Origin of the sequence: Burkholderia sp. MS455 (genome assembly GCF_016899445.1) — a bacterium.
In the GTDB taxonomy this organism is placed as follows: Bacteria; Pseudomonadota; Gammaproteobacteria; order Burkholderiales; family Burkholderiaceae; genus Burkholderia; species Burkholderia pyrrocinia_C.
Window position 1 is genome coordinate 1,073,738 of record NZ_CP041779.1, and the last position, 55,023, is coordinate 1,128,760.

At 67.2% G+C, this 55,023-nt stretch carries 57 protein-coding genes and 2 tRNA genes (2 of these 59 only partly in view); 34 read left to right on the forward strand and 25 right to left on the reverse strand.

Going from position 1 to position 55,023, the window contains the following annotated elements; translation table 11 throughout:
• Positions 1–309, forward strand: the 3' portion of a protein-coding gene (gene orn / locus FPJ27_RS24180) for an oligoribonuclease (RefSeq protein WP_204426006.1). 312 nt of this gene lie to the left of the window's left edge; only the last 309 of its 621 coding nucleotides appear in the window; its start codon lies off the left edge, out of view; it ends in the stop codon at positions 307–309.
• A 34-nt stretch (positions 310–343) separates the two neighbouring features.
• On the opposite strand, the gene mog is transcribed toward orn, so the two are convergent.
• Both mog and yjgA read right to left on the reverse strand, forming a co-directional pair.
• Complete coding sequence (gene mog / locus FPJ27_RS24185; RefSeq protein WP_175963725.1) at positions 344–952, reverse strand: molybdopterin adenylyltransferase; 609 nt, start codon at positions 950–952, stop codon at positions 344–346.
• Positions 936–1,538: a ribosome biogenesis factor YjgA gene (gene yjgA, locus FPJ27_RS24190; protein ID WP_275557404.1), complete on the reverse strand. Its 603-nt coding sequence runs from the start codon at positions 1,536–1,538 to the stop codon at positions 936–938. Before yjgA ends, mog begins: the two co-directional genes overlap by 17 nt.
• Positions 1,539–1,665: 127 nt before the next feature.
• Between yjgA and pmbA the strand changes: the two genes are divergently transcribed.
• Positions 1,666–3,036, forward strand: coding sequence for a metalloprotease PmbA (gene pmbA, locus FPJ27_RS24195; RefSeq protein ID WP_072436035.1), 1,371 nt, complete (start codon positions 1,666–1,668; stop codon positions 3,034–3,036).
• 83 nt (positions 3,037–3,119) lie between these two features.
• On the opposite strand, the gene FPJ27_RS24200 is transcribed toward pmbA, so the two are convergent.
• On the reverse strand, positions 3,120–3,620 hold the full coding sequence (locus tag FPJ27_RS24200) for a dihydrofolate reductase (protein WP_204426008.1): 501 nt from the start codon (positions 3,618–3,620) through the stop codon (positions 3,120–3,122).
• A gap of 272 nt (positions 3,621–3,892) precedes the next feature.
• Positions 3,893–4,135 (reverse strand): hypothetical protein, encoded by a 243-nt coding sequence (locus tag FPJ27_RS24205; protein ID WP_239483373.1) that lies wholly within the window; start codon positions 4,133–4,135, stop codon positions 3,893–3,895.
• A gap of 590 nt (positions 4,136–4,725) precedes the next feature.
• On the opposite strand from FPJ27_RS24205, the gene FPJ27_RS24210 reads away from it, so the two are divergent.
• Both FPJ27_RS24210 and FPJ27_RS24215 read left to right on the forward strand, forming a co-directional pair.
• A complete protein-coding gene (locus tag FPJ27_RS24210; protein ID WP_072436032.1) occupies positions 4,726–6,123 on the forward strand; it encodes a sigma-54 dependent transcriptional regulator in 1,398 nt (465 codons plus the stop codon).
• 41 nt (positions 6,124–6,164) lie between these two features.
• Positions 6,165–7,136, forward strand: coding sequence for a thymidylate synthase (locus tag FPJ27_RS24215; protein ID WP_204426010.1), 972 nt, complete (start codon positions 6,165–6,167; stop codon positions 7,134–7,136).
• A gap of 74 nt (positions 7,137–7,210) precedes the next feature.
• Here FPJ27_RS24215 and FPJ27_RS24220 read toward each other — a convergent pair whose 3' ends face one another.
• Both FPJ27_RS24220 and FPJ27_RS24225 read right to left on the reverse strand, forming a co-directional pair.
• Entirely contained in the window at positions 7,211–9,757 is a 2,547-nt protein-coding gene (locus FPJ27_RS24220) for a DUF6600 domain-containing protein (RefSeq protein WP_204426011.1), read from the reverse strand.
• 162 nt (positions 9,758–9,919) lie between these two features.
• Entirely contained in the window at positions 9,920–10,627 is a 708-nt protein-coding gene (locus tag FPJ27_RS24225) for a helix-turn-helix transcriptional regulator (protein ID WP_072436030.1), read from the reverse strand.
• 196 nt (positions 10,628–10,823) lie between these two features.
• On the opposite strand from FPJ27_RS24225, the gene FPJ27_RS24230 reads away from it, so the two are divergent.
• Positions 10,824–10,967 (forward strand): hypothetical protein, encoded by a 144-nt coding sequence (locus tag FPJ27_RS24230; protein ID WP_204426394.1) that lies wholly within the window; start codon positions 10,824–10,826, stop codon positions 10,965–10,967.
• A 130-nt stretch (positions 10,968–11,097) separates the two neighbouring features.
• On the forward strand, positions 11,098–11,610 hold the full coding sequence (locus tag FPJ27_RS24235) for an acyl-CoA thioesterase (protein ID WP_072436029.1): 513 nt from the start codon (positions 11,098–11,100) through the stop codon (positions 11,608–11,610).
• 46 nt (positions 11,611–11,656) lie between these two features.
• Here FPJ27_RS24235 and fumC read toward each other — a convergent pair whose 3' ends face one another.
• The 3 genes from fumC to FPJ27_RS24250 all read right to left on the reverse strand — a co-directional run bounded on the left by fumC (position 11,657) and on the right by FPJ27_RS24250 (position 14,941).
• On the reverse strand, positions 11,657–13,051 hold the full coding sequence (fumC, locus tag FPJ27_RS24240) for a class II fumarate hydratase (protein WP_072436028.1): 1,395 nt from the start codon (positions 13,049–13,051) through the stop codon (positions 11,657–11,659).
• A gap of 150 nt (positions 13,052–13,201) precedes the next feature.
• Positions 13,202–14,590 carry a multidrug efflux MATE transporter NorM gene (gene norM / locus FPJ27_RS24245; protein WP_204426012.1) on the reverse strand — a complete coding sequence of 463 codons (1,389 nt, stop codon included), beginning with the start codon at positions 14,588–14,590 and terminating at the stop codon, positions 13,202–13,204.
• Positions 14,591–14,722: 132 nt separating this feature from the next.
• Entirely contained in the window at positions 14,723–14,941 is a 219-nt protein-coding gene (locus FPJ27_RS24250) for an RNA-binding S4 domain-containing protein (RefSeq protein WP_006486208.1), read from the reverse strand.
• A gap of 270 nt (positions 14,942–15,211) precedes the next feature.
• On the opposite strand from FPJ27_RS24250, the gene FPJ27_RS24255 reads away from it, so the two are divergent.
• Positions 15,212–15,613: a hypothetical protein gene (locus FPJ27_RS24255; RefSeq protein WP_204426013.1), complete on the forward strand. Its 402-nt coding sequence runs from the start codon at positions 15,212–15,214 to the stop codon at positions 15,611–15,613.
• Positions 15,614–15,744: 131 nt separating this feature from the next.
• Here the strand turns inward: FPJ27_RS24255 and FPJ27_RS24260 are convergent, their stop codons facing one another.
• From FPJ27_RS24260 to fdxA, 8 genes are all read right to left on the reverse strand, one after another.
• Entirely contained in the window at positions 15,745–16,521 is a 777-nt protein-coding gene (locus FPJ27_RS24260; protein ID WP_072436025.1) for a DUF4088 family protein, read from the reverse strand.
• Positions 16,522–16,682: 161 nt separating this feature from the next.
• A complete protein-coding gene (locus tag FPJ27_RS24265) occupies positions 16,683–17,021 on the reverse strand; it encodes an AzlD domain-containing protein (RefSeq protein WP_034183072.1) in 339 nt (112 codons plus the stop codon).
• Positions 17,018–17,797 (reverse strand): AzlC family ABC transporter permease, encoded by a 780-nt coding sequence (locus FPJ27_RS24270; protein WP_204426014.1) that lies wholly within the window; start codon positions 17,795–17,797, stop codon positions 17,018–17,020. Before FPJ27_RS24270 ends, FPJ27_RS24265 begins: the two co-directional genes overlap by 4 nt.
• A gap of 124 nt (positions 17,798–17,921) precedes the next feature.
• Positions 17,922–18,836: an AraC family transcriptional regulator gene (locus FPJ27_RS24275; protein WP_204426015.1), complete on the reverse strand. Its 915-nt coding sequence runs from the start codon at positions 18,834–18,836 to the stop codon at positions 17,922–17,924.
• Between the two features lie 62 nt (positions 18,837–18,898).
• The gene (locus tag FPJ27_RS24280) at positions 18,899–19,384 is read right to left on the reverse strand and encodes a CreA family protein (protein WP_072436022.1); all 486 of its coding nucleotides are present in this window, start codon (positions 19,382–19,384) and stop codon (positions 18,899–18,901) included.
• Between the two features lie 120 nt (positions 19,385–19,504).
• Positions 19,505–19,580, reverse strand: a tRNA-Asn gene (locus tag FPJ27_RS24285).
• A 72-nt stretch (positions 19,581–19,652) separates the two neighbouring features.
• A tRNA-Asn gene (locus FPJ27_RS24290) sits at positions 19,653–19,728 on the reverse strand.
• Between the two features lie 95 nt (positions 19,729–19,823).
• Positions 19,824–20,147, reverse strand: coding sequence for a ferredoxin FdxA (gene fdxA, locus FPJ27_RS24295; RefSeq protein ID WP_034183076.1), 324 nt, complete (start codon positions 20,145–20,147; stop codon positions 19,824–19,826).
• Positions 20,148–20,451: 304 nt separating this feature from the next.
• Here fdxA and pncB point away from each other — a divergent pair, with 304 nt between their 5' ends.
• From pncB to rmuC, 5 genes are all read left to right on the forward strand, one after another.
• A complete protein-coding gene (pncB, locus tag FPJ27_RS24300) occupies positions 20,452–21,651 on the forward strand; it encodes a nicotinate phosphoribosyltransferase (protein ID WP_204426016.1) in 1,200 nt (399 codons plus the stop codon).
• Positions 21,652–21,738: 87 nt separating this feature from the next.
• Positions 21,739–22,401, forward strand: a complete 663-nt coding sequence (locus FPJ27_RS24305) for a lactate utilization protein C (RefSeq protein ID WP_204426017.1) — start codon at positions 21,739–21,741, stop codon at positions 22,399–22,401.
• Between the two features lie 43 nt (positions 22,402–22,444).
• Positions 22,445–23,875: a sodium:proton antiporter gene (locus FPJ27_RS24310; RefSeq protein ID WP_204426018.1), complete on the forward strand. Its 1,431-nt coding sequence runs from the start codon at positions 22,445–22,447 to the stop codon at positions 23,873–23,875.
• A gap of 81 nt (positions 23,876–23,956) precedes the next feature.
• Positions 23,957–24,946 (forward strand): D-glycerate dehydrogenase, encoded by a 990-nt coding sequence (locus tag FPJ27_RS24315; RefSeq protein WP_204426019.1) that lies wholly within the window; start codon positions 23,957–23,959, stop codon positions 24,944–24,946.
• A complete protein-coding gene (gene rmuC / locus FPJ27_RS24320) occupies positions 24,943–26,424 on the forward strand; it encodes a DNA recombination protein RmuC (RefSeq protein ID WP_204426020.1) in 1,482 nt (493 codons plus the stop codon). Before FPJ27_RS24315 ends, rmuC begins: the two co-directional genes overlap by 4 nt.
• A gap of 108 nt (positions 26,425–26,532) precedes the next feature.
• On the opposite strand, the gene FPJ27_RS24325 is transcribed toward rmuC, so the two are convergent.
• From FPJ27_RS24325 to FPJ27_RS24350, 6 genes are all read right to left on the reverse strand, one after another.
• A complete protein-coding gene (locus tag FPJ27_RS24325) occupies positions 26,533–27,018 on the reverse strand; it encodes a GNAT family N-acetyltransferase (RefSeq protein WP_204426021.1) in 486 nt (161 codons plus the stop codon).
• Positions 27,015–27,290 (reverse strand): hypothetical protein, encoded by a 276-nt coding sequence (locus FPJ27_RS24330; RefSeq protein ID WP_006476519.1) that lies wholly within the window; start codon positions 27,288–27,290, stop codon positions 27,015–27,017. The genes FPJ27_RS24325 and FPJ27_RS24330 overlap by 4 nt, the downstream gene beginning before the upstream one ends.
• Positions 27,291–27,329: 39 nt before the next feature.
• Positions 27,330–28,628: a gephyrin-like molybdotransferase Glp gene (glp, locus tag FPJ27_RS24335; RefSeq protein WP_204426022.1), complete on the reverse strand. Its 1,299-nt coding sequence runs from the start codon at positions 28,626–28,628 to the stop codon at positions 27,330–27,332.
• A gap of 112 nt (positions 28,629–28,740) precedes the next feature.
• Positions 28,741–29,358: a molybdenum cofactor guanylyltransferase MobA gene (mobA, locus tag FPJ27_RS24340; protein WP_204426023.1), complete on the reverse strand. Its 618-nt coding sequence runs from the start codon at positions 29,356–29,358 to the stop codon at positions 28,741–28,743.
• A 28-nt stretch (positions 29,359–29,386) separates the two neighbouring features.
• Complete coding sequence (moaA, locus tag FPJ27_RS24345) at positions 29,387–30,499, reverse strand: GTP 3',8-cyclase MoaA (protein ID WP_204426024.1); 1,113 nt, start codon at positions 30,497–30,499, stop codon at positions 29,387–29,389.
• A 132-nt stretch (positions 30,500–30,631) separates the two neighbouring features.
• Entirely contained in the window at positions 30,632–33,787 is a 3,156-nt protein-coding gene (locus FPJ27_RS24350; protein WP_204426025.1) for an Rne/Rng family ribonuclease, read from the reverse strand.
• Positions 33,788–34,511: 724 nt separating this feature from the next.
• Here FPJ27_RS24350 and FPJ27_RS24355 point away from each other — a divergent pair.
• Genes FPJ27_RS24355 through FPJ27_RS24370 form a run of 4 tightly spaced genes read left to right on the forward strand, consistent with a single transcriptional unit; the run spans position 34,512 to position 37,584 of the window.
• The gene (locus FPJ27_RS24355; protein WP_072436011.1) at positions 34,512–35,516 is read left to right on the forward strand and encodes an RluA family pseudouridine synthase; all 1,005 of its coding nucleotides are present in this window, start codon (positions 34,512–34,514) and stop codon (positions 35,514–35,516) included.
• A 5-nt stretch (positions 35,517–35,521) separates the two neighbouring features.
• Positions 35,522–36,181 carry an HAD-IA family hydrolase gene (locus tag FPJ27_RS24360; protein ID WP_072436010.1) on the forward strand — a complete coding sequence of 220 codons (660 nt, stop codon included), beginning with the start codon at positions 35,522–35,524 and terminating at the stop codon, positions 36,179–36,181.
• The gene (locus FPJ27_RS24365; protein ID WP_034183087.1) at positions 36,178–36,579 is read left to right on the forward strand and encodes a Rieske 2Fe-2S domain-containing protein; all 402 of its coding nucleotides are present in this window, start codon (positions 36,178–36,180) and stop codon (positions 36,577–36,579) included. Before FPJ27_RS24360 ends, FPJ27_RS24365 begins: the two co-directional genes overlap by 4 nt.
• Positions 36,580–36,591: 12 nt before the next feature.
• The gene (locus FPJ27_RS24370; RefSeq protein ID WP_072436008.1) at positions 36,592–37,584 is read left to right on the forward strand and encodes a S49 family peptidase; all 993 of its coding nucleotides are present in this window, start codon (positions 36,592–36,594) and stop codon (positions 37,582–37,584) included.
• A 44-nt stretch (positions 37,585–37,628) separates the two neighbouring features.
• Here FPJ27_RS24370 and FPJ27_RS24375 read toward each other — a convergent pair whose 3' ends face one another.
• A complete protein-coding gene (locus FPJ27_RS24375; RefSeq protein WP_034183089.1) occupies positions 37,629–38,351 on the reverse strand; it encodes an SAM-dependent methyltransferase in 723 nt (240 codons plus the stop codon).
• Complete coding sequence (locus FPJ27_RS24380; RefSeq protein WP_204426026.1) at positions 38,348–38,980, reverse strand: Maf-like protein; 633 nt, start codon at positions 38,978–38,980, stop codon at positions 38,348–38,350. Before FPJ27_RS24380 ends, FPJ27_RS24375 begins: the two co-directional genes overlap by 4 nt.
• A 210-nt stretch (positions 38,981–39,190) precedes the next feature.
• Between FPJ27_RS24380 and FPJ27_RS24385 the strand changes: the two genes are divergently transcribed.
• From FPJ27_RS24385 to era, 18 genes are all read left to right on the forward strand, one after another.
• The gene (locus FPJ27_RS24385; RefSeq protein ID WP_204426027.1) at positions 39,191–39,826 is read left to right on the forward strand and encodes a DUF177 domain-containing protein; all 636 of its coding nucleotides are present in this window, start codon (positions 39,191–39,193) and stop codon (positions 39,824–39,826) included.
• A gap of 98 nt (positions 39,827–39,924) precedes the next feature.
• Positions 39,925–40,104, forward strand: coding sequence for a 50S ribosomal protein L32 (gene rpmF, locus FPJ27_RS24390; RefSeq protein ID WP_006759765.1), 180 nt, complete (start codon positions 39,925–39,927; stop codon positions 40,102–40,104).
• A 129-nt stretch (positions 40,105–40,233) separates the two neighbouring features.
• Complete coding sequence (gene plsX / locus FPJ27_RS24395; RefSeq protein WP_204426028.1) at positions 40,234–41,340, forward strand: phosphate acyltransferase PlsX; 1,107 nt, start codon at positions 40,234–40,236, stop codon at positions 41,338–41,340.
• Positions 41,341–42,330 (forward strand): beta-ketoacyl-ACP synthase III, encoded by a 990-nt coding sequence (locus FPJ27_RS24400; RefSeq protein WP_072436005.1) that lies wholly within the window; start codon positions 41,341–41,343, stop codon positions 42,328–42,330. It begins immediately after the preceding gene.
• An 83-nt stretch (positions 42,331–42,413) separates the two neighbouring features.
• Positions 42,414–43,346 (forward strand): ACP S-malonyltransferase, encoded by a 933-nt coding sequence (gene fabD / locus FPJ27_RS24405; protein ID WP_204426029.1) that lies wholly within the window; start codon positions 42,414–42,416, stop codon positions 43,344–43,346.
• A 36-nt stretch (positions 43,347–43,382) separates the two neighbouring features.
• The gene (fabG, locus tag FPJ27_RS24410; RefSeq protein ID WP_072436003.1) at positions 43,383–44,132 is read left to right on the forward strand and encodes a 3-oxoacyl-ACP reductase FabG; all 750 of its coding nucleotides are present in this window, start codon (positions 43,383–43,385) and stop codon (positions 44,130–44,132) included.
• Positions 44,133–44,276: 144 nt separating this feature from the next.
• Positions 44,277–44,516: an acyl carrier protein gene (acpP, locus tag FPJ27_RS24415; RefSeq protein ID WP_004197638.1), complete on the forward strand. Its 240-nt coding sequence runs from the start codon at positions 44,277–44,279 to the stop codon at positions 44,514–44,516.
• Between the two features lie 164 nt (positions 44,517–44,680).
• Positions 44,681–45,913: a beta-ketoacyl-ACP synthase II gene (fabF, locus tag FPJ27_RS24420; RefSeq protein WP_072436002.1), complete on the forward strand. Its 1,233-nt coding sequence runs from the start codon at positions 44,681–44,683 to the stop codon at positions 45,911–45,913.
• Between the two features lie 12 nt (positions 45,914–45,925).
• Positions 45,926–46,390 carry a hypothetical protein gene (locus tag FPJ27_RS24425; protein WP_204426030.1) on the forward strand — a complete coding sequence of 155 codons (465 nt, stop codon included), beginning with the start codon at positions 45,926–45,928 and terminating at the stop codon, positions 46,388–46,390.
• A gap of 91 nt (positions 46,391–46,481) precedes the next feature.
• Positions 46,482–47,081, forward strand: coding sequence for an RNA polymerase sigma factor RpoE (gene rpoE, locus FPJ27_RS24430; protein WP_034183098.1), 600 nt, complete (start codon positions 46,482–46,484; stop codon positions 47,079–47,081).
• 86 nt (positions 47,082–47,167) lie between these two features.
• Entirely contained in the window at positions 47,168–47,785 is a 618-nt protein-coding gene (locus tag FPJ27_RS24435) for a sigma-E factor negative regulatory protein (protein ID WP_111017521.1), read from the forward strand.
• A gap of 5 nt (positions 47,786–47,790) precedes the next feature.
• Entirely contained in the window at positions 47,791–48,843 is a 1,053-nt protein-coding gene (locus FPJ27_RS24440; RefSeq protein ID WP_072435999.1) for a MucB/RseB C-terminal domain-containing protein, read from the forward strand.
• A 16-nt stretch (positions 48,844–48,859) separates the two neighbouring features.
• Positions 48,860–50,356, forward strand: coding sequence for a DegQ family serine endoprotease (locus FPJ27_RS24445; RefSeq protein ID WP_072435998.1), 1,497 nt, complete (start codon positions 48,860–48,862; stop codon positions 50,354–50,356).
• Between the two features lie 7 nt (positions 50,357–50,363).
• Positions 50,364–50,600: a glutaredoxin family protein gene (locus FPJ27_RS24450; protein ID WP_034183102.1), complete on the forward strand. Its 237-nt coding sequence runs from the start codon at positions 50,364–50,366 to the stop codon at positions 50,598–50,600.
• 193 nt (positions 50,601–50,793) lie between these two features.
• On the forward strand, positions 50,794–52,587 hold the full coding sequence (gene lepA, locus FPJ27_RS24455; RefSeq protein WP_072435996.1) for a translation elongation factor 4: 1,794 nt from the start codon (positions 50,794–50,796) through the stop codon (positions 52,585–52,587).
• A 16-nt stretch (positions 52,588–52,603) separates the two neighbouring features.
• Entirely contained in the window at positions 52,604–53,497 is an 894-nt protein-coding gene (gene lepB / locus FPJ27_RS24460; protein ID WP_072435995.1) for a signal peptidase I, read from the forward strand.
• A gap of 153 nt (positions 53,498–53,650) precedes the next feature.
• Positions 53,651–54,883 carry a ribonuclease III gene (rnc, locus tag FPJ27_RS24465; RefSeq protein WP_204426031.1) on the forward strand — a complete coding sequence of 411 codons (1,233 nt, stop codon included), beginning with the start codon at positions 53,651–53,653 and terminating at the stop codon, positions 54,881–54,883.
• 60 nt (positions 54,884–54,943) lie between these two features.
• On the forward strand, positions 54,944–55,023 hold the 5' portion of the coding sequence (era, locus tag FPJ27_RS24470) for a GTPase Era (RefSeq protein WP_072435993.1). It continues 820 nt past the right edge of the window; 80 of the gene's 900 nt are visible here — the first part of the coding sequence; the start codon lies at positions 54,944–54,946; its stop codon lies beyond the right edge, outside the window.

The window sequence follows — 55,023 nt, forward strand, 5'->3', positions numbered from 1 at the left end:
CTCGCGCAGTACGTGTCGCCCGGCAAGTCGCCGATGTGCGGCAACTCGATCTGCCAGGACCGCCGTTTCATGGCGCGCTGGATGCCGGAATTCGAGAAATTCTTCCACTACCGCAATCTCGACGTCAGCACGCTGAAGGAGCTGTGCCGCCGCTGGCAGCCCGCGATCTACAAGGGCTTTCAGAAGCGCGCGATGCACACGGCGCTCGCGGACATCCACGAGTCGATCGACGAGCTGAAGTACTACCGCGAGCATTTCCTGATTCCGGCCGCGTCGGCGTCGGCAGGCGAGTCCGCGCCGGCCGCCTGAGCGGGCCGGCACGCGCTCGGCGCTCGACAAACGCTCAGCGCCGCGCGCTTTTCGGCCGGAACGCCGCGACCACCGCGGCGTCGGTCTCGATGTACGGGCCGCCGATCAGGTCGATGCAGTAGGGCACCGCTGCGAAGATGCCGGGCACGGTCGACTTGCCGTCGGCGTCGCGCAGCCCTTCGAGCGTTTCCCGGATCGACTTCGGCTGGCCGGGCAGGTTGATGATCAGCGCCGCATGGTCGGCCGTCTCGCGGATCACCGCGACCTGCCGCGACAGGATCGCGGTCGGCACGAAATTCAGGCTGATCTGCCGCATCTGTTCGCCGAATCCCGGCATTTCCTTCGTCGCCACGGCCAGCGTGGCCTCGGGCGTCACGTCGCGGCGCGCGGGGCCCGTGCCGCCCGTCGTCAGCACGAGGTCGCAGCCGGCGACGTCGACGAGTTCGGCGAGGGTCGCAGAGATCGTCGGCGCGTCGTCCTGGATCAGCCGGGTTTCGGCGCGCCACGGCGAGACCAGCGCGCCGGCGAGCCACTCCTGCAGCGCCGGAATGCCTTTGTCTTCGTAGACACCGGTGCTGGCACGGTCGCTGATCGACACGAGGCCGACGACGAGTTCGTCCGGGTGGTCAGGCTTCGTCGTCATGGTCGTCTCCGGCGTCGTCGGCTGCTTCATCATCCCCGCCGGGGGTGCCGCTCGCGGTCTTGACCCACTGGAACAGTTCGCGGAAATAGCGCGGCGGCTTGCCTTGCTGCGCTTCCTTGCGCGCGTTGCGGATCAGCGTGCGGCCTTCCTGGATGTCGGCGTCGGGGTGCCGGCGCAGGAATTCGGTCAGTGCGTCGTCGCTGGCGAGCAACTGTTCGCGCGTGCGCTCGATCCAATGCAGGCGGGCCGTCGCGGCCTTGTTCACGCCGCGCTGCGCGTCGAGCGCGGTGCGCAGCGCGGCCGTCTCGTCGTCGGCCAGCGAGCGCATCACGCGGCCGACGTACTGGAGCTGGCGGCGCTTGCCTTCGTGATCGGTGATCCGGCGCGCCTCGCGAACGGCGTCCGCGAGGGCTTCCGGCATCGGCATGCGCTTGAGCGCGTCCTTCGGCAGGTCGACGAGCGCCTGGCCGAGCTCCTGCAGCGCGTGCATCTCGCGCTTCAACTGGGATTTGCTGGGGCGATCGTAGCCGTTGTCGACGTCTTCGACGGCAGGCTCGATCGGCTGAATTCGGGTTTTGCGTGTCATGGGCGGCATTGTATCGCGGCGCGGACACCCCAAGCTTGTCTGTGTCCGTCCCCGGACCTTGCTATGATCGCGGGATACGCAACATTTTGAACATGCGGGCGCCCGCCCGCCACCGGATACCAAGACGATGGCAGCCAATCTCGACGTACAAGCGCGCTATTTCCCGCACACGCAGGACCAGCTCAAAGAAATCGCGTCGGACATCCTTCGCCATGCGAAGGCACTCGGCGCGACGGACGCCGCCACCGAAATCTCCGAGGGCGACGGCCTGTCGGTGTCGGTGCGCCGCGGCGAAGTCGAAACGATCGAGCACAACCGCGACAAGATGGTCGGCGTGACCGTGTTCATCGGCAAGAAGCGCGGCAACGCGAGCACGTCCGATTTTTCACCGGCCGCGATCAAGGATACCGTCGCCGCCGCCTACAACATTGCACGTTTCACGGCCGAGGACGAAGCGGCCGGCCTTGCCGAGGCCGAGCTGCTCGAAACCGACCCGCGCGACCTCGATCTCTATCATCCGTGGGCGCTGACGGCCGACGAGGCCGTCGAACTTGCCCGCCGCGCGGAAGACGCCGCATTCGCGGTCAGCCCGCAGATCCGCAATTCGGAAGGCGCGAGCGTGTCGGCGCAGCATTCGCAGTTCGTGCTCGCGACGTCGCGCGGCTTCCTGTCCGGCTATCCGTACTCGCGCCACTACATCGCATGCGCGCCGATCGCGGGCAGCGGCCGTCAAATGCAGCGCGACGACTGGTATTCGTCGAAGCGCAGCGCGATCGATCTCGCGGCACCCGAAGCGGTGGGCCGTTATGCGGCCGAGCGTGCGCTCGCGCGGATGGGCGCGCGTCGTCTCGACACCCGCAAGGTGCCCGTGCTGTTCGAGGCGCCGCTCGCGGCCGGCCTGCTCGGCGCATTCGTGCAGGCCGTGAGCGGCGGCGCGCTGTACCGCAAGACGTCGTTCCTCGTCGACAGCCTCGGCAAGCCGGTGTTTGCGCCGCACATCCAGGTCGTCGAGGATCCGCACGTGCCGCGCGCGATGGGCAGCGCGCCGTTCGACGAGGAAGGCGTACGTACGCGCGCGCGCAGCGTCGTCAAGGACGGCGTCGTCGAAGGCTACTTCCTGTCGACCTATTCGGCACGCAAGCTCGGCACGCAGACCACCGGCAACGCGGGCGGCTCGCACAACCTCGCGCTGCGCAGCTCGAATACGCAGCCGGGCGACGATTTCGACGCGATGCTGAAGAAGCTCGGTACGGGCCTGCTGCTGACCGAGCTGATGGGGCAGGGCGTGAACTATGTGACGGGCGACTATTCGCGCGGCGCGGCAGGTTTCTGGGTTGAGAACGGCGTGATCCAGTATCCGGTCGAGGAAATCACCGTCGCGAGCACGCTGCAGGAGATGTTCCGGCATATCGTCGCGATCGGCGCGGATTCGATCGTGCGCGGCACGAAGGAAACGGGCTCGGTGCTGATCGAGCAGATGACGATCGCAGGGCAGTAAGCCGCGCGCGGCGCAGGCCGCCACGCAACGAAAAAGCCCGACCGGCGCGAGCCGGTTGGGCTTTGCTCATTGTGCGTGACGCGTCAGGCGCGCTTGCGTTCGTAGACGACGAACGCATAACCGAACGTGTTCGGCGCGGCGGCCTGGTGTGCATCGCGTGAAACTTCTTGCCAGTGCGCGGCGTCGGGCGCAGGGAACGATGCATCGCCGTCGAAGTCGGCATCGATCTCGGTGACGATCAGTTTATCCGCGAGCACGAGGCCTTCCGCGTAGAGTTGCGCACCGCCGATCAGGAATGCTTCGGGCACGCCGTCGCGCTCGACGAGGGCCAGCGCGTCGGCGAGCGACGTGACCGTGTCGCAGCCATCGAAGCGGCGCGTTGCGTCGCGCGTGACGACGATGTTGCGGCGGCCCGGCAGCGGCCGGCCGATCGACTCGTGGGTCTTGCGGCCCATCACGATCGGCGCGCCCATCGTCGTGCGCTTGAAGAACGCGAGATCCTCGGGAAGTTTCCAGGGCAACTGGTTGTCGCGGCCGATGATGCCGTTGCGGGCACGCGCGACGATCAGGGTCAACGTCGTCATGAAGGTCGGAGAAGAGGAAAGCCGGAATGGCGCCGATTCTACCGGAACGGCGGTGCCTGCCGGATTCCTCGCACGTGCATCGGCTTTCCGGTGTTGCGCGCCGCGATGCGCGATGCAATGCGGCGCGGCGACGGACAGAGTAAAAAGAGTGCCCGCCGGGGGACGGAGCACAAAAACCGTTTCGTGTCGCGGGGCGGTGAGGGGAGCGCGATCGATGCTGTCCGGCAGATCCCAATAGCTACGGAATCCTCATCGAATGGGTTGGCGCATGCTCACTGGTGCGTGGTGCCTTGTGCGTTTTTTTCCATCGCGTGCTGCACGTCGCGTGGCTGCGGTACCGGGAGCGGTGTCGGCAACTGGGGTGGAGGCGGGATCTCGTCCCACAGCGTCACCGAGGCCTTGCCGGCCGGCAGCGGTTGCGGCGCCGACACGGTCACGATGCCGAACCCGTTGCCGGGCTGCATGCCTGGCGCGTTTTCGGCGAGCAGCATCGCGCGATCCAGATCCAGCTTCATGTTTTCATCCGCATGCGCCGGCGCAGGCGGGCCGGCGGCCGAGAGCGAAATCGCCATCGGCACGAAGGAAAGTAACAGATGTTTTCGCATGGTCGCTGTCTCCGATGTATTCCTATGCAGCGAAATACATGCCATCGCGCCGGGACCCTTGTCACGATTGCGATTCGCGCACACGCGTCGACAATTGCGGCGAAAAACGCCTGAAAGTGTTTCAGGCCTGAAACGAGGGGGCTTGGGAATACTGCGGATTCAATCGATACGCTACAAGGATGAAAATCGACGCGTGTGTCGATGAAAGAGCACTTCGCTGCGCAGGTGCTATGTGCAGATGATTGACATGCGTCGACTTCCCGAGCGATTTGACCGCATCGCCCGAGGCGCTGAAATCGGTTTGTCGCATTCAGTGCCTATAACTAAGCTGTGTTGATCAAAAAAAACGGACGCGAAATTAGCGCCATCATGCGAGGCTTTGTCGTTGCCGCGCATCGGCATGGCGAATCGAGCCACCTTTGGCTGACCCGATTCGATCCTTTCGCACGCGACTTGGCGTGCGCGGCAATCGTTGGATGGTTGATGAACGGGGTGGGCATATGGGAGCCGATCAGCGGCACGTGATCTATTACTCGCGCGAACCGAACGATGCGTTGCGCGGCCATTTCGACGAATGCGGTTGGCGCGTCGATCTCGCGGAGACCGTACGCGACGTACGGCGCGTCGTGCAGCACGGCGTTGCAACGGCCGGCCTGCTCGATTTCTCGCCGGGCTTCAAGCCCTCGGACCTGCGCGAACTCGAATCCTGCCTGAGCATCCAGCACATCGGCTGGATCGCGGCGACGCGGCGCGGCCAGTTGCAGGACGCCACGCTGCGCCATCTCATTCGCGACTATTGCTTCGACTACGTGACGATGCCGTACGAGATGTCGCGGATCGTCGAGACCGTCGGTCATGCGCATGGCATGGTCGCGCTGACCGAGCCCGTTGCGCCGCTTGCCGGTGCGGGCCGCAGCGAAGGCGAGATGGTCGGCACCTGCGATGCGATGCTCGGACTCTTCAGGACAATCCGTCGCGTCGCGGCGACCGATGCGCCGGTGTTCATCTCCGGCGAATCGGGCACGGGCAAGGAATTGACGGCGGTCGCGATTCACGAGCGCTCGTCGCGTGCGCAGGCGCCGTTCATCGCGATCAATTGCGGTGCGATCCCGTCGACGCTGCTGCAGGCCGAGCTGTTCGGCTATGAGCGCGGCGCGTTCACCGGTGCGAACCAGCGCAAGATCGGCCGCGTCGAGGCCGCCAACAGCGGCACGCTGTTTCTCGACGAGATCGGCGACCTGCCGCTCGAAAGCCAGGCGAGCCTGTTGCGCTTCCTGCAGGAAGGCAAGATCGAGCGGCTCGGTGCGCACGTGTCGGTGCCGGTCGATGTGCGCGTGATCTGCGCGACGCACGTGGACATGGAAGCGGCGCTGCGCGAAGGGCGGTTCCGCGAAGACCTGTTCCATCGCCTGTGCGTGCTGAAGATCGAGGAGCCGCCGCTGCGCGCGCGGGGCAAGGACATCGAGGTGATCGCGCGCCACATGCTCGAGCGTTTCAAGGGCGATGCGCATCGCCGCCTGCGCGGCTTTTCCCCTGATGCGGTGGCCTCGCTGTACGGCTATTCGTGGCCGGGCAACGTGCGTGAGCTGATCAATCGCGTGCGCCGCGCGATCGTGATGTCGGAGGGCCGGATGATCACCGCGGCCGATCTCGAGCTGAACGACTACGCGACGCTCGCGCCCGTGTCGCTGCTGGAGGCGCGCGAGGCGGCCGAACGGCAGGCGATCGAGCAGGCGCTGCTGCGCCATCGCGGCCGTTTCGCGGATGCCGCGCGCGAACTCGGCGTGTCGCGCGTCACGCTCTACCGGCTGATGTGCGCGCACGGAATGCGCGATCGCGGCGACGCGCTGGCGGGGTTTCCTGCGTCGTTGCCGGAGTTTCCGCATCACGCTTGCTAAAATTGGCGGGTACGGCCGCCCTCGCGGCCGAAGGAACCCGCATGAAACAGTATCTCGACCTCGTTCGTACCATTCTCGATACCGGCACCTGGCAGGAGAACCGCACGGGGATCCGCACCATCAGCATGCCGGGCGCGATGCTGCGCTTCGACCTGCAGCAAGGCTTCCCGGCCGTCACGACCAAGAAGCTCGCGTTCAAGTCCGCGGTCGGCGAACTGGTCGGCTTCCTGCGCGCGTCGCGCAGCGCGGCCGATTTCCGCGCGCTCGGCTGCAAGGTGTGGGACGCGAACGCGAACGAGAACGCGCAGTGGCTCGCGAACCCGTACCGCCAGGGCGTCGACGATCTCGGCGACGTGTACGGCGTGCAATGGCGCCAGTGGCCGGGCTACAAGGTGCTCGATGCGGGCGCCGATGCGCAGATCGCCGACGCGACGCGCCGCGGCTTCCGGATCGTCACGCGATTCGACGAAGACGGCGCACCGAAGGTGCTGCTGTACAAGTCGATCGACCAGTTGCGCCAGTGCCTGGACACGATCATGGAGAATCCGGCCGACCGTCGTATCCTGTTTCACGCGTGGAATCCGGCCGTGCTCGACCAGATCGCGCTGCCCGCATGCCATCTGCTGTACCAGTTCCTGCCGAATGCGACGAAGCGCGAAATCTCGCTGTGCCTGTACATCCGCAGCAACGACGTCGGGCTCGGCACGCCGTTCAACCTGACGGAAGGGGCCGCACTGCTGTCGCTCGTCGGCCGGCTGACGGGCTATACGCCGCGCTGGTTTACGTATTTCATCGGTGACGCGCACATCTACGAGAACCAGCTCGACATGCTGCAGCAGCAGCTCACACGCGAGCCGTACGAAAGCCCGCGGCTCGAGATCGCCGAGCGCGTGCCTGAATACGCGAAGACGGGCGTCTATGCGCCCGAGTGGCTCGAGCAGATCGAGCCGTCCGATTTCTCGCTCGTCGGCTATCGCCACCATGAGCCGCTGACCGCGCCGATGGCGGTCTGATCGCGCCGCCCCCGCAGAAAGAAGGCCTGACCGGCATCAGCCGGTCGGGCCTTTTTGCTTCACGTTTGCGGCACTTACTGGCGGTGCCGCTCTTCGTGACCGCCTTGCGGCGGCGGGTTGCTCGGGCGCGGCGCCTCGACGTGCGGCGCCGGTTGCGGCCGCGGTTCCATTCGGGGCGCGGGCATCGACGGGCGCGGTTCCACGTGCGGTGCGGGCATCGACGGCCGTGGCTCCATGCGCGGCGCCTGCGGCTGCGGGCGCGGCATTTCATGTGCGGCGGGGGCCGGCGGGCGGTACTCGTTCACGCGCGGCGGTGCGACTTCGCGGTGTGGCGCCGGTTGCGCGAATTCGGGGCGCGGTTGCGGCGCGGGGGCGGCCCGTTCCGGTTGCGGCTGCCCATGCTGGGCCGGCGTCGGGAATTCGGGGCGCGGACGCGGCTGCGGGATTTGCGCCGTATTGTCGAACCTCGGCTGCGGCAGCGCGCGCGGCGCTTCGTTCCGGCCGCCGGGCTGCGCGCCCTGCGGAGCCGGCGTGCCGTCCGGATGCGGCACCGGCACCGCGCTGCGCACGGGCGGCAGCGCATTCTGTCCTGCCGCGTGCAGCGCGGCCGGCGGGGCGGGGCGCTGACGCTCCATCGGCGTGTGAGGCTGCATCCACGCCGGTGACGGCGCTTCGGCTGCGTGTGCGTTGCCGTTGCCCGACGGGAAATTGCCGGCCACCGGCGGATGCGGGACACCGTTTCCGGGCCCGAACGCCTGGCGCGGCGCCGGGTTGCCCGGTGCCTGCGGCATGCCGCCGTTGGCGAAGCGCGGCGCATTGGGGTTCTCGCCGTTCGCCGGCCGCGCGAGAGTCGGCGCGCCCGGCACCGGCACCGGTGCGCCCGGACGTCCGGCCTGCGCGGCTGGCGGCTGGCCTTCGCGCGGCGCGCGTGAAGGTTGCACGACGGGGCCGTGCGGATTCACGAGCTGCACGTTGTGCATTGCCCATGCGCCGCCGTTCGGGTTGCCCGGAACGCGAACCGGGCGAGCCGTATAGTCCGCCGGCACGTTCGTCTTCACGACGGGGGCGCCGGCGCCCGGTACGCGTGCGCCTTGCTGCGCAAGGTGGGCGGCGGCCTGGTCGCGATACGCGGCCGGCACGGCAGGATTGCGCGTCGCGACGTACGGGTGCTGCGCGATCGCCTCCGGCGGACGGTAGCCGGCATTGCGCAGCCCGCCGGTAAAGCTCTGGCGCACCGGCGCGATACCGGGCGTGCCCGGTGTCACGTGCGCATTGCGCCATTGCTGCGGATCGACATGCTGCGAGAAGTGCGCAACAGGTTGACCGTGCACGAACGCGGAGGCCGGCACGGCCGTGATCGCGTGCGGCGCGTGGAAGTTCACGTACGTCTTGTTGATGTTGGTGATGTTCGTCACGTTCACGGTCTTGTTCACGTTGACGTTGTTCACCACGATGTTGCGGTTCACGCGATCGTAGTAGTGCGGGCTCCAGCCGCCCCAGCCGGGGTGCCACGGCTCACCCGGGCCGAGCGCGAACCATGCGCAGCCGGCCGCGGCGACGCCGCCGACGGTGAGCGCGACGCTCCAGTCGGGACCGCCGCCGCCACCGACGAACGCGACGAGCGCCGGCGCATAGACGGGCGGCTGGCTGACGACCATCGGGCCGGGCACCCATGCCCAGCTATCGTCCACGTACGCCCAGCGGCCGTAGTGATACGGCGCGAAGCCCCACGGTGCATCGTCGACCCACGTCCAGCCCCACGGTGCCTGCCAGATCCAGTGGCCGTCGTGATACGGCGCCCAGTCGGCCGGCGTGTCGTTCGGCACCCATACCGAGCCGTAATTCGGGGTTTCGCGCCACGTGCCGTTCGCGTCGAGATCCTGGTAGCCGGGAACGTCGCGGGACACATAGCGGGCCGATACCGAGCGCTCCTCGGCCGCGTCGCGGCTGGCGGCCCACTGGTCGAGCGCATCGGGGCCCGGCGCGGGCGATTGCTGCGCAACCTGCAGGTCGGTGCCCGTGAACACGACCTGCTGTCCGGGTGACAGCGGGTATTGTCCGTTGCTGCCGTAGACGGTCGCGCTGCCGCTGCGCACCGTGACCGTCGTGCTCGCTCCGTTCGGCGCGACATCGACGCGATAGTCGCCGGGGCCCGTGATGCCGAGCGCGAGGTTCGGCGTGTCGATTTCATACGATCCGCCGGCCGGCAACTGGCGCACGTGCGTCGATACGGTGCCGAGGCCGACCTTCAGTTGCGTCGTCGTGTCGTCGAGGTTCAGCACCGACAGGCTCGTCGAATTGCCGAGCCGCACCGCGGTCGAGCCGATGTGCAGTTCCGAGCGCGCGCCGGCATCGTTCCAGAGCTGGTCGCCGGTCGTCAGCGGCCGGTTCACGGCGGCATACGACCAGGTATCGGTGCCGGCCGGTTCGGTCGTCACGGCGCCCGACAGGTAATTGAGCCGCGCGACGCGGCCCGGCGGATCGCCGCCCGGTTGCCGGGCCGCGGCCGCATACGGCGGGGCATCGGCCGATTGTGCGAATGCGGGGGGCAGCGTCGCAAGCGCGACGAACGCGAGCAGCGTATAGCGGGCGGATCGCTTGAGCGTGAACAGGGGGGCCATGGTGAGCGTCTTCGTCGTTATCGCGGCGCGTCGATTCGTGCCGTTGAGTTCACAATATCCGCTCGGTCTGTTTCAGTGCTCGGTGTTTTGTAAGCCGGATGGCACGCGATGTAACAAAACCTGTCCATCGCGAGCCGTTGTCGTGCAGCTGCAATGCTGGCGTCAAGCGGACGTAAGCCACCCGTCGAAAACCTGCTGTCCGGGCACGGTGACGCGCAGCACGCGCGGTCGTGCGGAGCGCTCGATCCAGCCGTGCGCACAGAAGCTCTCGAGCAGTGCGGCGCCGAGCGCGCCGCCGAGATGCGAGCGCCGCTCGCTCCAGTCGAGACAGCCGCACGCGAAGCGGCGCCGGCGCGCGCGCTGCTGGGCGACGTCGATGCCCCATTGCGCGAGCGCCCGGGTGCCGAGTTCGGTGGTCTCGATCTCATCGCCGTTGGCGAGCAGCCAGCCGCGCGCGGTGAGCCCGTCGAAGATGCGCACTGCGAGTTCGCCGGCCATATGGTCGTAGCAGGTGCGTGCGTAGCGCAGTTCGGCCGGCACCGTGCGCGACGGCGGCGGAACCGGGCGGTGCGGCGCGGCCGCGCGGGCGACGTTCGCGAGCGCCTCGAGCGATGCCGCGATGTCGGACGACGCGATCCGGTAATAGCGGTGCCGGCCGCGCACTTCGAGCGCGAGCAGGCCGCCTTCGGTCAGCCGCGCGAGATGCGCGCTTGCCGCGGACGGCGACAGCCCCGCGATCATCGTCAGTTCGCCGGCCGGTCGCGCGCTGCCGTCCATCAGCACCCACAGCATCGCGGCGCGCCCCGGGTCGGCGATCAGCGCGCCGATGCGGCTCAGGCCCGGAAAGTGGTGATCGTCGTGATCGGTCATCGTCGTGTCTCGTCAGGCGGGATGACGTGCAGTGTAGTAGGTGCGGGCATTCGATGTTTCGGATCCGGCTGAAATGTCGAATAGCGGTACCGGCGCGGGCCCCGACCCTGCGGAAGACCGGACTGCGGCCCCGTGCGGGGCACGCGTAGAATGGCCGGACGCGGCGGCAGCGGGCCGCCGCACGTGACACGATGCAATGATGAAGACGATTTTCTGCCTGTTGGCGGCCGTGCTCGTCTGCTCGGCCTGTGCGCAGGGCGGCGCGGGCGCTGCCGGCGAGCGAGGCGGCAGCCTCGAGATGTACGGGGCGATCGACCAGGGCATCACGATACGCCGCTGACGGGCGCCGATCCGTGTGCGTTTCGGGCGCGTCGGCGCCGCCGCGCCATACGGGGCGCCCCGCGACGCGTTGCCGCAGTGCAACGTATAATGGCCCGATCACAGCGCCCCTGCCGCCCGGAGCCAACAAGATGCCCCAACCGTCCCCCGTACCGGCCGCCCTCGACCGCACCGAAACCGTATTCCGCTTCCTCGCCGAGCCGTCGTCCGTGAACTTCGGCGGCAAGGTGCATGGCGGCGCGCTGATGAAGTGGATCGACGAGGTCGCGTATGCGTGCGCGGCCGTCTGGTCGAGCCGCTATTGCGTGACGGTCAGCGTCGGCAACATCCGTTTCCAGCGCCCGATCCTGGTCGGCAATCTCGTCGAACTGAAGGCGCGCGTCGTCGCGACGGGGCGCACCAGCATGCATATCCATGTATCCGTGCACGCCGGCGATCCGAAGGGCGGCGTGCTGCGCCAGACGACCGATTGCCTGGTCGTGTTCGTCGCGGTCGACGAGAACGGCAACCCGGTGCCGGTGCCGCCGTTCGTGCCCGAAACCGACGAGCAGAAGGTGCTCGCGAAATATGCGGCCGACGTGCGGGCCGCGCTCGACAAGATCGTCGAGTTGAAGCCGGAAGAGGTCGCGAAGGGCACGGTCTGACCGGCGCGGGCGCCGCGCCCTTCGCGCCGCGCCCGTCGTTCCGCCGTTACTGCGACCCGATCATCTGCTCGGGACGCACCCACGCATCGAATTCCGCCTCGGTCAGGTAGCCGAGCGCGAGCGCGGCGGCCTTCAGCGTCGTGCCTTCCTTGTGCGCCTTCTTCGCGATCTGCGCGGACTTGTCGTAGCCGATATGCGGATTGAGCGCCGTCACGAGCATCAGCGATTCGTTCAGCAGCAGGTCGATGCGCGCGCGATTCGGCTCGATGCCCACCGCGCAGTGGTCGTTGAAGCTCTGCGCGCCGTCGGCGAGCAGCCGCACCGATTGCAGTACGTTGTGCGCGATCATCGGCCGGAACACGTTCAACTCGAAATTGCCGCTCGCGCCGCCGACGTTGACTGCGACGTCGTTGCCGAACACCTGGCAGCACAGCATCGTCACGGCCTCCGACTGTGTCGGGTTCACCTTGCCCGGCATGATCGAGCTGCCCGGCTCGTTCTCCGGAATCGACAGCTCGCCGAGCCCGCAGCGCGGCCCGCTCGCGAGCCAGCGGATGTCGTTCGCGATCTTCATCAGGCCGGCCGCGACGGTCTTCAGCGCGCCGTGCGCGAACACCAGCGCGTCAGCCGCCGCCATCACCTCGAACTTGCTCGGCGCCGTCACGAACGGCAGCTTCGCCAGGCGGCCGATTTCGTCGGCGACGCGCACCGCGAACTCCGGATGCGCGTTCAGCCCCGTGCCGACCGCGGTGCCGCCGAGTGCGAGTTCGTACAGGTGCGGCAGCGCCGATTCGACGTGACGGATGCCCTGGTCGAGTTGCGCGACATAGCCGGAAAACTCCTGGCCGAGCGTGAGCGGTGTCGCGTCCTGCAAGTGCGTGCGGCCGATCTTCACGATATCGGCGAACGCCTTCGATTTCGCGTCGAGCGTCGTGCGCAGCGTGCGCAGCGCCGGCAGCAGGTGATTGACGATCGCGTAAGCGGCCGCGACGTGCATCGCGGTCGGGAACACGTCGTTCGACGATTGGCCGCGGTTGACGTCGTCGTTCGGATGAACCTTGCGCGCTTCGCCGCGCTCGCCGCCCATCAGCTCGCTCGCGCGGTTCGCGATCACCTCGTTGAGGTTCATGTTGGTCTGCGTGCCGGAGCCCGTCTGCCAGACCGCGAGCGGGAATTCGCGCGGATGCTTGCCGGCGATGATCTCGTCGGCCGCGTCGATGATCGCGCGTGCCTTGTCGTCGGCCAGCACGCCGAGCGACTGGTTCACGGCCGCCGCGGCACGCTTGACGATCGCCAGCGCGTGGATCAGCTCGGGCGACTGCTTCTCCGTCGAGATCCGGAAATTCTGCAGCGAGCGCTCGGTCTGCGCGCCCCAGAGCCGGTCGGCCGGCACGGCGATCTCGCCGAACGTGTCGCGTTCCATCCGAACTGCTTCGTTCATGATGCACTCCTCTTGGAAAGGGGAAAGGCCGCGCAATGCGCGGCGTCGGGCGTATCGTGAGGCAGTCGCGCCGCTCGCGCGGCATCTTCGGGACTTCGGGCCTTCAGCCGACAAGCATAGCGTCGGCCGCGATTTCGTGTCGTGTCGCGCTCAATGCCGCGCCGCGACGAGCGACGCGGTCTTCAGATGAAAGCGCCATGCCATCAGCGCCGCGACGCTCGCGAGGCCGGCTGCGAGCCCCCACCACAGGCCGCGCGCGCCGAGGCCCGCGTGGAACGCGAACCAGTAGCCGGTCGGGAAGCCGATGCCCCAGTAGCCGAAGGTCGCGGCGAGCATCGGGATGCGCGTGTCCTTCAGGCCGCGCAGCGCGCCCGACGCAACGGTCTGCATCCCGTCGACGATCTGGAACACCGCGGCGATGCCGAGCAGCGACGCCGCGAGCGACACCGTGGCGGCATTGGCCGGGTCGTCGAGGTGAAGATACAGGCCGACGATCGTGTGCGGCGCGACGATCATCACGACGCCCGACAGCGACATGAACGCGACGCCGAGCGCGAGCGCGACGAAGCCCGCATGCCGCGCGGCGACGGGCGAGCCCGCGCCGACCCAGTAGCCGACCCGGACGTTGGCGGCCTGGCCGATCGCGAGCGGCACCATGAACGATACCGACGCGACGTTCAGCGCGATCTGGTGCGCGGCGAGTGACGTCGCGCCGAGTACGCCGACCGTGAGCCCGGTGGCGAGGAACAGCGTCGATTCGACCCCGTACGTGATCGCAACGGGCCAGCCGATGCCGATCAGCTCGCCCATCACGGGCAGCTTCGGGCGCGCCGCGGTCACGAAATGGCGGAAGCGCTGGCGGCCGTGCAGCAGCCAGATCAGCGCGAGTGCGGTGAGCCAGATCGTGATCGTCGTCGCGACCGCCGACCCGAGAAAGCCGAGGCGCGGCAGCCCGAATGCGCCGTGGATCAGCCCGTAGTTCAGCACGCCGTTCACGCCGACGCCGCCGATCGACACCCACAGCAGCCGCCGCGCGGCGCCGATCGCCGGCAGGAACGCGCGCATCAGCCCGACGCCGATCAGGCTGCCGAGCGCCGCGAAGCGCAGGATGCCCGTGTATTCGCCGACGTGATGCGCGAGCAGCGGCGGCTCGTGGAACATCAGCAGGATCGGTTCGGCCAGCGACAGCGCGACGATTGCCGGAATCGCGAGCAGCACGGACAGCGCGAACCCGGTCCAGTAGATGTGCGGCACGCGGTCCTCGGCCTGGGCGCCGCGCGCATGCGCGACGCTCACGCTGACCGACGACAGCACGCCTTGCAGAATGGTGACGATGACGAAGAAGAAGTTCGCGCCTAGACCGCCGGCCGCGAGCGAATCGGGGCCGAGCGAACCGAGCAGCACCGTGTCGGTGACGCTCATCGCCATTTGTGAAAGTTGCGCGATCGCGAGCGGTGCGGCGAGGCGCGCGGTATCGGCGGCGTGACTGGACAGCGACGGCGGCGCGGCGGCCGTCCGCGTGAGACCGGAATGCGACATGGAATGGGCGCTCGCGCGGGTGCGGGCCCGCGCTGTCTGTATTTATTTTGAGAGACGGCTAGCTTACGGCTTTATTCGTACCGTGTCGAACGCGCGCGCCGATGGCCATGTCGCGGACAGGGGGAACAGGCCCTAAGCCTCGCGCACCGCGATGCGCGTGTCGCCGAGCAGCACGACCTGGCCCGCGCGGATCTTGCAGGTCTTGCGAAGCTCGACCGCGCCGTCGACTTTCACCGCGCCGGACGCGACGATCAGCTTCGCGGTGCCTCCGCTGTCCGCGAGGCCGGTGATCTTGAGAAGGTTGTGCAGCTCGACGTATTCGCCGGTCAGCGTGAAATCCAGGTTGGGCATGACGAAGAAGGTGCGCAATGCGCGGAAGGAATCGCCTCGCATCATACGGCACCGCGGGCCGGCGCGCGAGCGCGGGCGGCCGCGGCACGCAGTTGTTAAGGACTGTGAGCGATTCGTCAGCAAATGAAACGGTGGGTAACAGTCTGAGAGATTCGAGAACCGTGGGTGCGGGCCGCGGGTCTTTTGTCGTACCTGCTGCGTGTTGCGGCGGGGGACGCGACGGACCGCATCGCTGCGGTTCGCGCCCACAACTTCTTGAGGAGGATTGTCATGTCCAAGATTCGTACGATGCTGATCGGTGCCGCGCTGACGGCGTTCGCCACTTCGGCCGCGTTTGCCCAGACGGGCACGGCGGCGCAGGGCGCGGCAGGTGCCGGCGTGCAGGCGCAGACCCCGGCAGCGGGCGTCGGCGCGGGCGTGCAGGGTAGCGCCGGCGCGAACGCGTCGGGCAATGCGGTCGGCGGCGCAACCGATGCGGTCGGCGCGGCAGCCGACGGCGCGAAGGATGCGGCGTCGTCGGCCGTCCACTCGGCCAAGAAGCACGCGAAGCACACCGCGAAGTCGGCCAAGAGCCATGTCGGCTCGGCCAAGGCGAAGGCCGGCGAAGCGACCGAGGGCGGTGCATCGGTCGGCGCGGAGGGCGGTGCATCGGCCCAGGGCGCCACGCAGTAAGCGGTGCCTGGCGCCGCGCGACGCTCGCCCTGGACGGCGCGTCGCGACGGCGGCCGTCCGGCGGCCCGGTTCACTTCGCGCGAACCGGGCCGTTTTCATGTGTTCATGCTTTCAGCAGCGCGGGCGCGCGGTCACGGCCGGCGCTGTCCCTGGCCTTGTCCCTGCGCGGGGCGCGCGGCAGCCGGCGTGAATACGCTGCGCAGCCATGCGGCGAGCCGCGCGAAGACGTCGTACGGCTCTTCGACGAAGATCTCCGGTTTCAGCAGCCGCAGGTATTCCATGATCTGCTGCGCTTCCTGTTTCTGGAACGAGCCATGTGCGAGCCCGAGCCGCAGCAATCCGCGCAGTTCGCCGAGCTTGTCGCGCGCGGTGCTGCCGACGCTCATCTCGCATGCGAGCTTGGCCTCGTAAATCCGTTGCCGCAGCGATTCCGCGAGTCGCCATGCGGGCGTCTGCATCAGTTCTTCGAGCGCCTGGATGTCCTGAGCCGCGCCCTTGATCTGCGACGCGAGCGGATCGATCTGCGCCGGGTCGCCCTGCGCCTCGGCGACGATCGCCTTCGCCCAGTCGCGGCACGCTTTCGCGAGCTCGTCGGGCGTCCATTCGGAGCGCGACGCGAAACCGAAGCCGAATTCGCCGGCCTGCCGCATCAGGATCGCGACGACATCCGGAAATTCCTTGTCGAGCGTGCGCTTTGCCCACGCGTACTGGCCGCCCTGCAGCATGCGCTGCACCGCGTGCTCGGTCAGCGGAACCATGTTGTCGAGCAGCTTCGCGCGCAGGAAATCCTCGAACGACGGTGTCGCGAACTGCGGGTCGAGTTTCAGCGACACGCGGACGAACGCGTCGTAGTCCTTGCGCAGGGACTCGAGCGTGTCGTCCTTGAGGGAAAGGGTGATCTGGCCCATGAATCGTCTCGATGGCGGCCCGCGCAGGCCGGCGGTCGGCACGGCGCACCGGTGCGGGCGCAGCGTCGACTGACCGGTGCGCGCCGAGGCCGGTGGCGGGTTTTCATTTCCTATATCGGCGCGCCGCGCGGAAACTTGAGCGCGCGCGGTGGAGTGTCCGCTCAGGCGGGCAGCCAGTGCGGCAGCACGATCCCTTGCCAGAAAAAGAACACCGCGAGACCCGCCGCGATCGTCACGAGTGGGCGGCGGGTCGCAGCCGACACGAGCACGGCGGCGAGCGCGCCGACGAGCTGCGGATTGCGCCAGGTCAGTTCGGCCGTGCCGCCATGCGGCGAGACGGTCATCGGCACGATGATCGCGGTCAGCACGGTGACGGGCACGAAGCCGAGTGCGGTCCGCACGAGCGGCGGGAAGGTCAGCCGCTCGCCGAACAGGAACAGCGTCGTGCGGATTGCGTACGTGATGACGGCCATCCCGAGGATCAGCAGCGCGTAGCTCACGATGCGGCCTCCGTGTGTGACCGCGCGCGCGAGCGCTCGTGCCGCAGTGTCAGCGCGACGCCGATCGCGACGCCGGCGGCAACCGCGCCGAGCAGCCCGAGCTTGTACGGCCAGCCCTGCCAGAAGTACGCGAGCGTGCCGGCCGTCGCGGCCGCCGCGAAATAGCGCAGCGTGCCGAGCTGCGGGACGACGATCGCGATGAAGGTCGCCGCCATCGCGAAATCGAGGCCGAGCGACTGCAGGCCCGGGAATGCCGCGCCGAAGCCGATGCCCGCGAGCGTCCAGACCTGCCAGTTCAGGTACATCGCGAGCCCGGAGCCGAAAAAGTAGTGCGGGCCGATCGTACCGGGCGGGAAGTGCCGATAGTGCCCATAGGCGACCGCGAACACTTCGTCGGTCATCAGCGCGCCGAGCGTGGCGCGCCAGCGCAACGGCAGGTGCGCGACATAGGGCGCGAGCGTCGCGCTGTACAGCAGGTGGCGCAGGTTCACGATCAGCGTCGTCGCGAGTACGACGACGAAGCTCGCGCTGCCCGCGATCAGGCCGAGCGCGATGAACTGCGCGGAGCCTGCGAACACGGCGAGCGACATCAGCACGCCGTGCCACGCGGCAAGCGGGCCGCCGCCGACGAGCGTGCCGAAAATCACGCCGAACGGCGCCGCGCCGATCATCATCGGGATCGTGTCGCGCGCGCCGTCGAGCCATTCGTTGAGCGGGCGGCGAGGGGGCGATGCGGGTGTCGGGTTCAAAGCCGGGTTCAAAGCGTGCTCCTCCATGCGCTGGAGGATAGCGGGCCCGTGGTTTTCGGGCTTGTATGTTCTTGCGGTCGCGGGCGGGGTGGCTGCCCGGGCGGTTGTCGGCGCGGCGGCAAGCGAACGGCCGGATGCGGGAAGCCGCGCGTCAGCTCGCCTGCCAGCGCCCGGGCGGCACGCCGAACATCCGTTTGAAATGCCGCGTGAAGTGGCTCTGGTCGACGAAGCCGCTGGCCGCCGCGACGTCGGCGACGGGCACGCCCGCCCGCAGCGGCACCAGCGCGCGCTGCAATCGCAGCTGGTTGCGCCAGGCATGCGGCGGCATGCCGGTCGTACGCGTGAACAGGCGCGCCGCGTGGAACGGCGACAGGCCGGCCGCCTGCGCGACTTCGTCGAGCGTCACCGTGCACGTGAGATCGGCGGCGAGCCGCTCGCGCATCGCATCGACGCGCGGTTCGTCCGCCGCGAGCGGCGCCGGTCGCGGCTGCGCGTCGGCATGGCGCACGATCAGCGTCGACAGCGCGTCGAGCATGGCCGTTTCGGCGGCGAGCGGATCATAGATGCGCGGTGCGCCGGCCGCCGGATCGCCGGCCGCCGGATCGTCGGCCGGCTGCCCGTGCGCATGGGAGGACAGCGCGCGCTCGCTGCCGGCTTCCATCATCCGGTGCGCCAGCGCGAGCCGGGCCGCGAGGTCGGCGTCGCGAATCACGTCGGGGGCAAACCACGGCGCGTCCTGCGGGCGGCCGGCGATCGCGCTCGTGAGTTCGCGGATGAATTCGACCGGCATGTAGCTGACGCGATAGCACCAGCCTTCGTCGGCCGCGCGCGAGCCCGTATGCACTTCGCCGGGATTGATCACGGGCACGGTGCCCGTTTCGGCGACATGGCCGCTGCCGCGATAGGTGAAGCGTTCCGCGCCTTCGAGAATCACGGGGATCGTGTACGCGTCGTGCCAGTGGGGCGCGAACGTGTGGTCGCGATAGGTGGCCGTGACCAGATCTGCCTTCGGCAGCAGCGGCGTGCGCCAGTAGCGTGCGGAGTCTGGAAGGCGGGTGGCAGACATGATCGGGCGCGGGAGCGGTCGAACCGACAGTGTATCGCTCACGCGCCCGTCAGGTGCGGGCCTTACTTGACCGGAATCGTCGTGCCGGCCGGCATCGGCACCGCGGTGACGGCGTTCTTCGGGCTGCCGCTGACGATGCGGTCACTGTAGGTCAGGTAGACGATCGTGTTGCGCTTCTTGTCGACCACGCGCACGACGTGCAGCGTCTTGAAAATGAACGACATGCGTTCGCTGAACACGTCGGTCTGCTGCTTGAGCGGCTCCTTGAAAGTGATGGGGCCGACCTGCCGGCACGCGATCGACGCCTCGCTCGGATCCTCGGCGACGCCGAGCGTGCCCTTGATGCCGCCCGTGCGGGCGCGCGACACGTAGCAGGTCACGCCGTTCACGACCGGATCGTCGTACGCCTCGACGACGACGCGGTCGGAGCCCGTTACGCGGAAGTGGGTATTGACGCTGCCGACTTCCTCCGCGTGCGCGAGCGGCGCGATGGCGAATGCGGAGAGCAGGACGGCGAAGGGTGCGGCGCGCAGGAGGCGGTGCTTCATCGACGGAACCGGATGCGAATGCGGGACAGAGACTCTAGCATGCGCGGGACCGGGCCACGATAACGCGAAAGGGCGGCCGGAAAAACAAAAGGCCCGTCGAATGACGGGCCTTTCGCTGTCTGGCTCCCCGACCTGGGCTCGAACCAGGGACCTACGGATTAACAGTCCGGCGCTCTACCGACTGAGCTATCGGGGAATAAATCGGTACATCTGCGTGTTCGGTTACCAGCAAAAAGCCCGTCCACTTTCAACGGGCCTATGCATTTTTTGGCTCCCCGACCTGGGCTCGAACCAGGGACCTACGGATTAACAGTCCGGCGCTCTACCGACTGAGCTATCGGGGAACAAACAGCAGAGAAACGAGATTGTATGGAGTGTTGGCTAACCTGTCAATACTTTTGGGCTGCAACGCACAAAAAATTCTGCGGCCGCCGCGCGATCAGCGCTCGAGCAGGTGCAACTTGTCCTGCACGTCCTTCCACTCGTCCGCGTCGGCCGGTGCCGGCTTGGTCTTCGTGATCGACGGCCAGCCCTTTGCCAGCTCGGCATTCAGCTCGGTGAACTGCTGCTGGTCGCCCGGAACGTCTTCTTCGGCATAGATCGCATTGGTCGGGCACTCGGCGACGCACACGGCGCAGTCGATGCACTCGTCCGGATCGATGGCGAGAAAGTTGGGACCTTCACGGAAGCAATCCACCGGGCACACATCCACGCAATCCGTGTATTTGCACTTGATGCAGCCTTCGGTCACAACGTGAGTCATTAAAACGCTCCTGCTTGGCGGTATATATGGGGTGGCGTTGGCGCCAAAAGCGGCATTGTAACTGAAGCGCAAAACCCGCATGACGTGGTCGCCTTTCTAGCTTATATCGTTTCGTGATTAGTTTATGGGGGGCGCTCAGGGGGGCCGCCGCGGGGCGCGCAATGGGGAAGCCGTATACGGCGCGACGGGGCAGCGCGGCAGGCGGTTTCGCGATGGTCGGGCCCGCATTCGAGTAACATGGCCGACAGACCGGGCGGCGCGCGGTGCGCCGGGACCCTGTCACGATATTGGCGGTGCCGCAATCATGATCATCACTTCGCTGCTCGACACGGATCTCTACAAGTTCACGATGATGCAGGTCGTCCTGCATCACTTCCCGGCGGCCAACGTCGAATACCGTTTCAAGTGCCGCACGCAAGGCGTCGATCTCGTGCCGTACATCGACGAGATCCGCGACGAGGTGCGCGGCCTGTGCTCGCTGCGTTTTTCCGACGTCGAACTCGACTACCTGCGGCGGATGCGCTTCATCAAGAGCGATTTCGTCGATTTCCTCGCGCTGTTCCACCTGAACGAGAAGTACATCTCGATCACGCCTTCGCCGAAGGGCAACGGCGAGATCGACATCGAGATCGAGGGGCCGTGGCTGCATACGATCCTGTTCGAGATCCCGGTGCTCGCGATCGTCAACGAAGTCTATTTCCGCAACACGCAGCGCGAGCCCGACTATCGCGAAGGCCGCGAGCGGCTGCGCGAGAAGATCAAGCTGCTCGGCGCGAAGCCCGAGTTCGCCGACTGCAAGATTGCCGACTACGGCACGCGCCGGCGCTTCTCGAAGGTCTGGCACGAGGAAGTCGCGCTCACGCTGCGCGACGGCCTCGGCCCGCAGTTCGCGGGCACGAGCAACGTGCTGTACGCGATGAAGCACGACATCACGCCGCTCGGCACGATGGCTCACGAGTACCTGCAGGCGTGCCAGGCGCTCGGCCCGAGGCTGCGCGACTCGCAGATCTACGGCTTCGAGATGTGGGCGAAGGAATACCGCGGCGACCTCGGGATCGCGCTGTCGGACGTCTACGGGATGGATGCGTTCCTGAACGACTTCGACATGTACTTCTGCAAGCTGTTCGACGGCGCGCGCCACGATTCGGGCGATCCGTTCGACTGGGGCGAGCGGATGCTGCGCCATTACGAGGCGAACCGGTGCGACCCGCGCACGAAGGTGCTCGTGTTCTCGGACGCGCTCGACATCCCGAAGGTCATGCAGTTGTACGAACGGTTCCGCGGCCGTTGCAAGCTCGCGTTCGGCGTCGGCACGAACCTCACCAACGACCTCGGCTACGTGCCGCTGCAGATCGTGATCAAGATGGTGCGCTGCAACGGCCAGCCGGTCGCGAAGCTGTCGGATTCGCCGGGCAAGAGCATGTGCGACGACAAGGCCTATCTCGCCTACCTGCGCCAGGTGTTCGGCATCGCGCAGCCGGTCGAGGAAGACGCGTCGAAGTGAGCGTCGGCCGTTCGGTCGAAGGTGCGTGGCGGCAGGGGCGGCCGGTATAATCCGACGTATTGCACGCCAACGTCACGAGGACCGTTCATGGACACTTCTGCTGCCCGTCGCCAGATCCTCGCGCGCATTCGCGCGGCGCAGGGGCGCGCGGCCGAGCCCGATGCAGCGGAGCGCGACGGCGTCGCCGATTATCTCGCCCGCCATCCGCAGGGCCCGCGTCCGCCGATGCCGGCCGATCTCGTTGCCGCATTCGTCGACGAAGCGGCACGCCTGTCGACGACGGTCGACGAAGTCGCGGCGCTCGCCGACGCACCGGCCGCCGCTGCCCGCTATCTTTCCGCTCACGGCCTGCCGACGCAGGCCGTCGCATGGCGCACGCTGGCCGATCTCGACTGGGCCGGCGCAGGCCTGTCGGTCGAGTGCCGCAAGCCGCGCGACGGCGATCTCGTCGGCCTCACGGGCTGCTTTTGCGCGACCACCGAAACGGGTTCGCTGGTGCTGCTGTCCGGTCCCGATACCTATGCATCGGCCGGCCTGCTGCCGGAGACGCACATCGCGATCGTGCCCGCGTCGCGGATCGTCGCCGGTCATGAAGACGCGTTCGCGCTGATCCGTGCGGAGCGCGGCGAGTTGCCGCGCGCGGTCAATTTCGTGTCGGGCCCGTCGCGCACGGGCGACATCGAGCAGACCATCGTACTGGGCGCGCACGGCCCGTACCGCGTGCATGCGATCGTCGTCCGGGGCGCATGACGCGCCCGCCGCATCCACTACCACTCGAACAAGGAAGTTCTGCATGAAACGACATGCCGCCTGGGCGGGCATGGCGTCGGGAGTCGCGCTTGGCGCCGTTCCCGCGCTTGCATCGGCCGCAACGCTCGACGGTGCCACACTGTCCGCGCTCTGGGGCATCCCGTTTGCCGGGATCCTGCTGTCCATCGCAATGTTCCCGCTCGCTGCCCCGGTATTCTGGCATCACCACTTCGGCAAGATTGCGGCGGGGTGGGCGGTCGTGTTCCTGATCCCGTTCGCGTTCGCGTTCGGCGCGGGCACCGCGTTCGGCACGCTCGTGCATGCGCTGCTCGAGGAATACATTCCGTTCATCGTGCTGCTCACCGCGCTCTATACGGTGGCAGGCGGCATCTGCGTGAACGGCAACCTGCACGGATCGCCGAAGCTGAACACTGCGATCCTCGCGCTCGGCACGCTGCTCGCGAGCGTGATGGGCACGACCGGCGCCGCGATGCTGTTGATCCGGCCGCTGCTGCGCGCGAACGACAACCGCAAGCATGTCGTGCACGTCGTGATTTTCTTCATCTTCCTCGTCGCGAACGCGGGCGGCTCGCTGTCGCCGCTCGGCGATCCGCCGTTGTTCCTCGGATTCCTGAACGGCGTGAGCTTCTTCTGGACGACGACCCATCTCGCGCTGCCGATGCTGTTCATCTGCGTCGTGCTGCTGGCGCTGTTCTTCGTGCTCGACACGTATTTCTACCGGAAGGGCGGCGAGGAGCGGCCGGCCGCGCTCGACCCGACGCCCGACGGCGCGGCGCTGTCGATCGACGGCAAGATCAACTTCGTGCTGCTCGCGGCCGTGGTCGCGCTCGTGCTGATGAGCGGCATCTGGAAGCCGGACATCGCGTTCGACGTGTGGGGCACGCACGTCGCGCTGCAGAACCTCGCGCGCGACGTCGCGCTCGTGGTCGTGACGCTCGCGTCGCTCGCGCTGACGCCGCGTTCCGCACGTGAAGGCAACGCGTTCAACTGGGCGCCGATCGAGGAGGTCGCGAAGCTGTTCGCGGGAATCTTCGTGACGATCGCGCCGGTGATCGTGATCCTGCGCGCGGGCGCGGACGGCGCATTCGCGCAGATCGTCCATCTCGTCACGGGGCCGGACGGCAAGCCGATCGACGCGATGTACTTCTGGGCGACGGGCCTGCTGTCGTCGTTCCTCGACAATGCGCCGACCTATCTGGTGTTCTTCAACCTCGCGGGCGGCGATGCGCAGACGCTGATGACGACGGGGGCCTCGACGCTCGCCGCGATTTCCGCGGGCGCGGTGTTCATGGGCGCGAACAGCTATATCGGCAACGCGCCGAATTTCATGGTGAAGGCGATCGCGGAGTCGCGCGGCGTGAAGATGCCGAGCTTCTTCGCATACCTCGGCTGGGCGCTCGTCATCCTGGTGCCGGTGTTCCTGCTGACGTCGCTGATCTTCTTCCCGGCGTAACCTGACAACTTTCAACCAAGCGCGGACGATCCCGGCGGCGCGATGCGCGCCGCGATCGGCTAGCGACATGCGGAGATGGCGATGCAGAAGATCCTGGTCGCGCGTCCGATCTTTCCGGACGTGATCGAACGGCTCAAGCAGTATTTCGAAGTCGACTGGAACAACGGCGATGCGCTCGCTCCCGATGCGCTCACCGCGCGTCTGGCCGACAAGGACGGCGCGCTGACGGCCGGCGATCCAGTCGGCGCGGCGGCGCTCGCGGCGGCGCCGCGCCTGCGCGTCGTATCGAACATGGCGGTCGGCTACAACAACTTCGACATGGCCGCGTTCAACGCGGCGAACGTGCTCGGCACCAACACGCCGGACGTGCTGAACGAGTCGACTGCCGATTTCGGCTGGGCGCTGATGATGGCCGCCGCGCGCCGGATCGCCGAATCCGAACACTGGCTGCGCGCCGGTCACTGGCAGAAGTGGGCGTACGACGGTTTCCTCGGCAACGACATTTACGGCTCGACGCTCGGCGTCATCGGGATGGGCCGAATCGGCCAGGCGCTCGCGCGCCGCGCGCGCGGTTTCGGGATGCAGGTGATCTATCACAACCGGTCGCGGGTCGCCCCCGAGATCGAGGCCGAGCTGAACGCCGAATATGTGTCGAAGGATGCGCTGCTCGCGCGCGCCGATCACGTCGTGCTCGTGCTGCCGTACACGAAGGAAAACCATCACACGATCGGCGCGGCCGAACTCGCGAAGATGAAGCCCACCGCGACGCTGACCAACATCGCGCGCGGCGGGATCGTCGACGACGCGGCGCTGGCCGCCGCGCTGCGCGACGGGACGATCGCCGCGGCCGGCCTCGACGTGTACGAAGGCGAACCGGCCGTGCATCCGACGCTGCTCCAGGTGCCGAACGTCGTGCTGACGCCGCATATCGCGAGCGCGACCGAAAAGACGCGCCGTGCGATGGCGAACCTTGCCGCCGACAACCTGATCGCCGCACTGGGCGAGGGGCCGCGCGCGGGGCAGCCGCCGAATCCGATCAACCCTGACGTGATCGGGAAGCCGCGCGCATGACGATGACGTTGTTGCTTGCGGCGGTCGTCGTGCTGGCCGTCGCGCTCGCGGTGGCGATCGTCGCGATCGTTCGCGGCGGCGGCCGCCACGACGATGCGGCGGTGCTCGGCGACCAGATCGAGGATGCCGCGCATGCGCAGGCGCGCGCGGTCGAGCGGCTCGAACGCGAATTGCGCGGCGAGATCGTCGAGAACGCGCGCGGTTCGCGCACCGAGCTGGCCGGCAATTTCTCGCAGCTTCAGCAGACGCTCGCCGCGCAATTGACGAGCGTGGCGACCGTGCAGAACAACCAGATCGAGGGTTTCGCTCAGCAGCTCGGCAAGCTCGTCGCCGGCAATGCGCAGCAGTTCGACGCGATGCGCGAGAGCGTGCAGCGTCAGGCGCAGCAGGCGCGCGAGGAGCAGACGGCCGCGCTCAGGTTGTTCGGCGATACGTTGAACCGGCAGCTCACGCAACTGACCGAAGCGAACGATCGCCGGATCGGCGAAGTGCGCGCGACGCTCGAACAGCGGCTGAAGGAAATCGAGACGAACAACGCGGCGAAGCTCGAGGAGATGCGCCGCACCGTTGACGAGAAACTGCACGCGACGCTCGAACAGCGGCTCGGCGAATCGTTCAAGCTCGTGTCGGACCGGCTCGAGCAGGTCCATCGCGGGCTCGGCGAGATGCAGACGCTCGCGGCGGGCGTCGGCGATCTGAAAAAGGTGCTGACCAACGTGAAGACGCGCGGCACCTGGGGCGAGGTGCAGCTCGAGGCGCTGCTCGAACAGATGCTGACACCCGATCAGTACGCGAAGAACGTCGCGACGGTGCCGAAAAGTACCGAGCGCGTCGAATTTGCAATCCGGCTGCCGGGCCGCGATGCGGGCACGCGCGATGCGCCGCCGGTGTGGCTGCCGATCGACGCGAAATTTCCGCGCGAAGACTACGAGCGGCTGATCGACGCGCAGGAGCGCGCCGATGCGGCGGCGGTCGAGGAAGCGGCACGTGCGCTCGAAGCGCGCGTGCGGCTGGAGGCGCGCACGATCGCCGAGAAGTACGTCGCGCCGCCGCACACGACCGATTTCGCGCTGCTATTCCTGCCGACCGAAGGGCTTTATGCGGAGATCCTGCGCCGCCCGGGGCTGACCGACTTGCTGCAGCGCGACTACCGCGTGACGGTCGCGGGGCCGACGACGCTCACCGCGTTGCTGAACAGCCTGCAGATGGGGTTCCGTACGCTCGCGATCGAGCAGCGCTCGAGCGAGGTCTGGCAGGTGCTCGGCGCGGTGAAGACGGAGTTCGGCAAGTTCGGCGACGTGCTCGCGCGCACGAAGGCGCAGCTGGAAACGGTCACACGCTCGATCGAGTCCGCCGAGCAGCGTACGCGTGTGATGAGCCGCAAGCTGAAGCAGGTCGAGGCGTTGCCGGGCGATACGGCGGCTGGCTTGCTCGGTGCGGACGGCGCGGACGGCGGTGCCGATGCCGACGACGCTTGACGGGTTCAGCCGCTCGAGTGCGGGCGGATCGCAATGAAATCGGGCGCCGTCGGCGCCCGTTTCCTTTTGCGGCAGGGTAGTTCGGCCGCGGCTCGCGCGGGCCGACGCTCAGCGGCCTGCGAGTGTATCCAGCGCGTCGCCCGTTACGCGAACGATGCGCCATTCGGGCAGCACGGTCGCGCCCATCTTTTCGTAGAAATCGATCGCGGGCTGGTTCCAGTCGAGGACCGACCATTCGAAACGCCCGCAACGACGCTCGACGGCCAGTGCCGCGAGGTGGCGCAGCATCGCGGTGCCGAGGCCGGTGCCGCGCTGCGACGGCTGCACGTACAGATCCTCGAGATAGAGGCCGCGACGACCGAGGAACGTCGAATAGTTGTGGAAGAACAGCGCATACGCGACGGTCGCGCCGTTGCGCTCGGCCACGAGCGCTTCGGCGGCAGGCCGCTCGCCGAACAGTGCGTCGGCGAGATCCGCTTCGGTCGCGACGAACAGGTGCGTGAGTTTTTCGAATTCGGCCAGCTCGCGCATCAGCGCGAGGATCGCGCCGACGTCGCGCGCTTCGGCCGCGCGGATCAGCGGCGCGTCGCTCACGCTTCCTCCGGCGGATCGGACAACACGATCTCGATGCCGCCGAAGCGCGATGCGACCCAGTTGTATGCGTGGCATGCGATCCACAGCAGCACGAAGCCGAGGATGGCGTTCAGCAGCAGCGCGCTCAGGATCGTGCTCAACTCGACCATCCCGTAACGGATGTACGCGACGAGAATGCCGAGCAGCACGATCGGCACGCTGAACGTCAGGTAGACGAGGATCAACGCCTTCGCGGTCTGCCCCGCGGCGATCGACGAAATTTGTTTCTTCATGTGCGGATTGCCCCCGTAGAGATATATCGATAGTGAAATTCAGATCAGGCCGTCGAGCGGCAGGATGTCGACCGGAGTGCCCGCGTCGACTGCCGCGGTATCGTGGCCCAGGACGATGAAACAGTTGGCGGCCGCGAGGCCGCTCAGCGACGCGGAACTCTGCGAACCGGCCGGCGCGACGTGCCAGCGGCCGTCGGCGGCGCGCGTCGCGATGCCGCGCAGGTATTCGGTGCGGCCCGCACGCGTCTTCAGCGCATGCGTGCTGAGCGCCGTGTACATCGCCGGCGGCGGCGTCTGCGCGCCGGCCAGCGTCAGCAGCGCGGGGCGCACGATCGCGTAAAACGTCACGGCGGACGCGACCGGATTGCCGGGCAGCCCGAAGAACAGCGCGTGACCGGCGCCACCGGGCGCACGTGCGAGCGTGCCGCACGCGAGCGGCCGACCGGGCCGCAGCGCGAGGCTCGCGAACGTGACGTCGCCGAGCCGTGCCATCACGTCGCGCGTGAAGTCGGCTTCACCGACCGATACGCCGCCCGACGTGATCACCGCATCGGCCTGCGCGGCGACGGCGTCGCGCAATGCGGCTTCGAGCGCGGCCGGGTCGTCGCGGACGATCCCGAGATCGATCGCGTCGACGTGCAGCCTTTCGAGCATCGCGATCAGCATCCCGCGATTGCTGTCATACAGCGCGCCGCGATCGAGCGGGTCGCCGGGCTCGCGCAGTTCGTCGCCGGTCGAGAACACGGCGACGCGCACGCGCCGGCGCACCGTGACGTCGGTGAAGCCGAGCGACGCGAGCAGGCCGAGATCGGACGGCCGCAGGATGCGGCCCGCGGCGAGCGCGCAGGCGCCGCGCGCGAGGTCTTCGCCGGCCTTGCGGCAGTTCGCGCCGTGCGCGACGTCGTGCGCGGCGAAGCGGATCGTGTCGCCGTCGACACGCACGCGTTCCTGCGGAATTACCGTATCGCACCCGGCCGGTATCGGTGCGCCCGTCATGATGCGCACGCATGAACCGGCCGCCACGGCGCCGTCGAACGGATGGCCCGCGAACGCGGTGCCGGCGACCGTCAGCGCGACGTCCTCCTGCGGCGCCGCGTGCGCGCCGGCGCTGCCGTCGAACGCATAACCGTCCATCGCCGAGTTGTCGTACGCGGGAATGTCGAACGGTGCGTTCACGTCGGCCGCAAGCACGCGGTCGAGCGCGTCGCGCAGCGTCACCGTGTCGCACGCGTCGACAGGCACCGCGAAGCGGCACGCGAGCGCCTGCGCGTCGGCAAGCGACAGCGGGGCATCGGAATCGGGTGCGGTTCGGGAGGCGGGCGAGGATTGCGTGATCATCAGTCGGACTGCGCCGCGAGGCGTATCGGGTTCGTGGCCGGTGGCGCGAGGAGGGTGCCTGGGCGCGGGTTTCGCGTGCGGCGGGCGCCCGGCGGGAACGGCGCGGGCGCCGTCAGCGACGGGCCAACGCGGCAAGTTCCTGCCAGGAGTTGGCATTGTAAAACGCACGCTCGTCGCGAAACTCGACTTCGACCGTCTTGTGGCGTGCGTACCACGCACGCACCTTGCGGTCGCCGGCGGCAAGCCGCGCGGCGAGATCGTCGGCCAGCGCGGTGCGTAGCAGCGCGAACGTCGGCTGTGGCGAGCGCGCCTGCTGCGCATCGACAGTGACCGCCATCGCGATGTCGGCCCGCTGCGCGGCGAGCGCCGCATGCAGCCGCGCGACCAGGTCGGCGGGCAGAAACGGCGTATCGCACGGCGAGCACGCGACGAGCGGCGCGTGCGCGGCCCGCATACCGGCAAGCAGGCCTGCGAGCGGGCCGGGGAAATCGGGTGTTTCGTCCGCGACGACGCGTGCGTCGAACGGCGCACCGAGCTCCGCATAACGATCGGCGTGGCGATTCGCGCTGATCAGCGTCTCGTCGACCTGCGGCGAGAGCCGGCGCAGCACGTGCAGCGCGAGCGGCGTACCGTCGAGCAGTTGCAGGCCCTTGTCGACGCCGTCCATGCGCGTGGCGCGCCCGCCTGCGAGCAGCAGGCCGGCGATCGAGGGAGAGGCGGAAACGGGCATCGTGCGAAGGCGGAAAGGGCGGCGTGCGTCAGCCGCCGATATACGACATTTCGACGCGCTTGCCGGCGCCGTCGGGCGCGGGTTCGGCCGACGCGCTGCCGCGCAGTTGCGAATAGCGGTCGGTGCGCGCCTGCCAGATGCGGGCGATCGCAGTCGCGATCTCGGCGTCGCTTGCGCCGCCGCGCACGAGCGCGCGCAGGTCGTGGCCCGTCGACGCGAACAGGCACAGGTACAGCTTGCCTTCGGTCGACAGCCGCGCGCGCGTACAGTCGCCGCAGAAGGCCTGCGTGACGCTCGAGATCACGCCGATCTCGCCGCTGCCGTCCGCATAACCCCAGCGTTGCGCGGTTTCGGCCGCCGTGTGCGCGTCGAGCGGCACGAGCGGGAAATGTTCGGCGATCCGCGCAACGACGTCCGCCGACGGCAGCACCTCGGTCATGTTCCAGCCGTTCGAGGTGCCGACGTCCATGTATTCGATGAAGCGCAGGATCACGCCGGTGCCGCGGAAACGCTCGGCCATCGGCAGGATCTCGCCATCGTTGGTACCGCGCTTCACGACCATGTTGACCTTGACCGGCGCGAGGCCGGCGGCCTGGGCCGCGAAGATGCCGTCGAGCACGTCGGCGCTCGCGAACTCGGCGTCGTTCATGCGCTTGAACAGCGTATCGTCGAGCGCGTCGAGGCTGACCGTCACGCGTGTGAGCCCGGCGTCCTTCAGCGCGCGCGCCTTGCGCGCGAGCAGCGAGCCGTTGGTCGTCAGCGTCAGGTCGAGCGGGCGGCCGTCATGCGTTGTCAGGCGCGCGAGGCGCTCGATCAGGAATTCGAGATTCTTGCGCAGCAGCGGCTCGCCGCCCGTGATGCGGATCTTCTCGACGCCGTGTGCGACAAAGAGTCGCGCCACGCGTTCGATTTCCTCGTGCGTGAGCAGCGCGCTGTGCGGCAGGAACGGGTAGTCCTTGTCGAAGACCGCGCGCGGCATGCAGTACACGCAGCGGAAATTGCAGCGGTCCGTCACCGAGATGCGCAGGTCGCGCAGCGGCCTGGCGAACGTGTCGGCCAGCGTGCCGTCGGGGGCATGCGCGACGCCGGAGACGTCCGGCATCCCGCTGACGTCGGCGAGAGGAATGATGCGTCGGGACATGTTGAAAGAAGTGCGAGCCAGACTTGTATTTTAGCCGCAAGCGGCCGCCCGGGTCCGGTGGGCGGAAACCCGCAGCATGGACGTGAAAAAGCCCGCCGGAGGCGGGCTTTTCCTGGTCGGGCGATGCGCCGGTCAGTGGTGCGTCGTTTCGACCTGCTGCATCGGGGCCGTATCGACCGGCGGCAGCGCCTTGCGTTCGCGCGGCACGCGGGCCGGACGCGGGAGGTGCGATGCGGCTTCCTGCGCAGCGGCGAACTTGTCGGCGTCCGTGTTCACCCAGACGAGACCGGCCTGCTCCAGCACGACATCCAGGCTCGCCGAAGCGGGCGAGGCTGCCGGTTGCGCGGGGGCAGGAGCCGGTGCCGGTGCCGGTGCTGCAACGGCCTCGACCGGTGCCGCTTCGACATGCGCCGGCTCGACAGCCACCGGAGCGGCTTCGGTCGTCACGACCGGTGCGGCCTGCTCGACGGGCGCGGACTGCGGCGCCTCGACAGCGGCCGGCGCCGCTGCCGGTGCCGCAGGCACTTCGAACGCATCGGTCGGCGAAACCGCGACCGGAGCCGGACCGGCTTCCATGTCGACGGCCGCTGCGACCGGTGCCGGTTCTGCAGCCGCCTCGACGGCGACCGCGGGCTCGACTGGAGCGGCCGGAGCCGCTTCGACGTGTGCCGGTGCCGGCTGAGCTTCGACAGCGGCCGGCGCAGCATGCTGCTCGACCGCTGCTTCGACGACGACGGCGCCTGCCACGGCCGCGACGACTGCCGGTGCGGCCGTGTGGGCCGGTTCGGCAGCGGCCGGTGCTTCCGGCGTCACGGTTTGCGCTGAGGCTTCGCCATTCGGGCCTTGCTCGGCCTGGTCGACGACTGCGCCGTCTTCGTCGCGCTCGCGACGACCGCCGCGGCGGCCGCGACGGCGGCGGCGACGTTCCTCGCCGTCACGCGCGCCGGCTTCCGCATCGGCTGCCAGCTCGGCACCGGGCAGGGCTTCTGCAACGGCCTTGTCGGTTTCCGCTTCCGGATGGTTTTCGCCACGGGTGACGGTCTCGAGCGTGGCCGCATGCTGGGTCGGCTTGCGGCGTTCGCCGCGCTCGCGACGCTCGCCGCGTTCCTGGCGCTCGCCACGACCTGCTGCGTCGACGCCTTCCGGCTGCTCGGCACGCTCGCGCGGTTCGCGGTTCTCGCGCGGTTCACGCGGCTCACGGTTTTCACGCGGCTCGCGCGGTTCGCGACCTTCGCGCTGGCCACGGCCCTCGCGACCTTCGCGGCCCTCACGACCTTCGCGGATTTCGCGACCTTCACGCGGCTCGCGACCCTCGCGCGGCTCACGGCCTTCACGCGGTTCGCGCGCTTCCTTGCCTTCGCGCTCCAGGCGTTGCGGCTGACCACGGCCTGCTGCTGCCTGGTCGCGCCCGCCTTGCGCCTGCTGGGCGCCGCCGCGACGGTTGCGGTTGCGATCGCCGCCGCGCTGCTCGGTCTTCTCGGTACGCTCGCGAGCCGGGCGGGCCGCCGGTTCCTTCGCCGGTGCCGGAGCAACCGGTGCGGGCGCCGGAGCCGGCGACATGCCGAACAGGCCCTTCAGCCAGCCGATGAAACCGCCGCTTGCCGCGGCGACAGGTGCGGGGGCCGGAACAGGCTCGACCGGGCGCTGCGGCGCCGGGCTCGGGGCCGGGCGCTCGGGCGTGATGCCCTTGACCGCGGCTTCCTGCTTCGGCTTCACTTCTGCCGTGCGCTTGCTGTAGCCGGTTTCCGACTCGAGTTCGCGGGCAGCTTCCTCGGCCATCTTCCAGGACGCGCGCGGATCGTCGAGGCGCGCGTCGTCGTGGCGCAGGCGCTCGAGCTTGTAGTGCGGCGTATCGAGGTGCTTGTTCGGGATCAGCACGATGCCGACCTTGAAGCGCGACTCGATCTTGTTGATTTCCTGACGCTTTTCGTTGAGCAGGAAGGCGGTCACCTCGACCGGCACCTGGCAGTGGATCGCCGCGGTGTTTTCCTTCATCGCTTCTTCCTGAATGATCCGCAGGACCTGCAGCGCGGACGATTCGGTATCGCGGATGTGGCCGGTGCCGTTACAGCGCGGGCAGGTCACGTGGCTGCCTTCCGACAGGGCCGGGCGCAGGCGCTGGCGCGACAGCTCCATCAGGCCGAAGCGGGAGATCTTGCCCATCTGCACGCGTGCGCGGTCATGCTTGAGCGCGTCTTTCAGGCGCTGCTCGACTTCGCGCTGGCTCTTCGCCGATTCCATGTCGATGAAATCGATCACGATCAGGCCGCCGAGGTCGCGCAGGCGGAGCTGGCGGGCGACTTCGTCGGCCGCTTCGAGGTTCGTGCGGGTCGCCGTTTCCTCGATGTCCGCGCCCTTGGTCGCGCGCGCCGAGTTCACGTCGATCGCGACGAGCGCTTCGGTATGGTCGATCACGATTGCGCCGCCGGACGGCAGCGGCACCGTGCGCGAGTACGCCGTTTCGATCTGGTGCTCGATCTGGAAGCGGGAGAACAGCGGCACGTCGTCGTGGTAGCGCTTCACCTTCGACACGTTGTCCGGCATCACGATGTCCATGAACGCACGGGCCTGATCGTGGATCTCGGTCGTGTCGATCAGGATTTCGCCGATATCGGGCTGGAAATAGTCCCGGATCGCGCGGATCACGAGGCTCGATTCCAGGTAGATCAGCATCGGCTGGCCGGAGTTGCCGCTTTGCGACGCCGCTTCGATCGCGCGCCACAGTTGCAGCAGGTAGTTCAGGTCCCACTGCAGTTCCTCGGCACTGCGGCCGATGCCCGCGGTGCGGGCGATCATGCTCATGCCGTCCGGAATCTGCAGTTGCGACATCGTTTCGCGCAGTTCCTGGCGCTCGTCGCCCTCGATCCGGCGCGATACACCGCCGCCGCGCGGATTGTTCGGCATCAGCACCAGGTAGCGGCCGGCGAGCGAGATGAAGGTCGTGAGGGCAGCGCCCTTGTTGCCACGCTCTTCCTTCTCGACCTGGACGATCAGCTCCTGGCCTTCGCGCAGGGCATCCTGGATGCGCGCGGAGCGCATGTCGATGCCTTCCTTGAAGTACTGGCGGGCGACTTCCTTGAACGGCAGGAAGCCGTGGCGATCTTCGCCGTAGTTGACGAAGCACGCTTCGAGCGACGGCTCGATGCGGGTGACGACACCTTTGTAGATATTGCCTTTGCGCTGTTCGCGCCCGGCTGTCTCGATGTCGATGTCGATGAGCTTTTGCCCATCGACGATGGCGACGCGCAGCTCCTCCTGCTGCGTCGCATTGAACAGCATGCGTTTCATGAACGACTCCAGGCGGCTCCGCAGCCGACGCCTCGCGGTTGTCAGTCGCGAGGGCGGGAACGACGGCAGGCCGCACCTTGTTGTGTTGTCACGAGCACGCTGGAGCGGGAACGATGGCGGGGAGAATTGCCTGAAGAGGCGCTTGGGCCCGAAAGACGGGGCCGGCGGCCGTAGGGCACCTGCGAATACGGCTTCAAAGCACGGCGTTCACACACCGCACGCTGCACAAAAGCGCGCTAAGCCTGAGTCCGGGCATTGCCACGGGCGCGCGCAATGCGTCGCGCGCGCCGACGGGCGGCAGATGCTGCGGCTTGGGCCGCAGCGGGGAGTATCGAATCCAGCCCGACTTTCCCGCTTGGGGTGTACTTCCCTGGTTTGACGTCGCCAAGCCCCGCACGCTTCGCGGGGCCAAATCGGGCGCAACGCCGTAATTTTCGCAACCGGCAGCCTGCGGACGCACTTCGCGCCGTCGGGCTGCCGATCAAATTCTTTTCAACCAACTTTCCGTTACCGCGGCGCCTTGCCGACCGAATCCGCCTGTGGGCGCGATCCTTGCCGACGGGCGGCGCCGTGCGTGCAACTTGCTGCATCTCTTTGATTAGGGGCGAGCAGCGGACCCCCGGCGCAAGTAAAATAATGGTTTCCGCTTGCACCTTGCCCGACTCGGTCGGGGCCGGCCGGTCAGGCCACCCTCAACGTCAGGCTGGGCAAAATTATATTCAGTATGAATGAGTTAGGCAAAATATCCCAGAATTCGGTCGCAAGCGGCCAGGTATCGATGATCGAGATCGATGAAAACTCGGCCGGTCAGCGGATCGACAACTTCCTGTTGCGCGTCTGTAAAGGCGTGCCGAAAAGCCATATTTACCGGATCCTCCGCAGCGGCGAAGTGCGCGTGAACAAGGGCCGGATCGATGCGCAGTACCGTCTCGCGCTCGGTGACGTCGTCCGCGTGCCGCCCGTGCGCGTGGCGGCGGCGGACCTCGCGCGTGCCGACACGCCCATCGTGCCGCCCGCGAATTTCGACGTGCTGTACGAGGATGACGCGATGCTCGTCATCGACAAGCCGGCCGGGGTCGCCGTGCACGGCGGCAGCGGCGTCGCGTTCGGCGTGATCGAGCAGATGCGCCAGGCGCACCCGCGCGCGAAATTCCTCGAACTCGTGCACCGGCTCGACCGCGAGACGTCCGGGATCCTGATGCTCGCGAAGAAACGCACGGCGCTCGTGGGCCTGCACGAACAGATCCGCGAGAACCGGATGGACAAACGTTACTTCGCATGCGTCCACGGCGAATGGCAGCCCGACTGGGGGCGCCGTCGCGCGGTAAAGGTGCCGCTGTTCAAGTATTCGACCCCGGAAGGGGAGCGCCGCGTGCGCGTGCAGGACGACGGGCTGCCGTCGCATACGGTGTTCAACCTCGTCGACCGCTGGCCCGACTACGCGCTCGTCGAGGCGGAACTCAAAACGGGTCGGACCCATCAGATCCGCGTGCACCTCGCGCATCTCGGCCTGCCGATCGCCGGCGACGCCAAGTATGGCGATTTCGCACTGAACAAGGCGCTGGCGCGCGCGAATGCGCAGCCGTCGTTGAAACGGATGTTCCTGCACGCGCACCGGCTGCGGCTCAACCATCCGCTGACCGGCGAGGCGCTGCAGTTCGATGCGCCGCTGCCGGACGAATGCCGGCGCTTCCTCGACCAACTCAGCGCACTGCGCGATACCGCTTGAACCGCATGGCTCGACAGCAATTTGACCTGATCGTCTTCGACTGGGACGGCACGCTGATGGATTCGACTGCGCACATCGCGCACAGCATCCAGGCCGCATGCCGCGATCTCGGCCTGCCCACGCCATCCGACGAGGCGTCGCGCTACGTGATCGGCCTCGGCCTGCGCGATGCGCTGCAGGTTACCGCTCCGACCCTCGATCCGTCCGACTATCCGCGGCTGGCCGAGCGCTACCGTTATCACTATCTGCTCGACGACCAGCGCATCGAGCTGTTCGCCGGCGTGCGCGAGCTGCTCGCCGAGTTGCGCGATACGGGCTACCTGCTCGCCGTTGCGACCGGCAAGGGGCGGGTCGGGCTGAACCGCGTGCTTGACCAGTCGAAGCTGACGAGCCTGTTCGACGCGACGCGCTGCGCGGACGAGACGTTCTCGAAGCCGCATCCGGCGATGCTGCACGAGTTGTCCCGGGAATTGGGGCAGGACCTCGCGCGCACCGTGATGATCGGCGACACGACGCATGACCTGCAGATGGCCGCGAGCGCCGGAGCGGCCGGCGTCGGTGTCGCATACGGCGCGCACACGGCCGACGCGCTGGCTGCGCTCGCGCCGCGCTTCGTCGCGCCGGACGTCGACGCGCTGGCCGCGTGGCTGCGGGAGCACGCATGAGCGCGGCGCCGGACGCCGTGCGCGTGTGCGCATCGGACGCGCTGGCCGACGGCGGCGCCGGCGTGCGCGTCGACGCGACCCTGCGCGGCGAGCAGGCCGTCGTGTTCTTCGTGCGCTACGACGGTCGCGCATACGGTTACCTGAATCGCTGCGCACACGTGCCGATGGAGCTCGACTGGTCCGAAGGGCAGTTCTTCGAGTCGTCGGGCCTGTACCTGATGTGCGCGACGCACGGCGCGATCTACGCGCCGGATACCGGCAAGTGCGTCGGCGGCCCGTGCCGCGGCGGCCGCCTGCGGCCGGTCGAGGTCGACGAACGCGACACGCCCGACGGGCGTGCGGTATTCTGGGTGCCCGACGCCGACCTGCGTCCTGCCGCTCCCGCCACGACCGACTGACGACAACACTGCATGGCCGACCAACCGAATTCCCCCGATTCCTCCTCCCGTCCCGACAGCCGCGAACCGAACTGGGAGCGCGCGGCGCTCGAGCGGATCGCGCTCGCGGCCGTGAAGGAACAGCGCGCGGCGCGGCGCTGGAAGATTTTCTTCCGCTTCGCGTTCCTGGGCGTGTTCGTGCTGCTCGCGTTCGCGCTGATCGATTTCTCGAGCGATTCGAAATTATCGTCGAGCGGGCGGCATACGGCGCTCGTGACGATCGACGGCGAGATCGCGGCCGGCGTCAATGCGAATGCCGAAGACATCAATACGGCGCTCGGCTCCGCGTTCGACGACGACGGCACGGTCGGCGTCGTGCTGCGGATCAACAGCCCGGGCGGCAGCCCCGTGCAGGCCGGCATGGTCTACGACGAGATCCGGCGGCTGCGTGCGAAGCATCCGGACAAGCCGCTGTACGTCGTCGTGACCGACATGTGCGCATCGGGCGGCTATTACATCGCGGCCGCGGCCGACAAGATCTTCGTCGACAAGGCGAGCATCGTCGGGTCGATCGGCGTGCTGATGGACGGTTTCGGCTTCACCGGGCTGATGGGCAAGCTCGGTGTCGATCGGCGCCTGCACACGTCGGGCGAAAACAAGGGTTTCTACGATCCGTTCTCGCCGGAGACGCCGAAGATGGACGCGCATGCGCAGGCGCTGCTCGACCAGGTGCACGCGCAGTTCATCAAGGCCGTGAAGGAGGGCCGCGGCAAGCGTCTGCATGAGACGCCCGACATGTTCTCCGGCCTGTTCTGGACCGGCGAGAAGAGCGTCGAACTCGGGCTTGCCGACGGCTACGGCACGACCGACACGGTCGCGCGCGACGTGCTGAAGGCGCCCGATCTCGTCGACTATACGGTGAAGGAAAGTCTGACGAACCGCGTCGCACGCAAGTTCGGCGCCGCCGTCGGCGGCGCCGCGATGAAGGCTCTGACGGCCGGCGGCGCGTCGTTCAGCCTGCGCTGACCGGCGTCCGGCGGGCCATGATGGCCCGCTGGCCGGCCGCGGCTTCAGTTCGCGAGCAGCAGGAAGATCGCAGGACGCTTGTGCAGATTCGGCGCAGGCGCCTTTTTCCAGTCCGCCACGGTGCGGCTCGCGATCGTCTCGGTCGCGAGGGTCAGGTCGGCCGCGACGCAGATCTGCGTAGACGGCGCGCAGGTCGCAATCAGCGTGTCGAGCATCGCGTGATTCCGGTACGGCGTCTCGATGAAGATCTGCGTCTGGCGCGCCTTGCGCGACAGCTGCTCGAGTTCGCGCAGGCGTTTCGCGCGCGCGGCCGCGTCGACCGGCAGGTAGCCGTTGAACGCGAAGCTCTGGCCGTTCAGGCCCGACGCCATCAGCGCGAGCAGGATCGAACTCGGTCCGACGAGCGGCACGACCTTCACGCCGCGCTCGTGCGCGCGGCGTACCAGCAATGCGCCGGGATCGGCGACGGCCGGGCAGCCGGCCTCGGACACGAGGCCGGCGTCCGCGCCGGCCAGCACGGGCGCGAGCAGGCGGTCGATTTCGCCGGCCGGCGTATTGACGTTCAGCTCGCGGATCTCGATTTCCTGGATCGGACGCGTCGTGCCGATCTTCTTCAGAAAGACGCGCGTCGTTTTCGCGTTCTCGCCGATGTAATAGCCGAGCGTGCCGGCGCGTGCCTGCACGGCCGCGGGCAGCACGGCGGCGAGCATCGATTCGTCGCCCTCGCCAAGCGTGTTCGGGACGAGATAAAGCGTGCCGGCCGTCATGCGCGGTCTCCACGGATGGTTGCAAACAGCGGATATTCGACGGCACGCAGCATCCGCGTGAGCGCGATCAGCGGCAGGCCGACGAGCGCGGTCGGGTCGTCCGAGTCGATCGCGTCGAGCAGCGCGATGCCGAGCCCTTCGGATTTCGCGCTGCCGGCGACGTCGTACGGCGTTTCCGCGCGCAGGTACGCGTCGAGTTCGGCCTCGGGCAGCGAGCGGAAGCGCACGCGCGTGATGATGTCCTCGACCTGTGCCTCGCCCGTGCGGCTGTCGTACAGGCAGAGTGCGCTGTGGAATTCGACTTCGCGGCCCTGCATCGACACGAGTTGCGCGAGCGCGCGCTGGTGCGTGCCGGGCTTGCCGATCTGGAGCCCGTCGAAGGTCGCGACCTGATCCGACCCGATCACGAGCACGCCGTCCGGCGCGTCGATCGTCGCGGCGACGGCGCGCGCTTTCGCGCCGGCGAGGCGCAGGGCGGTCGAGGCCGGAGTTTCGCCGTCGAGCGGGGTTTCGTCGAGGTCGGGCGACACGACGTCGAACGGCACGCCGAGGCGCTCGAGGAGCGTGCGGCGGTAGCGGGAACTGGAGGCAAGAATCAGCCGCGGCGGGCGGCAAACGGTATCCGGCATGGTCGGTTGGATCGGTGAGTCGTCGGGTGTTGTGCGGACGCAAGCTTAAGTGATTGACCGCAAAAGGTAAAACAGGTATGCTTTCCCGCTTTTCGTCGGCAGGCTTCCGTGGTGGCGCCTGCCGGGTCTTCGGAAGTAAAGTACGTACCCGTACGTGAGTGAGCGGCGCCAAGCCGGATCCCGCAAGTCAGCCTGTAGGCAGGAGCGCACATGAACACTTCTTCTGGCAAACCTGCGGCGCCGCTTGATCCGCACGCGGTCGACCTGTTCGAGTTCGCCCGCAGCGGGCGACAGGCAGCAGGGGCGGTGCGCCTCTCGCAACTGCCGCGCATGTTAAACGAAGTGCCGGCGGACGCGCCAGATCGCGACACGGTCTTCACGTGGCAGGCGGAAGGGTTCACGCAGAAGGAATTGCAGGACGACGGCGCCGATGGGCAGCAGCCGTATCTGCGCCTCGCGGTGCATGGCCAGGCGTGGCTCACGTGCCAGCGCTGCATGACCCCGTACGACCAGACGTTCGGCGTCGACATGGTGTACCGCGTCGTCGCGACCGAAGAAGAAGCTGAAGAATTTCCGCTCGACGACGATGAAGCCGATGTGATCGTGGGCTCACGCCAGTTCGATCTCGTCGACTTGATCGAAGAGGAGTTGCTGCTTTCGTTGCCGCTCGTGCCCAAGCACGAGGTTTGCCCGGCAGTTCACGAAAGCCTCGTGTCGGGTGCGAGCGGTCCTGAGGAAGAGGCGGGCGAAGAGTCCGACGAAGCCGCGGACGAAGGCAAACGGCCGAATCCGTTCGCAGCGCTGCAAGCGCTGAAGAAGGACGGTGACGGCACCAAGAAACACTAAGCAGTTGTGGCGCGGGAAGGCGTAAGGGCTTTGGGCCAGGGTAGTTAAGCGCCGGATCGGGCTGTGTTAGAATCCGGAAAATTATTTAGGAGTTAGTCATGGCAGTCCAGCAAAACAAGAAGTCGCCGTCGAAGCGCGGCATGCATCGTTCGCACGATTTCCTGACGGCAACGCCGCTGGCAGTCGAGCCGAGCACGGGTGAAGTGCACCTGCGTCACCACGTCAGCCCGAACGGCTACTATCGCGGCAAGAAAGTCGTCAAGACGAAGAACGACTAAGCGTCAAGTCACGCGTTGCGCGCTACGTTCGCCGTTCGCGTGACAACTGGTTCGCTTGACACTTTCCTGGCTCAACAAAAAGGCGGCATTCAACTGCCGCTTTTTTGTGCCTGAAATTCGTCGCATTCCATGACCGTAAAGCTCACAATCGATTGCATGGGAGGCGACCACGGCCCGTCCGTGACCGTTCCCGCGGCAGTCAAGTTCGTCCGCGCGCATCCCGATGCGCACCTGATGCTCGTCGGCATCGAAAGCGCGATCCGCGCTCAGCTCAAGAAGCTGAAAGCTCTCGACGATCCCGCGCTGACCATCGTGCCCGCCACCGAAGTCGTGGCGATGGACGACCCTGTCGAAGTGGCGCTGCGCAAGAAGAAGGATTCTTCGATGCGCGTCGCGCTCAACCACGTCAAGGAAGGCGCGGCGCAGGCCTGCATTTCCGCCGGCAATACCGGCGCGCTGATGGCCGTTTCCCGTTACGTACTCAAGACGCTGCCCGGCATCGAGCGGCCCGCGATCGCGTCCGCGCTGCCGAACCCGACCGGCTACACGATGATGCTGGACCTCGGCGCGAACGTCGACTGCGAGCCGCAGCACCTGCTGCAGTTCGCGGAGATGGGGCACGCACTGGTGGCCGCGCTCGAAGGCAAGGAGCGGCCGACGATCGGCCTGCTGAACATCGGTGAAGAGGTCATCAAGGGCAACGACACGATCAAGCGCGCAGGCGAGCTGCTGCGCGCCAGCACGCTGAATTTCCGCGGTAACGTGGAAGGCAACGACATCTACAAGGGCACCGTCGACGTGATCGTGTGCGACGGCTTCGTCGGCAACGTCGCGCTGAAGACGTCCGAGGGGCTCGCGCAGATGCTGTCCAACATCATCCGCGAGGAGTTCGGCCGTTCGCTGATGTCGAGGTTGATGGCGCTGCTCGCGCTGCCTGTCCTGATGCGTTTCAAGAAGCGCGTCGACCACCGCCAGTACAACGGCGCGGCGCTGCTGGGGCTGAAGAGCCTCGTGATCAAGAGCCACGGTTCGGCCGATGCCTACGCGTTTGAGTGGGCGATCAAACGCGGGTATGATGCGGTCAAAAACGGCGTGCTGGAGCGCCTCACGCGCGCGATGGCGGACAATTCGGCGTCGCTCGGCGACGGCGAGCACGACGCGGGCGGCGCGGGCCATGCAAGCCCGGCCGCAGGCCCTCACGCCGAACCTTCCGCTGCGCAATCCTCTAAAGCATAAATGGCCCAATCGACTCTCTATTCCCGCGTGCTCGGCACGGGCAGCTATCTGCCGCCCGACCGCGTCACGAACCAGCAGTTGACCGATCGTCTCGCGAAGGAAGGCATCGAGACGAGCGATGAATGGATCGTTGCGCGCACGGGTATCCGTGCGCGCCATTTCGCCGCGCCGGACGTCACGACGAGCGATCTCGCGCTCGAGGCGTCGCGTCGTGCGATCGAAATGGCCGGTATCGATCCCCAGTCGATCGACCTGATCATCGTCGCGACTTCGACCCCCGATTTCGTGTTCCCGAGCACCGCGTGCCTGCTGCAGAACAAGCTCGGCATCAAGAACGGCGGCGCGGCATTCGACGTGCAGGCCGTGTGTTCGGGCTTTGCGTATGCGATGGCGACGGCCGACAGCTTCATCCGCAGCGGCCAGCACCGCACGGCGTTGATCGTCGGCGCCGAGACGTTCTCGCGCATCCTCGACTTCAAGGACCGCACGACCTGCGTGCTGTTCGGCGACGGCGCGGGCGCGGTGATCCTGTCCGCGTCGGAAGAGCCGGGCGTGCTCGGCAGCGCGCTGCACGCTGACGGCAGCTATTCGCATATCCTCTGCACGCCGGGCAACGTGAATCGTGGCGTGATCGAGGGCAGCGCGTTCCTGTACATGGACGGGCAGGCCGTGTTCAAGCTCGCGGTCAACGTACTCGAGAAGGTTGCGATCGAGGCGCTTGCAAAGGCGAATCTCGCGCCTGAACAAATCGACTGGCTGATTCCGCACCAGGCCAACATCCGCATCATGACCAGCACCTGCCGCAAGCTCGGCCTGCCGCAGGAACGCATGGTCGTGACGGTCGACCAGCACGGCAACACGTCGGCCGCGTCGATCCCGCTGGCGTTCGACACCGCGGTGCGCGACGGCCGCATCCAGCGTGGCCAGCACGTGCTGATCGAAGGTGTCGGTGGCGGCTTTACCTGGGGCGCGTCGGTCTTCCGCTTCTGATCCGCGGCGCGCGACTGCTGCGCGCGGATCTCATCGGCGCGCCGTTCGTGCGCGCCGTCCGAATCGATTCAATTGGGGACGATATGAAATTTGCATTCGTTTTTCCGGGGCAGGGCTCGCAGGCAGTCGGCATGCTCAACGCATTCGCCGATCTGGCTGTCGTGCGCGAGACGCTCCAGGAGGCGTCTGACGCACTCAATCAGGACCTCGGCAAGCTGATCTCCGAAGGCCCGGCCGAAGAGCTGAATCTGACCACCAACACGCAGCCCGTGATGCTGACCGCCGCTTACGCGTGCTACCGCGCGTGGCAGCAGGCAGGCGGCCCGGCGCCGTCGATCGTCGCCGGTCACAGCCTCGGTGAATACACGGCGCTCGTCGCGGCGGGCGCGCTCGCGTTCAAGGACGCGGTGCCGCTCGTGCGCTTCCGCGCGCAGGCGATGCAGGCGGCCGTGCCGGTCGGTCAGGGCGGCATGGCCGCGATCCTGGGCCTCGACGACGACACGGTGCGCGCGGTGTGCGCCGAAGCCGCGGAAGCGGGCGTCGTCGAAGCGGTGAACTTCAATGCGCCCGCGCAGGTCGTGATCGCAGGCAACAAGGCTGCCGTCGAGAAGGCGTGCGAGATCGCGAAGGCGAAGGGCGCGAAGCGCGCGTTACCGCTGCCCGTGTCGGCGCCGTTCCATTCGTCGCTGCTCAAGCCGGCATCGGACCAGTTGCGCGACTATCTCGCGAATGTCGACGTGAAGGCGCCGCAGATTCCGGTCGTCAACAATATCGACGTCGCCGTGATCAGCGATCCGGTCGCGATCAAGGACGCCCTGGTGCGTCAGGCGGCAGGCCCGGTGCGCTGGGTCGAGTGCGTGCGGCACATCGCCGGCACGGGCGTCACGCACGTGATCGAATGCGGTCCGGGCAAGGTGCTCGCCGGCCTGACGAAGCGCATCGACGGCAACCTGACGGGGGCGTCGGTGTTCGATCCGGCGTCGCTCGACGAAGCGCTCAAGCTGGTGACCGCCTGACGCGGCGCCTTTTCTCAAGAGACGGATATTCGATTCATGGAAAAGACTCTCGATAAACAGGTTGCGATCGTGACCGGCGCGTCGCGCGGCATCGGCCGTTCGATCGCGCTCGAACTCGCGCGCCTGGGCGCGACGGTGATCGGCACCGCAACGAGCGAATCGGGCGCTGCCGCGATCACCGCGGCGTTCGCGGAAGCGGGCGTCACGGGCCGCGGCGCGGTGCTGAACGTCAACGACGCGGCGGCCGCCGAGACGCTGATCGACGCGACCGTGAAGGAATTCGGCGCGCTGAACGTGCTCGTCAACAACGCGGGCATCACGCAGGACCAGCTCGCGATGCGGATGAAGGACGAGGACTGGGACGCGGTGATCGACACCAACCTGAAGTCGGTGTTCCGCCTGTCGCGCGCGGTGCTGCGCCCGATGATGAAGGCGCGCGGCGGCCGTATCATCAACATCACGTCGGTGGTCGGTTCGGCCGGCAACCCGGGGCAGGTCAACTATGCTGCCGCGAAGGCCGGCGTCGCGGGCATGACGCGTGCGCTCGCGCGCGAAATCGGCAGCCGCGGCATCACCGTGAACTGCGTCGCGCCGGGCTTCATCGACACCGACATGACGAAGACGCTGCCGGAAGAACAGCAGGCCGCGCTCAAGACCCAGATTCCGCTCGGCCGCCTCGGCAGCCCGGAGGACATCGCCCATGCCGTCGCGTTCCTCGCATCGCCGCAGGCCGGTTACATCACCGGCACGACGCTGCACGTGAACGGCGGCATGTACATGTCGTAACGATTTTCGTTTACTATCCGCGCCGTATCCCGTTTTTCAGGCGGATCGGCGCTTGATCGGCCATCAAGCCAACGCGCGTTTTGGCGTCAGCAAACCTGATAAAATGCGCGCACTTGTAAATCTGAACTTTCCCTCGGAGGGGTAATGGACAACATCGAACAACGTGTCAAGAAGATCGTCGCTGAACAACTGGGCGTCGCGGAAGCCGAGATCAAGAACGAAGCTTCGTTCGTGAACGATCTGGGCGCCGACTCGCTCGACACGGTCGAACTGGTGATGGCTCTCGAAGACGAGTTCGGCATGGAAATCCCGGACGAAGAAGCAGAGAAGATCACGACCGTTCAGCAAGCGATCGACTACGCTCGCGCAAACGTCAAGGCGTAAGCGCCTTTCGCGCTTGTTCGCCACGTCGCCGCGATCTTCGCGATTGACGCGCCATCCTGCCGGCTTCGCGCCGGACGGACTAACAGCCACAGGGCTCGCAGGGCTGGTTCCTGTGGCCACTGTGGCTTTTGTTTTTGTCATCCAATAATGGAAAAGAGGTTACCGTGAGCCGCCGTCGTGTTGTTGTTACAGGCCTGGGGCTGATTTCGCCTGTTGGCAATAATGTTGCCGACGGTTGGGCCAATCTCGTCGCCGGCAAGTCCGGTATCGCCACCGTCACGAAGTTCGATCCGTCGAACCTCGCCGTGCATTTCGCGGGCGAGGTGAAGGGTTTCAGCGCCGAGGAGTACATCCCGGCGAAGGAAGCCCGCAGCATGGATACCTTCATCCATTACGGCATCGCCGCCGGCGTGCAGGCGCTCAAGGACAGTGGTCTGGAAGTGACCGACGCCAATGCGGAACGCATCGGCGTGCTGGTCGGTTCCGGCATCGGCGGCCTGCCGATGATCGAAGATACGCACCAGACCTACGTCGATCGCGGCCCGCGCCGGATTTCGCCGTTCTTCGTGCCGGGTTCGATCATCAACATGATCTCGGGCCACCTGAGCATCATGTTCGGCCTGAAGGGCCCGAACCTCGCGACCGTGACGGCCTGCACGACCGGCCTGCATAGCATCGGTCTCGCCGCGCGCCTGATCCAGGCCGGCGATGCGGACGTGATGGTCGCGGGCGGCGCCGAATCGACGGTGTCGCCGCTCGGCATCGGCGGCTTCGCGGCCGCGCGAGCGCTGTCGACCCGCAACGATGATCCGGCGACCGCGTCCCGTCCGTGGGACAAGGATCGCGACGGCTTCGTGCTGGGCGAGGGCGCAGGCGTGATGGTGCTGGAAGAGTACGAGTCGGCGAAGGCGCGTGGCGCGAAGATCTACGCGGAAGTCGCGGGCTTCGGCATGACGGGCGACGCGTACCACATGACCGCGCCGAACATGGACGGTCCGCGCCGCTGCATGGTCGCGGCGCTGCGCGACGCCGGCGTGAACCCGGACGAGGTCCAGTACCTGAACGCGCACGGCACGTCGACCCAGCTGGGCGACAAGAACGAGTCCGACGCGGTGAAGGCGGCCTTCGGCGAGCATGCGTACAAGCTCGTCGTGAACTCGACGAAGTCGATGACAGGCCACCTGCTGGGCGGCGCGGGCGGCCTCGAGTCGGTGTTCACGGTGCTGGCGCTGCACAACAACGTGTCGCCGCCGACCATCAACATCTTCAACCAGGACCCCGAATGCGATCTCGATTACTGTGCGAACACCGCGCGTGACATGAAGATCGACGTGGCCGTGAAGAACAATTTCGGCTTCGGCGGTACCAACGGCACGCTGGTGTTCAAGCGCGTCTGACGCTGAAATCGCTTGACGAGTCCATTCGATGCTCCGGCCGGGCGTCCGCAGCGCTTTGCGTTGCGGGCCTCGGCCGTGTCGTATGTCGTGCTGGCCGCGTTCGTCGCGTCGGCTGCCGCGTCGGCATACCTGTTCTGGACGCCGCGCGCGGGCGCTGCCGCCGGCGCATGCGTGTCGGCCGCGACGGCCGCGCTGCTGGCCGTGTGCGCCGCGCGGGCCTGCGCCCGCCGGCTACCGGCCGAGTTGCGGATCGACGCATTCGGGGAAGTTGCGGCGTTTGGCCGCACCGGGCGGCTGCTGGCCCGCGGCCGTGTGACGGGCCATGCGCACTGGAGCAGCCTGCTGCTCGTGCTGTCGGTCGGGCAGGGCGCCCGGCGGGCCCGGCCGCTGCTGATTCCGGCCGATGCGCTCGACGCCGCGTCGTTCAGCGCGCTGTCCGTGCTGGCGAGAACAGCGGGCGCGGCGGGGCGGGCATGACGGCGGCGCGGTTACCGACCGTAACCAGCGGCCGGTGCGGGAACGCTACAATAGCGCTCCACGTTGCATCCCTAGTTAATGGATTTGTCAGGTGAGTGAAAAAGAAATTGATCAGGTTCTGGTCGAGCGCGTACAGAAGGGCGACAAGGCAGCGTTCGAACTCCTGGTCTCCAAATACCACCGCAAGATCATTCGGCTGATCTCGCGCCTCGTGCGGGATCCCGCCGAGGTCGAGGATGTAGCCCAGGACGCGTTCATCAAGGCGTACCGTGCGTTGCCGCAATTTCGCGGCGAATCTGCGTTCTACACGTGGTTGTACCGGATTGCCGTCAATACGGCGAAGAACTACCTTGCGACGCAAGGTCGCCGCGCACCGACCTCGACCGAGGCCGATGCGGAGGAAGCGGAAACTTTCTCCGACGCAGACCAACTAAGGGATATCAACACGCCTGAGTCGATGTTGATGAGCAAGCAGATTGCCGAGACGGTCAACGCTGCAATGGCCGCCTTGCCCGAAGAATTGCGCCAGGCGATTACGCTGCGCGAGATCGAGGGCCTGAGCTACGAAGAGATCGCGGAAATGATGGGCTGTCCGATCGGGACGGTCCGGTCGCGAATTTTCCGTGCTCGCGAGGCAATCGCTGCCAAATTGCGTCCGCTGCTCGATACGCCCGAAGGCAAGCGCTGGTAAGCGCGATGGGCGGAACGACGCGGGTCGGGGTCTAGTAACGGATAGAGTCGTGAAGTCACGACGGGGTGTGCAAGATGGGGAGCATCATGGGGTCGGTCAATACGCAGTCGCAGGCGTGCTCACGCGGCGAGCGCCTTTCCGCGCTGGTCGACGGCGAAATGTTCGATGGCCCGGATCACGGGCAGTTTCTGGCTGAGCTCGACCGCGCGGATCGCGCTGCGTGGGCCCATTACCACCTGATCGGCGATGCGCTGCGCTCGGACGAACTCGCGTTGTCGCCCGCGCTGAGCGTCGCGTTCACCGCGCGCATGTCGGCCGCGCTCGAGAGCGAGCCGCACCTGCTCGCGCCGGCGGCTGCGCCGGTCGCGCGCAAGCTGCTGTCACTGCGCCGGCGCGTCGTGCCCGCGTTCGCGGTGGCCGCCGCGGCGGCCACGCTGACGTGGATCGTCGTTCCGCAACTGCAGACGGCCGGCACGCCGGGCGCCGTCCAGGTCGCGTCGGTCGGTGCGCCGCAAAGCGGCAACCTGCAGCGCGTGACGGTCGCGCAGGCGTCGGCCCAGCCGGGGCTGCAGGACGTCAACATCATTCGCGACGCCAGTCTCGACCAATACCTTGAAGCGCACCAGCAATTCGCGCAGCAGCCCGTCGTCACGGGTTCGATGCCGCTGATCCGCGCTGCCGTGACCACCACGCCAGGCCAATAAACCCGATGCGGACATTGCAGTTGAATCACGCCATCTCCGGATGGAAGCGGCTGCCGGCCCTCCTGCTTTGCGCAGCCGCCCTGTTGTCCGTTCAATCCCTTCCTGCCAGCGCCCAGCAACCGGACGATCCCGTCGCGACCCGCAAGGGTGCCGCCGACTGGCTCGACCGCGTCCAGCAGGCGGCGCAGCAGCAGAGCTACGAGGGCACGTTCGTCTACCAGCGCGGCGGGTATGTCCAGTCGTCGCGCATCGCGCACGTCGCGTCCCGCGACGGCGAGTTCGAGCGGATCGAGACGCTCGACGGCAAGCCGCGCAAGCTGCTGCGGCATAACGACGAGCTGTACACGTTCGTGCCGGAGCGCAAGCTGTGTGTGGTCGAGCGCCGTCAGACGCGCGATTCGTTCCCCGCGCTGCTCGGCGCGAGCGGCGAACACGTGATGTCCGTCTACGATGCGAAGTTGCTCGGCAAGGACCGCGTGGCCGGGATCGACGCGCAGGTCGTCGAGCTCGTACCGAAGGATGCCTACCGCTTCACGTACAAGCTTTGGGCCGACGCTCGCACGGGGCTGCTGCTGCGTTCGCAGACGCTGGATGCGAACGATCACGTGCTCGAACAGATTGCGTTCTCGCAATTGCAGACGGGCGGTGCGAGCGGCGACAAGGCCGCGATCGCGGCCGGCATGCGCAACCTGAGCGGCTGGACCGTCGTGCGCCCGCCGGTCGCGACGGTCGACATGGAAGCGCAGGGCTGGCAGCTTGCGCCGAGCGTCGCCGGTTTCAAGAAGATCCGCGAAGTGCGCCGGCCGATGGCTGCGCGCGATGCGGGCGATCCGCCGATTCCGGTCGATCAGGCCGTCTTCACCGACGGTCTCGCGACGATCTCCGTTTTCATCGAACCGGCCGAGAAGAACACGCGCAAGGAAGGCGCGGGCAGCACCGGTGCGACGCACGTTCTCGTGAAGCGTCGCGGCGACTACTGGATCACCGTGCTCGGCGAAGTGCCGCCGGCTACGTTGCAGCAGTTCGCGTCTGCCATAGAATACAAGGCTTCCAAGTAACGCTACGGCTTCCGACATGATGAAACACACGCTGCGCAAATGGTTCGCGGCGGCGGCGTTGTCTGCCTGCCTGCCGCTCGTGCCGCATACCGCGATCGCGGTGACGGCTCCCGCTGCCAGCCTGCCCGACTTCGCCGATCTGGTCGAAAGGGTCGGGCCGGCCGTCGTGAACATCAGGACCACCGCCAACGTGCCGACGAGCAGCGGCCCGCGCGGGATGCTCCCGCCGGGCTTCGACAACGGCGACATGTCGGAATTCTTCCGGCGCTTCTTCGGCATTCCGCTGCCGCAGGCGCCCGGCAACGGTAGCGGCAACGGCAACCCGAAGAATGCGCCGGCACCGGACAATCCGCCCGACACCGAGCAGAATCGCGGCGTCGGCTCGGGCTTCATCGTGTCGGCCGACGGTTACGTGATGACCAATGCGCACGTCGTCGACGACGCGGACACCATTTACGTGACGCTGACCGACAAGCGCGAATTCAAGGCGAAGCTGATCGGCGTCGACGATCGCACGGACGTCGCGGTCGTCAAGATCCAGGCGTCGAACCTGCCTGTCGTCGCGATCGGCGACTCGAACAAGGTGCGCGTCGGCGAGTGGGTCGTCGCGATCGGTTCGCCGTTCGGTCTCGACAACACGGTGACGGCCGGCATCGTCAGCTCGAAGAGCCGCAACACGGGCGACTATCTGCCGTTCATCCAGACCGACGTCGCCGTGAACCCCGGCAACTCGGGCGGCCCGCTGATCAACATGCAGGGTGAGGTGATCGGCATCAACTCGCAGATCTACAGCCGTACCGGCGGCTTCATGGGCATCTCGTTCGCGATTCCGATCGACGAGGCGATGCGCGTGGCCGATCAGCTGAAGGCGACGGGCAAGGTCACGCGCGGCCGGATCGCGGTGGCGATCGGCGAGGTGACGAAGGACGTGGCCGACTCGATCGGGTTGCCGAAGGCCGAAGGCGCGCTCGTCAGCAGCGTCGAGCCGGGCGGCCCGGCCGACAAGGCAGGCATCCAGCCGGGCGACATTATCCTGAAGTTCAACGGCCGTCCGGTCGACGCGGCGTCGGACCTGCCGCGCATGGTCGGCGACACGAAGCCCGGCACGAAGGCGACCGTCAGCGTATGGCGCAAGGGTCAGGCGCGCGATTTGCCGATCACGATCGCGGAGACGCCGGTCGAGTCGACGGCCAAGGCCGAACAGCGCAAGAACGCGCCGCAGAAGCCGCGCCAGACCAATTCGCTCGGTCTGACGGTCAGCGACCTGACGGCGGATCAGTTGAAGACGCTGAAGTTGAAGAACGGTGTGCAGATCGACGGCGTCGACGGCCCGGCTGCCCGTGCGGGCCTGCAGCGCGGCGACATCGTGCTGCGCGTCGGCGATACCGACATCACGAGCGCGAAGCAGTTCGCCGAAGTGACCGCGCAGCTCGATCCGCAAAAGGCGGTCGCGGTGCTGGTGCGGCGCGGCGACAATACGCAGTTCGTGCCGGTGCGGCCGCGCCAGAAGTAACGCGCCGATGTTCACGCTCTACGGCCGCGGCTGGTGCCACCTGTGCGACGACATGCGCGACGCGCTGGCGCCGGTGGCGGCCGAATTCGGCGTCGCGGTCGACTATGTCGACATCGACACCGATGCGGCGCTCGTCGCCCGCTACGACGAGGACGTGCCGGTGCTGCTGCTGGACGGCGCGGAAGTGTGCCGCCACCGGTTCGACGACGCGAGGGTGCGCGACGCGCTCATGGCCCGGCGCTGAGCCTGTCGCTGGCCGGTGTCGCTTCGCACGGGACTTCGCCCGGCAGGCGCCCCGGCCGGGCGCCGCGCGGCCAGGCGTCCGAAATACCGCCCGGTGAAGGCCTTTTCGGCTAAAATAGGCTGTTTTTTCACCGACTTACACAAGGCGTGCTCCGCAGTCGTCGAGCGCGCCTTTTTCGCTTGATCGGCACTGAATGGATCATATTCGCAATTTCTCGATCATCGCGCACATCGACCATGGCAAGTCGACGCTCGCGGATCGCATCATCCAGGTCTGCGGCGGCCTCGCCGACCGTGAAATGGAAGCGCAGGTGCTCGACTCGATGGATATCGAGCGCGAGCGCGGCATCACGATCAAGGCGCAGACGGCTGCACTGTCCTATCGCGCGCGCGACGGCAAGGTCTACAACCTGAACCTGATCGACACGCCGGGGCACGTCGACTTCTCGTATGAGGTCAGCCGTTCGCTGTCCGCGTGCGAAGGCGCGCTGCTGGTCGTCGACGCGAGCCAGGGCGTCGAGGCGCAGACGGTCGCGAACTGCTACACGGCGATCGAGCTCGGCGTCGAGGTCGTGCCGGTGCTGAACAAGATCGACCTGCCGGCCGCGAACCCCGAGAACGCGATCGAGGAGATCGAGGACGTGATCGGCATCGACGCGACCGACGCGACGCGCTGCAGCGCGAAGACGGGCCTCGGCGTCGAGGATGTGCTCGAAGCGCTGATCGCGAAGGTGCCGCCGCCGAAGGGCGATCCGGACGCGCCGCTGCAGGCGCTCATCATCGATTCGTGGTTCGACAACTACGTCGGCGTCGTAATGCTGGTGCGCATCGTCAACGGCACGCTGCGCCCGAAGGACAAGATCAAGATGATGGCGACCGGCGCGCAGTATCCGGTCGAGCACATCGGCGTGTTCACGCCGAAGTCGCGCAATCTCGATTCGCTGTCGGCGGGGCAGGTGGGCTTCATCATCGCCGGCATCAAGGAACTGACGGCCGCGAAGGTCGGCGATACCGTCACGCATGCGGCCAAGCAGGCGGCGCAAGCGCTGCCGGGCTTCAAGGAAGTGAAGCCGCAGGTGTTCGCCGGCCTCTATCCGGTGGAAGCGAACCAGTACGACGCGCTGCGCGAATCGCTCGAGAAGCTGAAGCTCAACGACGCGTCGCTGCAGTACGAGCCGGAAGTGTCGCAGGCGCTCGGCTTCGGGTTCCGGTGCGGCTTCCTGGGTCTCCTGCATATGGAGATCGTGCAGGAGCGGCTGGAGCGCGAATTCGACATGGACCTCATCACCACGGCGCCGACCGTGGTCTACGAGGTCCTGATGAGCGACGGCTCGATCGTGATGGTCGAGAATCCCGCGAAGATGCCGGAGCCGCCGAAGATCGAGGAGATCCGCGAGCCGATCGTCACGGTGAATCTCTACATGCCGCAGGACTACGTCGGCTCGGTGATCACGCTGTGTACGCAGAAGCGCGGCTCGCAGATCAACATGCAGTATCACGGCCGCCAGGTGCAGCTCACCTACGAAATCCCGATGGCCGAGATCGTGCTCGATTTCTTCGACCGCCTGAAGTCGGTGTCGCGCGGCTACGCGTCGATGGACTACGAGTTCAAGGAATACCGGTCGGCGGACGTCGTGAAGGTCGACATGCTGATCAACGGCGACAAGGTCGACGCGCTGTCGGTGATCGTCCACAGGTCGCAATCGCAGTATCGCGGCCGCGAAGTGGCGGCGAAGATGCGCGAGATCATTCCGCGCCAGATGTACGACGTGGCGATCCAGGCCACGATCGGTGCGCACATCATCGCCCGCGAGAACATCAAGGCGCTGCGCAAGAACGTGCTGGCGAAGTGTTATGGCGGCGACATCACGCGCAAGAAGAAGCTGCTCGAAAAGCAGAAAGCAGGCAAGAAACGCATGAAGCAGGTGGGTTCGGTCGAGATCCCGCAGGAAGCGTTCCTTGCGATCTTGCGCGTCGAAGACAAATAACAGGACTGTTCCTTTCATGAATTTTGCGCTGATTCTTTTTGTGCTCGTCGCCGTGACGGGCGTAGCGTGGGTGCTGGACAAACTGGTGTTCCTGCCGCGGCGACGCATGGCGGCCGACTCGGCGATCGAGGAGTTCGATCGCCAGCAGTCGCGCATCGACAAGCGTTTCGCGGACGAAAACGCCGTGCAGACGCGTTCGAAGCTGCGCGACGAGAAGCTGCGCCAGCCGTGGTGGCTCGAGTACACCGCGAGCTTCTTCCCGGTGATCCTGGCGGTGTTCGTCGTGCGTTCGTTCATCATCGAGCCGTTCAAGATTCCGTCGGGCTCGATGGTGCCGACGCTGCTCGTCGGCGACTTCATCCTCGTCAACAAGTTCGAGTACGGGCTGCGCCTGCCGGTCACGAACACGAAGATCACGCAGGGCAGCCCGCTGTCGCGCGGCGACGTCGTCGTGTTCCGTTATCCGAAGGACGAGTCGGTCGACTACATCAAGCGCGTGATCGGCCTCCCTGGCGACACGGTCGCGTACCAGGACAAGCAGCTCACGATCAACGGCCAGCCGGTGCCCGAAACGCCGCTGCCCGATTTCTTCGACGACGAGCGCCAGAATTACGCGAAGCAGTTCGAGGAGACGATCGGCAACAAGAAGAACGCGATCCTCAACAACCCCGCGGTGCCGCCGTTCGTGATGGGCGCATACGACTATCCGTATCGCGACAACTGCACGTACAACAGCCGCGGCGTGATCTGCAAGGTGCCGCCCGGTCACTACTTCATGATGGGCGACAACCGCGACAACAGCGCGGACAGCCGCTACTGGGGTTTCGTGCCGGACCGGAACATCGTCGGCCGCGCGTTCTTCATCTGGATGAACTTCAGCGACCTGAAGCGCATCGGTTCCTTCAACTGATCGCATTCGACTCACGCGCAATACGCGATGCACGGGCCGCGTCGCGTATTGCCGAACTACTTTAAGAACCGGCGGTAACACCGCCTCGTCACGCCTTTTCGTGTCCGGCCGTGCCGTTTCGGCCCGACCGGCGCCCGCGTTATACTCCTGCACATGCCCCTATCCCAGTTGGAAAGCCGGCTGCGCTACGAATTTCGCAATGCGGAATTGTTGCGCCAGGCTTTGACCCATCGCAGTCACAGCGCCACGCACAACGAACGGCTCGAGTTTCTCGGCGACTCCGTTCTGAATTGCGCGGTGGCCGCCCTTTTGTTCCAGCGTTTCAGCAAGCTGGACGAAGGTGACCTGTCGCGCGTACGCGCCAACCTCGTCAAACAGCAGTCGCTGTACGAAATTGCTCAGGCCCTGAATATTTCGGACGGGTTGCGGCTGGGCGAGGGCGAACTGCGCAGCGGCGGTTTCCGCCGCCCGTCGATCCTCGCGGACGCGTTCGAAGCCATCATCGGGGCCGTGTTCCTCGATGGCGGCTTCGAAGCCGCCCAAGGGGTCATCAAGCGCCTCTACATCCCGATTCTCGACCACATCGATCCGCGCACGCTCGGCAAGGACGCGAAGACGCTGCTGCAGGAATACCTGCAGGGGCACAAGATCGCGCTGCCGACCTACACGGTCGTCGCGACGCATGGTGCGGCGCACAATCAGCAATTCGAAGTCGAATGCACGGTGCCGAAGCTGGACGTGAAGGTGTCGGGCTCCGGTGCGAGCCGGCGCGCGGCCGAGCAGGCCGCAGCGAAGAAGGCGCTCGACGAGGTGATGGCGGCCGCGCCGATGCTGGCCACGAAGCCGAAGCGCTCGAAAAACGCGCGCGGGTCGAAGCATGTCGAACCCGAAATCGTGCCGGGCGTGAAGGGCGTGCAGGAAGCGCTCGACCTGCGCTCGCCGGAGCGGAAGGAACGCGCGGCGGCGCGCGAGGCCAAGGCGGCCGGTGCGGTGCCTGCGGCAACCGCTGCGACCGGCGCCGGCGTAGAGCCGGCTGCGGCGCCGATGGCCGCGATTCGAGCGGCGCATGTCGAGTCGGCTGCCGACAAGGGCGAACGGGCGACGAAGCCGGCGACCGACAAGGTTGCCGAAAAGCCGGCCGAGCGCACCGACAAGGTTGCGGAAAAACCCGCGGAAGCCGCGCCCGCGCCGCGCGCAGCCGACAAACCGGCCGGCCACGCAGCCGATCCGGCATCGTCGTCCACCGACAAGCCTTCGGCCGGCTCCGACCCCGCTTCGCGCGCGACCGTGCGTGCTCGCGATGCCGCGGCGCCCGATTCCGATACGCCGCCGGGCGGTGCGAGCCTCGCTGCCACGCAGGCGCGCGTGGCCGATGCCGACCACTGAATTGCCCATCGATCGTGCCGCGCGCCGCGCGGCCGTTTCCGAACCTGTCTCCCAAACGATATGAACACTCCCGCTCCTACCGGTTTCCGTTGCGGCATGATCGCGATCGTGGGCCGCCCGAACGTCGGCAAGTCGACGTT

Excerpts from the sequence above, each read along its gene's own strand:
- mog (WP_175963725.1), bottom strand. The coding sequence starts at position 952 with ATGACGACGAAGCCTGACCACCCGGACGAACTCGTCGTCGGCCTCGTG.
- yjgA (WP_275557404.1), bottom strand. The coding sequence starts at position 1,538 with ATGACACGCAAAACCCGAATTCAGCCGATCGAGCCTGCCGTCGAAGAC.
- pmbA (WP_072436035.1), top strand. The coding sequence starts at position 1,666 with ATGGCAGCCAATCTCGACGTACAAGCGCGCTATTTCCCGCACACGCAG.
- FPJ27_RS24200 (WP_204426008.1), bottom strand. The coding sequence starts at position 3,620 with ATGACGACGTTGACCCTGATCGTCGCGCGTGCCCGCAACGGCATCATC.
- FPJ27_RS24205 (WP_239483373.1), bottom strand. The coding sequence starts at position 4,135 with ATGAAGCTGGATCTGGATCGCGCGATGCTGCTCGCCGAAAACGCGCCA.
- FPJ27_RS24210 (WP_072436032.1), top strand. The coding sequence starts at position 4,726 with ATGGGAGCCGATCAGCGGCACGTGATCTATTACTCGCGCGAACCGAAC.
- FPJ27_RS24215 (WP_204426010.1), top strand. The coding sequence starts at position 6,165 with ATGAAACAGTATCTCGACCTCGTTCGTACCATTCTCGATACCGGCACC.
- FPJ27_RS24220 (WP_204426011.1), bottom strand. The coding sequence starts at position 9,757 with ATGGCCCCCCTGTTCACGCTCAAGCGATCCGCCCGCTATACGCTGCTC.
- FPJ27_RS24225 (WP_072436030.1), bottom strand. The coding sequence starts at position 10,627 with ATGACCGATCACGACGATCACCACTTTCCGGGCCTGAGCCGCATCGGC.
- FPJ27_RS24230 (WP_204426394.1), top strand. The coding sequence starts at position 10,824 with ATGATGAAGACGATTTTCTGCCTGTTGGCGGCCGTGCTCGTCTGCTCG.
- FPJ27_RS24235 (WP_072436029.1), top strand. The coding sequence starts at position 11,098 with ATGCCCCAACCGTCCCCCGTACCGGCCGCCCTCGACCGCACCGAAACC.
- fumC (WP_072436028.1), bottom strand. The coding sequence starts at position 13,051 with ATGAACGAAGCAGTTCGGATGGAACGCGACACGTTCGGCGAGATCGCC.
- norM (WP_204426012.1), bottom strand. The coding sequence starts at position 14,590 with ATGTCGCATTCCGGTCTCACGCGGACGGCCGCCGCGCCGCCGTCGCTG.
- FPJ27_RS24250 (WP_006486208.1), bottom strand. The coding sequence starts at position 14,941 with ATGCCCAACCTGGATTTCACGCTGACCGGCGAATACGTCGAGCTGCAC.
- FPJ27_RS24255 (WP_204426013.1), top strand. The coding sequence starts at position 15,212 with ATGTCCAAGATTCGTACGATGCTGATCGGTGCCGCGCTGACGGCGTTC.
- FPJ27_RS24260 (WP_072436025.1), bottom strand. The coding sequence starts at position 16,521 with ATGGGCCAGATCACCCTTTCCCTCAAGGACGACACGCTCGAGTCCCTG.
- FPJ27_RS24270 (WP_204426014.1), bottom strand. The coding sequence starts at position 17,797 with ATGGAGGAGCACGCTTTGAACCCGGCTTTGAACCCGACACCCGCATCG.
- FPJ27_RS24275 (WP_204426015.1), bottom strand. The coding sequence starts at position 18,836 with ATGTCTGCCACCCGCCTTCCAGACTCCGCACGCTACTGGCGCACGCCG.
- FPJ27_RS24280 (WP_072436022.1), bottom strand. The coding sequence starts at position 19,384 with ATGAAGCACCGCCTCCTGCGCGCCGCACCCTTCGCCGTCCTGCTCTCC.
- fdxA (WP_034183076.1), bottom strand. The coding sequence starts at position 20,147 with ATGACTCACGTTGTGACCGAAGGCTGCATCAAGTGCAAATACACGGAT.
- pncB (WP_204426016.1), top strand. The coding sequence starts at position 20,452 with ATGATCATCACTTCGCTGCTCGACACGGATCTCTACAAGTTCACGATG.
- FPJ27_RS24305 (WP_204426017.1), top strand. The coding sequence starts at position 21,739 with ATGGACACTTCTGCTGCCCGTCGCCAGATCCTCGCGCGCATTCGCGCG.
- FPJ27_RS24310 (WP_204426018.1), top strand. The coding sequence starts at position 22,445 with ATGAAACGACATGCCGCCTGGGCGGGCATGGCGTCGGGAGTCGCGCTT.
- FPJ27_RS24315 (WP_204426019.1), top strand. The coding sequence starts at position 23,957 with ATGCAGAAGATCCTGGTCGCGCGTCCGATCTTTCCGGACGTGATCGAA.
- rmuC (WP_204426020.1), top strand. The coding sequence starts at position 24,943 with ATGACGATGACGTTGTTGCTTGCGGCGGTCGTCGTGCTGGCCGTCGCG.
- FPJ27_RS24330 (WP_006476519.1), bottom strand. The coding sequence starts at position 27,290 with ATGAAGAAACAAATTTCGTCGATCGCCGCGGGGCAGACCGCGAAGGCG.
- glp (WP_204426022.1), bottom strand. The coding sequence starts at position 28,628 with ATGATCACGCAATCCTCGCCCGCCTCCCGAACCGCACCCGATTCCGAT.
- mobA (WP_204426023.1), bottom strand. The coding sequence starts at position 29,358 with ATGCCCGTTTCCGCCTCTCCCTCGATCGCCGGCCTGCTGCTCGCAGGC.
- moaA (WP_204426024.1), bottom strand. The coding sequence starts at position 30,499 with ATGTCCCGACGCATCATTCCTCTCGCCGACGTCAGCGGGATGCCGGAC.
- FPJ27_RS24350 (WP_204426025.1), bottom strand. The coding sequence starts at position 33,787 with ATGAAACGCATGCTGTTCAATGCGACGCAGCAGGAGGAGCTGCGCGTC.
- FPJ27_RS24355 (WP_072436011.1), top strand. The coding sequence starts at position 34,512 with ATGAATGAGTTAGGCAAAATATCCCAGAATTCGGTCGCAAGCGGCCAG.
- FPJ27_RS24360 (WP_072436010.1), top strand. The coding sequence starts at position 35,522 with ATGGCTCGACAGCAATTTGACCTGATCGTCTTCGACTGGGACGGCACG.
- FPJ27_RS24365 (WP_034183087.1), top strand. The coding sequence starts at position 36,178 with ATGAGCGCGGCGCCGGACGCCGTGCGCGTGTGCGCATCGGACGCGCTG.
- FPJ27_RS24370 (WP_072436008.1), top strand. The coding sequence starts at position 36,592 with ATGGCCGACCAACCGAATTCCCCCGATTCCTCCTCCCGTCCCGACAGC.
- FPJ27_RS24375 (WP_034183089.1), bottom strand. The coding sequence starts at position 38,351 with ATGACGGCCGGCACGCTTTATCTCGTCCCGAACACGCTTGGCGAGGGC.
- FPJ27_RS24380 (WP_204426026.1), bottom strand. The coding sequence starts at position 38,980 with ATGCCGGATACCGTTTGCCGCCCGCCGCGGCTGATTCTTGCCTCCAGT.
- FPJ27_RS24385 (WP_204426027.1), top strand. The coding sequence starts at position 39,191 with ATGAACACTTCTTCTGGCAAACCTGCGGCGCCGCTTGATCCGCACGCG.
- rpmF (WP_006759765.1), top strand. The coding sequence starts at position 39,925 with ATGGCAGTCCAGCAAAACAAGAAGTCGCCGTCGAAGCGCGGCATGCAT.
- plsX (WP_204426028.1), top strand. The coding sequence starts at position 40,234 with ATGACCGTAAAGCTCACAATCGATTGCATGGGAGGCGACCACGGCCCG.
- FPJ27_RS24400 (WP_072436005.1), top strand. The coding sequence starts at position 41,341 with ATGGCCCAATCGACTCTCTATTCCCGCGTGCTCGGCACGGGCAGCTAT.
- fabD (WP_204426029.1), top strand. The coding sequence starts at position 42,414 with ATGAAATTTGCATTCGTTTTTCCGGGGCAGGGCTCGCAGGCAGTCGGC.
- fabG (WP_072436003.1), top strand. The coding sequence starts at position 43,383 with ATGGAAAAGACTCTCGATAAACAGGTTGCGATCGTGACCGGCGCGTCG.
- acpP (WP_004197638.1), top strand. The coding sequence starts at position 44,277 with ATGGACAACATCGAACAACGTGTCAAGAAGATCGTCGCTGAACAACTG.
- FPJ27_RS24435 (WP_111017521.1), top strand. The coding sequence starts at position 47,168 with ATGGGGTCGGTCAATACGCAGTCGCAGGCGTGCTCACGCGGCGAGCGC.
- FPJ27_RS24440 (WP_072435999.1), top strand. The coding sequence starts at position 47,791 with ATGCGGACATTGCAGTTGAATCACGCCATCTCCGGATGGAAGCGGCTG.
- FPJ27_RS24445 (WP_072435998.1), top strand. The coding sequence starts at position 48,860 with ATGATGAAACACACGCTGCGCAAATGGTTCGCGGCGGCGGCGTTGTCT.
- FPJ27_RS24450 (WP_034183102.1), top strand. The coding sequence starts at position 50,364 with ATGTTCACGCTCTACGGCCGCGGCTGGTGCCACCTGTGCGACGACATG.
- lepA (WP_072435996.1), top strand. The coding sequence starts at position 50,794 with ATGGATCATATTCGCAATTTCTCGATCATCGCGCACATCGACCATGGC.
- lepB (WP_072435995.1), top strand. The coding sequence starts at position 52,604 with ATGAATTTTGCGCTGATTCTTTTTGTGCTCGTCGCCGTGACGGGCGTA.
- rnc (WP_204426031.1), top strand. The coding sequence starts at position 53,651 with ATGCCCCTATCCCAGTTGGAAAGCCGGCTGCGCTACGAATTTCGCAAT.